At 61.5% G+C, this 57,671-nt stretch carries 42 protein-coding genes and 2 pseudogenes (1 of these 44 running past the window's edge); 36 read left to right on the top strand and 8 right to left on the bottom strand.

Annotated elements, in window-relative coordinates; translation table 11 throughout:
* The 4 genes from EP30_RS04515 to EP30_RS04500 all read left to right on the top strand — a co-directional run.
* A protein-coding gene (locus tag EP30_RS04515) for an aldo/keto reductase (protein WP_140556541.1) crosses the window boundary here: on the top strand, positions 1–79 show its end. It extends 806 nt beyond the left edge of the window; only the last 79 of its 885 coding nucleotides appear in the window; its start codon lies beyond the left edge, outside the window; its stop codon occupies positions 77–79.
* Positions 80–258: 179 nt separating this feature from the next.
* Complete coding sequence (lepA, locus tag EP30_RS04510; protein ID WP_094665393.1) at positions 259–2,133, top strand: translation elongation factor 4; 1,875 nt, start codon at positions 259–261, stop codon at positions 2,131–2,133.
* Between the two features lie 134 nt (positions 2,134–2,267).
* Positions 2,268–3,419, top strand: a complete 1,152-nt coding sequence (hemW, locus tag EP30_RS04505) for a radical SAM family heme chaperone HemW (RefSeq protein WP_258185374.1) — start codon at positions 2,268–2,270, stop codon at positions 3,417–3,419.
* A 95-nt stretch (positions 3,420–3,514) separates the two neighbouring features.
* Positions 3,515–4,507, top strand: a complete 993-nt coding sequence (locus tag EP30_RS04500; protein ID WP_140556536.1) for an aldo/keto reductase — start codon at positions 3,515–3,517, stop codon at positions 4,505–4,507.
* 133 nt (positions 4,508–4,640) lie between these two features.
* On the opposite strand, the gene EP30_RS04495 is transcribed toward EP30_RS04500, so the two are convergent.
* Positions 4,641–4,826, bottom strand: coding sequence for a hypothetical protein (locus EP30_RS04495; protein ID WP_140556533.1), 186 nt, complete (start codon positions 4,824–4,826; stop codon positions 4,641–4,643).
* 226 nt (positions 4,827–5,052) lie between these two features.
* Here EP30_RS04495 and EP30_RS04490 point away from each other — a divergent pair, with 226 nt between their 5' ends.
* Together EP30_RS04490 and EP30_RS11275 are read left to right on the top strand one after the other, a co-directional pair.
* Positions 5,053–6,192 carry an IS30 family transposase gene (locus EP30_RS04490; protein ID WP_258185373.1) on the top strand — a complete coding sequence of 380 codons (1,140 nt, stop codon included), beginning with the start codon at positions 5,053–5,055 and terminating at the stop codon, positions 6,190–6,192.
* Positions 6,193–6,269: 77 nt separating this feature from the next.
* Positions 6,270–7,033 (top strand): annotated as a pseudogene (locus EP30_RS11275) (substrate-binding domain-containing protein); the annotation flags it as partial.
* A 61-nt stretch (positions 7,034–7,094) separates the two neighbouring features.
* Here the strand turns inward: EP30_RS11275 and EP30_RS04480 are convergent.
* Positions 7,095–7,715 (bottom strand): TetR/AcrR family transcriptional regulator, encoded by a 621-nt coding sequence (locus EP30_RS04480; RefSeq protein ID WP_094665343.1) that lies wholly within the window; start codon positions 7,713–7,715, stop codon positions 7,095–7,097.
* A gap of 232 nt (positions 7,716–7,947) precedes the next feature.
* On the opposite strand from EP30_RS04480, the gene EP30_RS04475 reads away from it, so the two are divergent.
* The 4 genes from EP30_RS04475 (at position 7,948) to EP30_RS04460 (ending at position 14,128) form a co-directional block, all read left to right on the top strand.
* Positions 7,948–8,649, top strand: coding sequence for an ABC transporter ATP-binding protein (locus EP30_RS04475; RefSeq protein WP_044088313.1), 702 nt, complete (start codon positions 7,948–7,950; stop codon positions 8,647–8,649).
* Positions 8,650–8,654: 5 nt separating this feature from the next.
* Positions 8,655–11,999 carry an FtsX-like permease family protein gene (locus EP30_RS04470; protein ID WP_140556531.1) on the top strand — a complete coding sequence of 1,115 codons (3,345 nt, stop codon included), beginning with the start codon at positions 8,655–8,657 and terminating at the stop codon, positions 11,997–11,999.
* A gap of 29 nt (positions 12,000–12,028) precedes the next feature.
* Complete coding sequence (locus EP30_RS04465) at positions 12,029–13,552, top strand: amidohydrolase family protein (protein ID WP_158216902.1); 1,524 nt, start codon at positions 12,029–12,031, stop codon at positions 13,550–13,552.
* Between the two features lie 96 nt (positions 13,553–13,648).
* Complete coding sequence (locus EP30_RS04460; protein ID WP_140556528.1) at positions 13,649–14,128, top strand: flavodoxin; 480 nt, start codon at positions 13,649–13,651, stop codon at positions 14,126–14,128.
* A gap of 345 nt (positions 14,129–14,473) precedes the next feature.
* Here the strand turns inward: EP30_RS04460 and EP30_RS04455 are convergent, their stop codons facing one another.
* Positions 14,474–15,259 (bottom strand): SDR family oxidoreductase, encoded by a 786-nt coding sequence (locus EP30_RS04455; protein ID WP_094665349.1) that lies wholly within the window; start codon positions 15,257–15,259, stop codon positions 14,474–14,476.
* 16 nt (positions 15,260–15,275) lie between these two features.
* The gene (locus EP30_RS04450) at positions 15,276–16,124 is read right to left on the bottom strand and encodes an SDR family oxidoreductase (protein ID WP_140556526.1); all 849 of its coding nucleotides are present in this window, start codon (positions 16,122–16,124) and stop codon (positions 15,276–15,278) included.
* Positions 16,125–16,310: 186 nt separating this feature from the next.
* Here EP30_RS04450 and EP30_RS04445 point away from each other — a divergent pair, with 186 nt between their 5' ends.
* The 13 genes from EP30_RS04445 (at position 16,311) to EP30_RS04385 (ending at position 36,682) form a co-directional block, all read left to right on the top strand.
* Entirely contained in the window at positions 16,311–17,189 is an 879-nt protein-coding gene (locus tag EP30_RS04445) for a LysR family transcriptional regulator (RefSeq protein ID WP_094665353.1), read from the top strand.
* 177 nt (positions 17,190–17,366) lie between these two features.
* On the top strand, positions 17,367–18,002 hold the full coding sequence (locus EP30_RS04440; protein WP_219846790.1) for a sugar O-acetyltransferase: 636 nt from the start codon (positions 17,367–17,369) through the stop codon (positions 18,000–18,002).
* Positions 18,003–18,034: 32 nt separating this feature from the next.
* Positions 18,035–18,622, top strand: coding sequence for a sugar O-acetyltransferase (locus EP30_RS04435; protein ID WP_219846789.1), 588 nt, complete (start codon positions 18,035–18,037; stop codon positions 18,620–18,622).
* 484 nt (positions 18,623–19,106) lie between these two features.
* Entirely contained in the window at positions 19,107–23,633 is a 4,527-nt protein-coding gene (gene gltB, locus EP30_RS04430; RefSeq protein ID WP_140556654.1) for a glutamate synthase large subunit, read from the top strand.
* A gap of 3 nt (positions 23,634–23,636) precedes the next feature.
* Positions 23,637–25,166 carry a glutamate synthase subunit beta gene (locus EP30_RS04425; RefSeq protein WP_094665361.1) on the top strand — a complete coding sequence of 510 codons (1,530 nt, stop codon included), beginning with the start codon at positions 23,637–23,639 and terminating at the stop codon, positions 25,164–25,166.
* 48 nt (positions 25,167–25,214) lie between these two features.
* Positions 25,215–25,664: a tripartite tricarboxylate transporter TctB family protein gene (locus EP30_RS04420; RefSeq protein ID WP_140556522.1), complete on the top strand. Its 450-nt coding sequence runs from the start codon at positions 25,215–25,217 to the stop codon at positions 25,662–25,664.
* Between the two features lie 136 nt (positions 25,665–25,800).
* The gene (glgA, locus tag EP30_RS04415; RefSeq protein ID WP_094665365.1) at positions 25,801–27,039 is read left to right on the top strand and encodes a glycogen synthase; all 1,239 of its coding nucleotides are present in this window, start codon (positions 25,801–25,803) and stop codon (positions 27,037–27,039) included.
* Positions 27,040–27,119: 80 nt separating this feature from the next.
* Complete coding sequence (locus tag EP30_RS04410) at positions 27,120–27,968, top strand: ABC transporter ATP-binding protein (RefSeq protein WP_140556520.1); 849 nt, start codon at positions 27,120–27,122, stop codon at positions 27,966–27,968.
* A 111-nt stretch (positions 27,969–28,079) separates the two neighbouring features.
* Positions 28,080–29,168 carry a tRNA (adenine-N1)-methyltransferase gene (locus tag EP30_RS04405; RefSeq protein WP_140556517.1) on the top strand — a complete coding sequence of 363 codons (1,089 nt, stop codon included), beginning with the start codon at positions 28,080–28,082 and terminating at the stop codon, positions 29,166–29,168.
* Between the two features lie 41 nt (positions 29,169–29,209).
* Positions 29,210–29,767 carry a histidine phosphatase family protein gene (locus tag EP30_RS04400; RefSeq protein WP_140556515.1) on the top strand — a complete coding sequence of 186 codons (558 nt, stop codon included), beginning with the start codon at positions 29,210–29,212 and terminating at the stop codon, positions 29,765–29,767.
* A 391-nt stretch (positions 29,768–30,158) separates the two neighbouring features.
* On the top strand, positions 30,159–32,456 hold the full coding sequence (metE, locus tag EP30_RS04395) for a 5-methyltetrahydropteroyltriglutamate--homocysteine S-methyltransferase (RefSeq protein WP_140556512.1): 2,298 nt from the start codon (positions 30,159–30,161) through the stop codon (positions 32,454–32,456).
* A gap of 2 nt (positions 32,457–32,458) precedes the next feature.
* Positions 32,459–33,307, top strand: coding sequence for a methylenetetrahydrofolate reductase [NAD(P)H] (gene metF, locus EP30_RS04390; RefSeq protein ID WP_094665429.1), 849 nt, complete (start codon positions 32,459–32,461; stop codon positions 33,305–33,307).
* Positions 33,308–33,577: 270 nt separating this feature from the next.
* The gene (locus tag EP30_RS04385; protein ID WP_140556509.1) at positions 33,578–36,682 is read left to right on the top strand and encodes a bifunctional [glutamine synthetase] adenylyltransferase/[glutamine synthetase]-adenylyl-L-tyrosine phosphorylase; all 3,105 of its coding nucleotides are present in this window, start codon (positions 33,578–33,580) and stop codon (positions 36,680–36,682) included.
* 85 nt (positions 36,683–36,767) lie between these two features.
* Here the strand turns inward: EP30_RS04385 and EP30_RS04380 are convergent, their stop codons facing one another.
* Positions 36,768–38,549 (bottom strand): sigma factor-like helix-turn-helix DNA-binding protein, encoded by a 1,782-nt coding sequence (locus EP30_RS04380; RefSeq protein WP_140556507.1) that lies wholly within the window; start codon positions 38,547–38,549, stop codon positions 36,768–36,770.
* Positions 38,550–38,799: 250 nt separating this feature from the next.
* Here EP30_RS04380 and EP30_RS04375 point away from each other — a divergent pair, with 250 nt between their 5' ends.
* Positions 38,800–39,909 (top strand): ATP-binding protein, encoded by a 1,110-nt coding sequence (locus EP30_RS04375; RefSeq protein WP_140556504.1) that lies wholly within the window; start codon positions 38,800–38,802, stop codon positions 39,907–39,909.
* Between the two features lie 108 nt (positions 39,910–40,017).
* Positions 40,018–40,500 carry a BrxA family protein gene (locus EP30_RS11315; protein WP_181160791.1) on the top strand — a complete coding sequence of 161 codons (483 nt, stop codon included), beginning with the start codon at positions 40,018–40,020 and terminating at the stop codon, positions 40,498–40,500.
* Here EP30_RS11315 and EP30_RS11070 read toward each other — a convergent pair.
* Positions 40,419–41,396: pseudogene (locus tag EP30_RS11070) on the bottom strand (ISL3 family transposase). The gene EP30_RS11315 and the pseudogene EP30_RS11070 sit on opposite strands and share 82 nt — an antisense overlap.
* A 15-nt stretch (positions 41,397–41,411) precedes the next feature.
* On the opposite strand from EP30_RS11070, the gene pglZ reads away from it, so the two are divergent.
* On the top strand, positions 41,412–44,207 hold the full coding sequence (gene pglZ, locus EP30_RS04360; RefSeq protein ID WP_308810403.1) for a BREX-1 system phosphatase PglZ type A: 2,796 nt from the start codon (positions 41,412–41,414) through the stop codon (positions 44,205–44,207).
* A 45-nt stretch (positions 44,208–44,252) separates the two neighbouring features.
* Positions 44,253–46,454: a BREX system Lon protease-like protein BrxL gene (brxL, locus tag EP30_RS04355; protein WP_258185362.1), complete on the top strand. Its 2,202-nt coding sequence runs from the start codon at positions 44,253–44,255 to the stop codon at positions 46,452–46,454.
* A gap of 61 nt (positions 46,455–46,515) precedes the next feature.
* On the opposite strand, the gene EP30_RS04350 is transcribed toward brxL, so the two are convergent.
* The gene (locus EP30_RS04350) at positions 46,516–48,540 is read right to left on the bottom strand and encodes a sodium:proton antiporter (RefSeq protein ID WP_140556497.1); all 2,025 of its coding nucleotides are present in this window, start codon (positions 48,538–48,540) and stop codon (positions 46,516–46,518) included.
* 258 nt (positions 48,541–48,798) lie between these two features.
* Here EP30_RS04350 and pyrB point away from each other — a divergent pair, with 258 nt between their 5' ends.
* From pyrB to EP30_RS04310, 8 genes are all read left to right on the top strand, one after another.
* The gene (gene pyrB / locus EP30_RS04345) at positions 48,799–49,827 is read left to right on the top strand and encodes an aspartate carbamoyltransferase (RefSeq protein WP_140556494.1); all 1,029 of its coding nucleotides are present in this window, start codon (positions 48,799–48,801) and stop codon (positions 49,825–49,827) included.
* Positions 49,827–50,246 (top strand): aspartate carbamoyltransferase regulatory subunit, encoded by a 420-nt coding sequence (locus EP30_RS04340; protein WP_094665413.1) that lies wholly within the window; start codon positions 49,827–49,829, stop codon positions 50,244–50,246. The genes pyrB and EP30_RS04340 overlap by 1 nt, the downstream gene beginning before the upstream one ends.
* Positions 50,247–50,328: 82 nt before the next feature.
* Complete coding sequence (locus tag EP30_RS04335; protein ID WP_140556491.1) at positions 50,329–51,747, top strand: dihydroorotase; 1,419 nt, start codon at positions 50,329–50,331, stop codon at positions 51,745–51,747.
* Positions 51,748–51,839: 92 nt separating this feature from the next.
* Positions 51,840–52,928 carry an orotidine-5'-phosphate decarboxylase gene (pyrF, locus tag EP30_RS04330; RefSeq protein ID WP_181160788.1) on the top strand — a complete coding sequence of 363 codons (1,089 nt, stop codon included), beginning with the start codon at positions 51,840–51,842 and terminating at the stop codon, positions 52,926–52,928.
* Complete coding sequence (locus EP30_RS04325; protein WP_140556488.1) at positions 52,925–53,773, top strand: dihydroorotate dehydrogenase electron transfer subunit; 849 nt, start codon at positions 52,925–52,927, stop codon at positions 53,771–53,773. The genes pyrF and EP30_RS04325 overlap by 4 nt, the downstream gene beginning before the upstream one ends.
* Positions 53,764–54,726, top strand: a complete 963-nt coding sequence (locus EP30_RS04320; protein WP_140556486.1) for a dihydroorotate dehydrogenase — start codon at positions 53,764–53,766, stop codon at positions 54,724–54,726. The genes EP30_RS04325 and EP30_RS04320 overlap by 10 nt, the downstream gene beginning before the upstream one ends.
* 31 nt (positions 54,727–54,757) lie before the next feature.
* Complete coding sequence (gene pyrE / locus EP30_RS04315) at positions 54,758–55,456, top strand: orotate phosphoribosyltransferase (RefSeq protein ID WP_140556483.1); 699 nt, start codon at positions 54,758–54,760, stop codon at positions 55,454–55,456.
* 103 nt (positions 55,457–55,559) lie between these two features.
* On the top strand, positions 55,560–55,796 hold the full coding sequence (locus EP30_RS04310) for a hypothetical protein (RefSeq protein ID WP_094665423.1): 237 nt from the start codon (positions 55,560–55,562) through the stop codon (positions 55,794–55,796).
* A 168-nt stretch (positions 55,797–55,964) separates the two neighbouring features.
* On the opposite strand, the gene EP30_RS04305 is transcribed toward EP30_RS04310, so the two are convergent.
* A complete protein-coding gene (locus EP30_RS04305) occupies positions 55,965–56,600 on the bottom strand; it encodes an HAD family phosphatase (RefSeq protein ID WP_140556480.1) in 636 nt (211 codons plus the stop codon).
* A gap of 232 nt (positions 56,601–56,832) precedes the next feature.
* Here EP30_RS04305 and EP30_RS04300 point away from each other — a divergent pair, with 232 nt between their 5' ends.
* On the top strand, positions 56,833–57,618 hold the full coding sequence (locus tag EP30_RS04300) for a methyltransferase domain-containing protein (RefSeq protein WP_140556478.1): 786 nt from the start codon (positions 56,833–56,835) through the stop codon (positions 57,616–57,618).
* The last annotated feature ends 53 nt before the right edge of the window (positions 57,619–57,671 follow it).

The following is a 57,671-nucleotide window of genomic DNA, read 5'->3' as shown; positions in this document are numbered from 1 at the left end:
CATCTCGGGTGATCCCGCGACCAACGTGAACTCGCAGTCGTGGGCGGACCAGTTCTCCCGCGGCAACGTCGTGCGCTGACCCGCCGATTCTGTCCGATCCCGTTGATCCTCTTCCGTGCCGGTTGCGAACGCATGCGTGACCGGCACGAAAGCCGCGCCCGCGGCCGTGCCGTCAATGGTGACAACGGTTGATTGTAAACTAGTGATTTTGGAATAACGTCGCATGCACATGCGGTTGACAAGGAGACTAGTTTGGCGATTGAGCAGAAGAACAAGCCCGGTTACACCGATCAGTCATTGATTCGCAATTTCTGTATCATCGCGCATATTGATCATGGCAAGTCCACGGTGGCCGATCGCATTCTTCAGTTGAGCGGCATTATCGAGGAACGTGAGATGCGCGACCGCTTCCTCGACCGCATGGATATCGAGCAGGAGCGCGGCATCACCATCAAATCACAGGCCGTTCGCGTGCCGTGGACCTTCGACGGTACCGAATACACGCTTGGCATGATCGACACCCCCGGACACGTCGACTTCACCTACGAGGTGTCCCGTGCCCTGGCCGCATGCGAGGGCGCGGTGCTGCTGGTCGACGCCACGCAGGGCATCGAGGCGCAGACGCTGAGCAACCTGTACATGGCCATCGACCACGATCTGACCATCATCCCCGTACTCAACAAGATCGACCTTCCCAGCGCCGAACCGGAGAAGCACGCCGAGGAGATCGCCGGCCTGATCGGCTGCGACGTCTCCGACGTGCTCAAGGTGTCAGGCAAGACCGGCGAAGGCGTGGCGGAACTGCTCGATCGCATCGTCACCGACATCCCCGCGCCGCACGGCGACCCCAACGCCCCCGCACGCGCGTTGATCTTCGACTCCGTCTATGACTCTTACCGCGGCATCGTCACCTACATCCGTATGGTCGACGGCGAGCTCAAATCCCGTCAGAAGATCCATATGATGGGTCTGGGCACCACGCACGACCCGATTGAACTGGGTGTGATCAGTCCTGAGATGCAACCGACGCAGGCGCTTGGCGCAGGCGAGGTGGGATACGTGATCACCGGCGTGAAGGATGTCAGTCAGTCCAAGGTGGGCGACACCGTCACCGAGGATGCGCGCCGAGCCGTCGAGCCGCTGCCAGGCTATCGTGATCCCAAGCCCATGGTGTATTCCGGTCTGTTCCCGATCGACAACGCACAGTTCCCGGATCTGCGCGACGCTCTCGACAAGCTCAAGCTCAACGACGCCGCCCTCGTCTACGAACCGGAGACCTCGGTCGCGCTGGGCTTCGGCTTCCGATGCGGATTCCTCGGCCTGCTGCATATGGAGATCGTCTCCGAGCGACTCGCCCGCGAATTCGGCCTCGACCTGATCTCCACCGCACCCAACGTGACCTATGAGGTGACGATGGAGGATCGTAGCGTCCACATCGTCAAGAACCCGAGCGAATTCCCCGACGGCAAGGTGAAGAAGATCGTCGAGCCCATGGTCGCCGCAGACATCATCCTCCCCAAGGAGTTCATCGGAGCGGTCATGGACCTGTGCCAGGAGAACCGCGGACAGATGGGCACCATGGAGTACATCAGCACCGACCGTGTGGAGATGCACTACCGCATGCCATTGGCCGAAATCGTGTTCGACTTCTTCGACCAGCTCAAGAGCCGCACCAAGGGATACGCATCACTTGACTATCACGAGGACGGCGAACAGTCGGCCGATCTCGTCAAGGTCGACATCCTCATCCAGGGCGAGAAGGTGGACGCCTTCAGCGCTATCGTGCACCGAGACAAGGCCTACAGCTACGGCGTGATGATGACCAAGAAGCTGCGCGAGCTCATTCCCCGCCAGCAGTTCGAGATTCCGATCCAGGCGGCCATCGGATCGCGCATCATCGCACGAGAGACCATCCGCGCCCTGCGCAAGGACGTGCTCGCCAAGTGCTACGGCGGTGACATCAGCCGTAAGCGCAAGCTGCTCGAGAAGCAGAAGGCCGGCAAGAAGCGCATGAAGATGCTCGGCCATGTCGAAGTGCCGCAGGAAGCATTCATCGCCGCACTGTCCACTGATGAGCCGACCGACCGCGACACCAAGGACAAGATTCGCGCCGCACAGAAGAAGGAAGGCTGATCCGGCTGGGGTACCCGGCTGAGTCAGCTGAGCCATAGGCCCCTCCGATATCCATCGATATCCCTCGAGGGGCCTCCGTCGTTGTTGAAAGGGTCGAATTGACCTACGAAATCTACATTCACGTGCCGTTCTGCATGAGACGCTGCGGATACTGCGACTTCAACACCTATACCGCCCGGGACCTGGGCGGGGGAGCCAGCCGCGGCAACTACGCGACCATGGTGATCGAGGAGATGCGCATCGTGAAACGATGGCAGCTCGAGCATGGCATCCACGAGCCTGCGGCAAGCACGGTCTTCTTCGGCGGAGGCACACCCACCATCCTGCCCGCGAACGATCTGAACCGCATGCTGGCCGCCGTCCGCGACATCTGGGGTATCGAGGATGGGGCTGAGATCACCACGGAGGCCAATCCCGACACGGTGGATGCCGACTACATCGCAGCACTCGCCGACGGAGGATTCACTCGCGTCTCATTCGGCATGCAGTCCGCCGTTCCACACGTGCTGCGCACGCTGGACCGTACGCATACGCCGGCCAATGTGGAAGCGGGGGTTCGTGCCGCGGAACGCGCGGGCATGCGCTCCAGCGTGGATCTGATTTACGGCGCACCGGGGGAAAGCCTCGACGATTGGCGGGCATCGGTGCAGACCGCCATCGATCTGGGTGTGAACCACGTCTCCGCCTATGCGCTTACGGTCGAACCGACCACCAAAATGGGCCGGCAGATCGCCGCCGGTACGTTGCCCAAACCCGACGATGATGATGAGGCATCCAAATACGAGATCGCCGATGATCTGCTCACGGCGGCGGGTCTCGAATGGTACGAGGTGTCCAATTGGGCAAAGCCCGGCTACGAAAGCCGACATAACCTTGGCTACTGGAAAAACGTCGACTGGGCGGGAATCGGTCCCGGGGCGCACTCGCACTACAATGCCCGTCCGAACATACCGGATATGAAGGCCCTGCGTTCGTGGGACATCGCACACCCGCGCCTATGGGGCACCGCCATCAGCGAAGGCCGCGTACCATGGGCGGGCAGTGAGGAGATCACGCCGGCAGAGAACCTCGAGGAGCTCATCATGCTGGGCCTGCGCATCCGCGAAGGCCTGGACCTCACCATGCTGAACCGTGTCGCTCAGACATCGGTGACGTACAAGGACGTTCAGCCGATGATCGACGAAGGCCTGATCACGATGGAGCACGACCGCATCGTGCCGACACGGCGAGGCCGTCTGCTCAACGACACCGTCATCGAGCATTGCTTCGCTCTCGTTGGTGTATGACCGGACATACAAGAGAAGCATTGGACGCGAATCTCGTGAAGGCGAATAATCGGGTACGTAAGCGGAGAGTAAGTCGTGTCGGCAAAGGAGACGTTATGGAATACACGAAACTCGGCAACAGTGACGTGACCGTATCTCGCATCTGCATGGGATGCATGGGATTCGGAGATTCGACGAAGGGACAGCATTCATGGATTCTGGATCCCGATGCGTCCCGTGCCATTATCGCCTATGGATTCGATCACGGCATCACGTTCTACGACACCGCCATCGGCTATGCGGGTGGTACCAGCGAGGAGTACGTGGGCCGCGCACTGCGTTCGATCTCACCCGATCGAGACGCCTACCAGATTGCAACCAAGTTTCCGCCTCGCACGGCCGAGGAGATCGAAAACGACGTCAATGGTCGGCAGCATGTGCTGAACAATCTCGACGCCAGCCTCAAACATCTCGACCTCGACTATGTGGACCTGTACATCTGCCACATGTGGGACTATCACACCGATATGGCCGAGGTTCTGGAAGGCATGAACGAAGCGGTCAGGTCCGGCAAGGCGCGCGCCATCGGCATCTCCAACTGCTACGCCTACCAGCTCGCCAAAATGAACGATCTGGCTGAACGCAACGGTTGGGCCAAGTTCGTGTCCATCCAGAGCCACTACAATCTCATCGCCCGTGAGGACGAACGCGAACTGGCTCGCCTATGCCACGAGGACAACATCGCCATGACCCCATACAGCGCGCTCGCCGCCGGCCGACTGTCCCGACTGCCCGGCTCGGCCTCCACCAAGCGGCTGGTCGAGGATCAGGTGGCGCATTCCAAGTACGACGCCACGGAAGCGCAGGATGACGTGATCGTCAACCGCGTGGCTGAGGTCGCCGCCGCGCATGACACGTCGATGACGGCGGTGTCGCTCGCATGGCTGCTCACCAAGGTCACGGCCCCTGTGGTCGGCATGACCAAACCCCATCATGTCGATGGCGCGATCGACGCCGTGAACCTGACACTGACGGACGAGCAGATCGCCTATCTGGAAGAGCCGTACGTGCCGCACAAGCTGGTGGGAGTGATGGCGTTCAATCACTGACCGAGGGATACCGGTCGACGTTTGGAAGGGATGACGTCAGGAAGGTGTGTGGCGGTAGCCGTTCCGCGGTTGCCGCCACACACCTTGTTCGTTTCCTTTCGGGAAGGCGCGCATGCGAACGGTCATGCCTGGGTCATGCCTGGTCGCGCTCGCCAAGAAACCTGATGAACGCGGCTGCGGCCGATGAGGGCGTCGCCTGTTTCTTCCATACGATGATCGAACCGGTCTCGATCGGAGGCGCCAAGGCGAGGGGCCGAACGCCGTCGTAGGCTGCTCCGGTGTCGATGCACAGGCACGCACCCAAATCGGCGGCGACCATGGCCGCCGCGTTGATGGGCAGATTGCAGGTGCCGACGATCCTCGATTCGTCGAAATACCCCCGAGCCAGCTTGCCGCAGGGCGGGTTCTAGTGATCGTTGCAACGCCTGACCGACCGGCAGGAGGATCAGGTGGGCAGGTGGGTGTTCGAGGGCGTGGGGTACGCGACGAGGTCGCAGATGTGCGCGGCGCGGCGCCGCCGGTACGTCGAGCATCTCGAGGCGGGCATGAACTTCACGCAGGCCGCGCGGGCGGTGGGCGTGTCCAAACGCACCGGCAAGGTGTGGCGCAACGGAAGGACACGTTTCACGGGAAGGAACGAGAAACCATCGGTGGACTGGTATCGTTCCACCGTGGATGTTCCCAGGAAGATCAGCTCGAGGTATCTGAGCCAGGACGAGCGCGTCAGCATCGCCGACTGGAGGAAGGCCGGCATGGGCGTGCGCGCGATCGCGCGCAGGCTCAACCGTCCGGCGTCGACCGTCAGCCGCGAGCTGGAGCGCAACATGAACCCCGCGACCGGCATGTACGAGCCGTACCGGGCCCAGCAGATGAGCGCCGACCGGCTCAGACGGCCCAAGCCGGCGAAGGTGCATACGGTGCCGGGCCTGCTCGACTACATCCGCTCCGGACTGAAGGCGCATTGGAGCCCCGAGCAGATCGCGGGGTGTCTGCGGGCGGACTTCCCGGATAATGAGGACATGCACGTGTGCACGGAGACGATCTACCAGGCCATCTACGTCCAAGCCAAGGGAGAACTGAAAAAGGACATCGCCAAGGCCCTCAGGAGCGGGCGGGCCCGACGTCGGCCCCACGGCCAGGCGGACTCGCGCAAACCCCGCTTCCGCGAACCCATGGTGATGATCTCGCAAAGGCCCGCCGAGGTCGAGGACCGTGCGGTGCCCGGCCACTGGGAGGGCGACCTGATCTGCGGCGCGGCCAACAAAAGCGTGATCGGCACGCTCGTGGAACGCACGACACGGTTCACGATCCTCCTGCACCTGCCTGACGGGCACGACGCCGAACACGTCCAACAGGCCGTCATCCATAAAATGCGGCACCTGCCCAGGCTCCTGCGCAACTCGCTGATCTGGGACCAGGGAAGCGAGCTCGCCCTGCACAAGCGCATCTCGACGGCCCTGGACATGCAGGTCTACTTCTGCGACCCGCACTCCCCATGGCAGCGCGGCACCAACGAGAACACCAACGGGCTCCTGCGCCAGTACTTCCCCAAAGGCACCGACCTAAGCATTTACCCAGAAGACTACCTGGACGCGGTCGCCGAGGAACTCAACGACAGGCCACGCAAAACACTCGACTACAGGAAACCCAGCGAAAGAATCCTCGAGCTCATCAACGCCGCATGATACGATCACACCATTCCAAAGACCACCACTCAAGGTGGCAATCACTCAGGTGTTGCAACCACCACTAAAATCCGTCCAACATTGTTTCGCTGGATGAATCGGACATGGGGTCGGTCGAGGCGCGCGTGCGTATGGGGCTGTCCGTGCGGCCGGCGGGCGTCATCGTCTATGAGTATGGCTGGGCCGGCGTCGAGGCGCTGAAGCGGCTGCCGAAGGACGTGCCGTCCGTTGTGGTGGGAGGTGGTTTTGGCGACGGAGACTATCAGGTGATTAACGCCGAGCGCGACGGCGGACGTTGGATGACGATGCACCTGCTGGATCTGGGGCATGAGCAGGTCCTCCATGTCGCATGGGATCGTGAGACCGGCGACAACTCACGCTCGAACGGCTGGCGTGATGCGCTTGCCGAGCGTGGTGTCGAGGCTCTGGAACCGATTCTGGCGCCCTTCGGCGACCTCGGCGCGGCGGTCTCGCTCGGGCGGACGCTCGGCGCACGCAAGGATGTGACCGCCATATTCGCCGCCACCGACGAGATCGCCATCGCGGTGATGAAGGGGCTGCGCGAGGCGGGCCAGCGCGTCCCGGATGACGTGAGCGTGGTGGGTTCGACGATATGCGCTTCGACGCCATGTGGGAACCGGCGCTCACCAGCTACACCCAGAATTTCCATGAGATGGGGGAGCGGGCCTTCCGCATGCTGTATGGGCAGATCGAGGCCCAACGCACCGGCCGTGAGCCGCCGCCCGCACAGGTCGAGGTGGTGCAGGGTCGTCCGCGACTGCGCGCTTCCGAGCGCACGCCGTTGAATCCGTCGAAGAATACGAGCCATGGGTCACGGTGAGCGGGGTCCCACATGGCACTACCATGACAGCGCGATGTGCCAGACCTGGGCGCGAGCGCAGTCACCACAGAATGTCCGCCGGTGCGGTGGTTTTGTTGTGTTCGATAATGAGACATATTTCCTCAGGGGATTCTTTGCATCCTCGTCGAATCCACAGCCAGACGATAGAGGCGACGGCGGAGACGAGAATTTCCATCGCATAGTCGGCCGGAATGCCGTTGTAGATGGTTTGTGGTTCGGCGTCTCGGTGTTTCGCTTGCGTGATGATGAGTCGCTTGAGCACGTCCTTGAAGCGCTCGTAAAGAGACATATCGTTGCCGGATTGTGATATCGCGTCGAAGAATGCATAGTCGTTTTTCACATATTGCAGTGCTTTGGCGATGGATTGAGATTGAAATACGTCAACGACTGATTTGCCGGCTTGACTGATCGTTGGTTCGGTTGGATTGACGCGTTCGACGAGAATGCGCGTCAAATCGTCAATGGTGTCGTTGATGAGTTGTTGGCGCAGGTTGAACTTGTCGACATAATGCATATAGAACGTGCCGCGATTGATGTCTGCGGTTCGAGCGATATCGCTGACGGTCATCGCTTCGAAGCCTTTCGACTTAACCAGCGTGGTGAATGCGGACTTGATTTTGGCTTCGGTTTTCGTATTGCGTTTGCCGGTTGCGGATGCCATGGGCTTCTCCTCAAGTATGAGTTGAGTTGTGTGATCGGCTATTGCTGAATCATAGCAATCTACAACAGAATCTATCAACATGCTGTTCATTTAATGCCATAATGAACGGATTTTATAAGACTGTTCAATTTGAACAGAATGGCAGAAATCGTTCGTTGACATGGCTTTTGTGCCGTCTTTATCATCATGGCAGTGAATCAACATGTTGTTTATTCAAAGGAGGGTGGTATCGATGGCCTACATTGAAATGATGCATAGTTTCAAGCGTTACCATATGGGCGACGCCACTATCGTCGCCAACAACGACGTGAACTTCAGCATCGAGAAAGGCGAGCTGGCGATCATCCTCGGTGCATCCGGCGCCGGCAAATCGACTGTGCTCAACATTCTCGGCGGCATGGACACCAACAGCGAGGGGCAGGTGATCATCGACGGCAAAGACATTTCGAACTACACTGCACGGCAGTTGACCGACTACCGCCGCACCGATATCGGGTTCGTATTCCAGTTCTACAACCTCGTCTCGAATCTCACCGCGAAGGAGAACGTCGAACTCGCTTCCGAAATCGTGCGCGATGCGCAGGATCCGGTTCAGGCGCTCGTGGATGTGGGGCTGAAGGACCGCATCGACAACTTCCCGGCGCAGCTCTCCGGCGGTGAGCAGCAGCGCGTCGCCATCGCCCGCGCTGTGGCCAAGAACCCCAAGATTCTCCTGTGCGACGAGCCGACCGGTGCGCTCGACTACAACACCGGCAAGCAGGTGCTGCGCATCCTGCAGGACCAGAGCCGCGTCAAGGGCGCCACCGTGGTGATCGTCACCCACAACTCCGCCATCGCGCCCATCGCTGATCGCGTGATCCACATGCATGACGCGCGAGTTAAATCCATCGAGGTCAACGAGCACCCCATGGACATCGAGGACTTGGAATGGTGAACGCTATGACGTCTCGCAGGCTTCGCAGACCTCGCAAACGCATGCTGTGGCGCGACATCCGTGCCACCCTCGCCAAATCCAAGGGGAGGTTCGCCTCCATCGTGAGCCTCATGGCCCTAGGATCGTTCGCCCTCGTGGGTCTGTTCGCCACCGCGCCCGACATGCGGGCCACAGGCCGCGCGTTCTACGACGAGCACAATCTTGCGGATGTGACCGTGATCAGCGACTACGGCCTAACCGCCGACGACGAGGCGATCATTCGTGGAACAGCCGGCGTGAAGGACGCCGAATTCGGCTACTTCAAGGATGTGACGATCGCGGACAGCGATTACAGCCTTCGTATCCACTCGCTGCCCGAGACCGTCTCCACCTATGAGGTCGTGGAGGGCCGACTACCGCAAGCGGCCGGGGAGATCGCGCTTGACTCGGGGGAGCGTGATCGGTTCGCCGTGGGCAGCTCCATCCGCGTGACCGAACTGCCGGACCTCGCCGGCGACACCGTGCTCAGACGGACCGACTTCACCGTGGTCGGCTTCGTAGAGGCCAGCGACATCGTCTCCAACCTCAACATGGGACAGTCCACCGCCGGATCCGGCGAACTTGACGGATACGCCGTGGTCACTGCGGGCACGTTCGACTCGTCAGTGGCAATGATCGGCCGCGTCACCTTTGAGGACACAGCCGGACTGAACTACTGGGATGACGCCTACCGCGACCGCGTGCAGGACCACAAGACCATGCTCTCCCGGCGGCTCGCCAACCAGCCCGCCGCCCGCCGCGACTCCATCCGCTCCGAACGCCGTGAGCAGATCGCCAAGGCGCAGGAGCAGGTGGACGACGCCAAACAGCAGCTCGCGGACGCCCAAACTCAGCTCGACGACGCCAAGGCGCAGATCGAATCCGGCAAGGACCAGATTACCCAAGGCCAGCTCGACGCCGTCGATCAGGCATCCTCCGCGGCCGCCGAACTCGCCGGCGCCACCGCGCAGATCGCTTCCGCCAACTCCACGCTCTCCGCCGCCCAAACCCAGCTCGACGCCGGCGCACAGCAACTCAATCAGGGCCAGAGCGGTCTTGAACTCACCTGGCAGCAGCTCAATCAGGCCGGCAAGCAGCTCACCGTGGCCCGCGCGGCGCTCGACGCATCCAAGACGGCGCTCGACGCCACTGGCCGTCTCCTAGCTTCATGGGAGAAAACCGGAATAACCGGCAGGGCATACCAAAGCCTCAAGGGGCGGTACGATCAGGCGCTCGCCGACTGGAACACGGCCGCGGACACATACAACGCCATGCTGAACCAATACAACAGCGGCCTTGAACAGTTCAACGAAGGGGCTGCCAAGCTCGATCAGGGATCCGAGGAGTACCAAAAGAACGCGGCCGCGATCGCGGAAGCCCAAAAACTGCTTGCATCCAGGCAGACTGAACTCGGGCACGCCGTCTCCACGGCCGCATCCGGATCGGCGTCCGACGGTGCCTCACAGATGATCCAAGGCCAGCGCGACCTCGAGAAAGCCGAGGACGAATACGACCAGAAGCTCAAGGAATTCAATGACGCCAAGCCCGAGGCCGAGAAGCAGATCGCTGACGCGGAACGTCAGATCAAACTGGCGAGCGAAAAGGTGGACACCCTCGAAGTGCCCGCGTACTCGATCGACGGACGGCGTGAGGGACTCACCTCCGAGGGATATCGCGTGTACGAGATCATCGCGGACATCGTCATGAAACTCGCGCGCATCTTCCCGATCTTCCTGTACTTCGTGGCCGCGCTGGTCACGTTCACCACCATGGGCCGCATGGTGGATGAGGAGCGCACCAATTCCGGCACCCTCAAGGCGTTGGGATACGGGAACGCGGACATCATGAAGAAATTCCTCGTCTACGGCTTCTCCGCCTCTACAGCCGGCACGGTTCTGGGTGTGGCGGCCGGGCACACCATCCTGCCGCTCATTGTCTACCATGCCTACGATTCCGGATTCACCATGCCGCGCATCGAGCTGCACTTCCATCTGGGCGTGACCGCCGCCGCGTTTCTGCTTGCATGGGCGAGCGCCGTGGCGCCCGCGTGGATCGCCGCGTCCCGCGAGCTCAAGGAGAGGCCCGCCGCGCTGCTTCTGCCCAAACCGCCCGCCAAGGGCTCGAAGATCTTCCTCGAGCGGATCACGCCCGTGTGGGACCGCCTGAGCTTCACCCGTAAGGTCACGGCCCGCAACCTATTCCGTTACAAGTCTCGCGGCTTCATGACCATCTTCGGCGTGGCCGGCGCGGTGTCGCTGCTCACCGCGGGGCTGGGCGTACAGGCGTCGATCGGCCAAATCAGCGAGCGCCAGTTCGGCAGCATAATTCATTATGACCTGATCGTGGCGGAGAAATCAGACAACAACGCGGACCAGCGCGACGCCGTATCCAAGGCCGTCGCCCCGGCGGACGGGGATGACGGCAACAGGGCGATCGACCAATCCGCGCCGATCCGCTACGAGGAGCTCACCACCACCGCCGGCAAACAGGGCGACAAGCAGACGATCACGCTCATCGTCACCGACGACGCCTACAACTTCGGAGACTACATCACCCTGCGCGACCGTGTCTCGCACGACCCGCAGGTCCTGACCGACCGAGGCGCGATCATCTCCGAACGCATGGCGGACATGCTCGGTGCCAAGGCCGGGGATGCCATATCCGTGACGGATCCCGACGGCACGGAGCGCAAGGTGCGCGTGGACGGCGTGACCGAAATGTACATCGGCCACTTCATGTTCATGTCCTCCGGTGGCTACGGTCGCGCGTTCGACGCCGACTACCAGTCCAACGCCTACATGGTCCGTCTCAAGGATTCGTCCGTGGGCAACGCCAACAGGCAGGGAGCTGACCTTATGACTGTGGACGGGGTCAAGGGCGTGGTGCAGAACATCACCATGAGGAACCAGGTGGCCACGATCGTCGACTCGCTCGACCAGATCATGGAGGTGCTCATCTTGGTGGCCGCGCTGCTTGCGGTGGTGATTCTCTACAACCTCACCAACCTCAACGTGTCCGAACGCATTCGCGAACTGTCCACCATCAAGGTGCTCGGCTTCCATACCGGGGAAACGACCATGTATATCTATCGTGAAACGATCATCCTGTCCGTGCTCGGCGTGTTGGCGGGATACGGGTTCGGGGCCGTCCTGCACCGTTACATCATCACCGAGGTGCCGCCCGACGAGGTCATGTTCGACCCGGCCCTCGCCTGGTCTGCGTTCGCCGTGCCGCTTGCCGTGGTGGTCGTGGTGCTCGCCATGCTCGGCTGGGTGGTCTGGCGCCGCCTCAAGGACGTGGATATGCTCGGTGCGTTGAAGAGCGTGGAATGAGCCGGGAATGGAGGAAGAAAGGAAAACCTATGAACCATCCGGTCGAATCGAATGATGCCGCTCCGCTGCGCTTCCGCGGCAAGGTCGACTTCCAGTCGCACTACCTGCCGCCTGCGTACCTGGAATTCCTGCGTGCGCATTATCCCGGCAACCCGGACGGCTATCCCACGCCCGACTACTGGACTCCCGACTGGCAGCGCGACAAGATGGACCTGCTCGGTATCGCCTACGCGCATTTGGAGCTTTCCTCGCCGAACGTCTTCCTGCCGCAGATGGACGACTGTCTGCGGCTGGCCCGGAAGATCAACGACCAGGGAGCGGCGATCGCCGCCGAGGACCCAACCCGGTTCGGTCTGATTGCCACGTTACCACTGCCGTGGGCCGAGGCATCCGCGGCGGAAGCCCGGCGCGCGCTCGACGAGCTCAAGGCTGACGGCGTGGGACTGACGACCAACCATCACGGCGTGTACCTCGGCGACCCCCGGCTCGACCCGGTGATGAGCGAACTGGACGATCGTGGCGCTATGGTGATCGTCCACCCCACCGCGCCGCCCGTGTCCGTGCCTGGCGCATGCGAGGGCCTGTCCCTTCCTGCTTTCGAGTACTTCGTGGAAACCACGCGGGCCTTCACCAACATGGTGCTGGAGGACACGTTCGTCAAGTTCCCGAGCATCCGTTGGGTGATACCGCACGCCGGCGCGTTCGTTTCCATTCTCGCCGACCGGTTCGAAAGCTTTGCGTTCATGCTGCGCTTCGCTGATCCGGACCGCCGTGTCGACTATATGGACGCCATGTCCCACGTGTATTACGACCTCGCCGGATTCAGTGAGCCCAAGCAGCTAGCCGACCTTCTACGCAATGTGCCGGACACCCACCTGCTGTACGGGTCGGACACCCCCTACACGCCCATCGAGGCGGTGCTCGGTCAGGCTCGGGCGCTGGAGGGGACCGACAAGCTCACCGAGGAGCAGAAGTGCATGGCGTTCACCGGCAACGCGCTCGCCATCAACCCGAAGCTTGCGAGGATCCCGGCCTTGGTCCGGGCGGCCTCCGAACCCGCGGGGGATGTCGCGGTGAAGCGGGACGGACGGTGGCATGTGCGACTCCTGCACGATCTCTTCCCGCGCAGACATGTGGCCGTGCGCGTACCCGTTCCGCCGCACGAGGCGGCCCCGAAGATAGCCGGAACCGTCCGCGATGCCGCCGCCGCGCGTCTTACGCCCGACCCCGGCGACGACCCGGCACTCACCGCCCGCTACGACGTGCGGCTCAACTCGCCGGTGGGCGTAATTGCGATTCCCGTGATCGTCTCCTACGACGACGCGACCCGAACATCGTTCCACGGCAAGGCGAAGGTCATGGGAATCGTGGCATCCTACCGGGATGGCGTGCGCGACGGGACGCGGCATTCGTTCGACATTCGCGTGCGTCTGCCATTCGGCCCGCTCACCGTCCACCTCAATGCTGACGTGTCCGAACCCGACGGCTCGGTCGCGGGCACGGCCGTCGCTCCCCATCGCAGGCCCATGCCCTTCACCGGCCGGCGGCGCTGATCGATCTCGCATGCGTTTGTCTTCGAGCGCTTGAGGTGGGTATTACTGAAATCGAACGACAGACTGCCCGTATCGGGATGAAGGAAAGGAAGCATCATGTCCAAGCGCATGCTTGTCACGTATTTCTCCGCCACCGGCACCACGCGTGAGGTCGCCGAACGCCTCGCGCACGCGATCGGCGCCGACCTCAAGGAAATCGAACCCGCCGAGCCGTACACCGCCGCCGATCTCGACTGGCGTGACTCCGGCAGCCGCACCAGCGTCGTGCACCGCAACCGCGACATTCGTCCGGCGTTGAAGACTCCGATCGACGTGAACGGCTACGACGTGGTGTTCGTCGGATACCCGCTGTGGTGGGAGACCGCGCCGCGCATGGTGCGCACGTTCCTCGAAAGCGAGGACTGGGAGGGCAGGACCATCGTCACGTTCGCGACCTCCGGATCCAGCACGCGCGGTGCCGACGGCGTGCAGTTGCACGATTCGGCCCCCGCCGCCCATTGGGTGCCGGGTCGCCGCGTGGGCGCAAACGAGAGCGATACCAAACTCGCCAAGTGGGCCGAGGGGCTGGCTTTGTAAATTGTAAAGTCGGCCGTCGCGCCGCGAACGCCATATGGGGTTGCCGAACCATTGATGTCCGGCGGCCCCATTGGTCTCGTCAATACCGATTTCGACTGCACTCTGGTGGATGATATGCAGATTCGCACCGGCGACAGGACTATGAGCGCGTCCAACGTCTCCGCCCTGACACGATGTCCGGAGGCGTGAGGTGGCACAATCGGAATCGTCGCGCCGCCCAGTCGCTTGCTGATCGCTTCGCTGACTGCCACGGTGTGCCCCGTGAGTAGGCCGGAGGCTGATTGGCCTTGTACTGGCCTCTCGGAGGGCTCATGCGAGACTGAGGGAGGGGGGCTGCGGTTTCGCTCACGCGTTCATCGCGCGAATACGACGCAGATCCGTGAGCACCCGCTGTGGTTGGTCGGACGGCGGGAAGTTGTCTTCGTCACGCACGCCGTCGAGGTTGCCGGGGGTATCTCGTTCCAGTGCAGCGAACAACGGCGTGAGGTCGGCTTGTTCCTCGCCGCGCTCGGCGACGAGTTCGAGCGTCTTCCCCACGGCATCCCCGCAACCGAGGGCGTCCACCAGCGTTCGTGCTATCTGGTCGCGCGAGACGGCCCCATCTGACGGGCTGCCGGTGCGTCGGCCGTCCCCCTGCAAGAACACCAAACGGCGCTCGTCGGGCGATCCGTAGTCGAACCAGCCGGGTCGTACGATGGTGTACTCGTTGCCGCTCGCCCGCACCAGCCATTCCGACCGGCGCTTCCAATCATGGGCCTGATATCGTCTGTTGTAAGAGCTGTCCATGTTGGTGATGCCGATCGCGGTCATCAATGCGATGCGCACCTTGCGTCCGTCCAGCGCGATGAGCGCGTTGCGCACCGCGCCGTAGTCGACCTGTTCGATCGTCGCCGCGCTGACGTGCGAGCCCATGGTGAACACGATGCCGTCGATGCCTTCCAATGCCCGGGAGAGCGATTCGACCGAGGTCAGGTCGCCCTCGAAGAGTTCGGCGCCTTGGAGCAGCCCGGCGTGCGAGGCGCCGCGCACCAAGGCGCGCACATGGTATCCCTGCCGCAGCGCCTCGGCGACGGCGAGTCTGCCGACGCTGCCGGTAGCGCCGACGAACAATACGGATGATGGTCTGGTCATGATTGATTGCCTCTATTCACTCGGTGGGCTGGAGCGGGCCGTAGAAGTAGCTGGCGGTGGCGCCGCCGTCCACGAGCACATCGGTGCCGGTGATGAACGCGCCGCGCTCGCTCATGAGCAGTTCGGCCACGTTGGCGATCTCGTCGGCCGTGCCGGGGCGTCCGGCCGGGCACTTGGCGAACATGTTCTTGTAGAAGTCGCCACGCGGGCCGTTGAACTCATCGATGGCCAGCGGCGTGACGACGATGCCGGGGGAGATGGAGTTGAGGCGTGCCCCGCGTTCGCCCCATGCCACGGCTTGGGCCATTACGCGCTTCTCGTTGCAGCGCTTGGCCATCTGGTAGGCGTGCAGCGTGTCCATGATGTTGCCGGGCTGCAGCATGTCGAGGCCGAGCAGTTCCTCGGTGGGTGTGGTGGCGAGCAGGCGGTCCTCCTCGGCGGTGAGCTGCTTCATGCGGTGACCGGACTGGCTGGAGATCGTCACGCCCGCGCCGCCGGGGGCGACGATCTTGCCGACCTCCTCGAGCAGCACGGCCGTGCCGTACAGGTCCACGTTGAGGATCGTTTCGATGGATGCCTGGCTGGGGGAGACTCCGGCCGCGTTGACCAGCATGGTGAGATCGCCGAGGGAGGTCGCCTTGCCGAGGAGCGTGGTGATGGACTTGCGTGAGGCGAGGTCCACGGTTTCGGGGCGGGCGTCGAAGCCGGCGTCCGTCATGGTCCGCGCGATATCGGCGGCGTGGTCGGGGTTCTTGTCCGCCACGAGGATGGTCATGCCGTATCCCATGCGGCGGGCGATGGCCATGCCGATCTGCCCGGCACCGACCAGAAGCATGATGTTGCGGGATGGGTGAAGCGTTGCCATGGGATATCCTTTCGTTCTTTTCCGTATGGTGCGATTGGGGCTTCCAAGGGTGTTGCAGCTCCGTCAGGGCTGTTGTCTGCAATGGTATGAGGGGTGTTTTTATATTACAAATGTCGCTATAGTATTTATATATATGTGCTGTATGCATGTATTTAGCATTGCTGCCGTAGACGCGGGAGAGGGAACATGGAATTGAAGGTATTGCGTCATTTCATTGCGGTGGTCGAGGAGGGTGGCGTGACCGCCGCCGCGGATGTGCTGCGTATCAGTCAGCCGGCGCTGTCCCGGCAGATGAGCGGATTTGAGGATGAGCTTGGGGTCAAGCTGTTCGTCCGCGGCAATCGTGCTCGCGAGATCGCGTTGACGGGGGAGGGGCGTCTGATGTATCGGCGGGCCAGGGAGATCGTGGAACTCGCCGATCGTGCCCGTTCGGAGATGGGGGAAGGGCGCGACATCGTCGGTGAGGTTCATATCGCTGCGGCGCAGAGCGTGGTCATGCATACCGTCGCTCGCGCGGCCATGCTGCTGCGAGGGCGTCATCCGAACATCACGGTGCAACTGCATGATGACTTCGGTGCCAACATCATGGAGCGTCTTGACAACGGGCTGGCCGATTTCGGCGTGCTCGTGCAACCGGTGGATATGGGTCGATACGGGTCATTGCCGTTGCCGGGCGGCGATCCGATGGGTGTGCTCATGCGTCGCGATCATCCGCTTGCCGAGCGGACTCGGATCGAACCGAGGGACCTTGATGGCGTGCCGCTGATCATGCCGCGTGGCGTGCTGGAGCGCGGCGACCTGTCGGGTTGGCTTGGTCGGTATGCGAAGCGTCTGCGGGTGGTCGGTACGACGAACCTCATGTACAACGCCAGTTGCTTCGTGCAGGAGGGGTACGCATGCGCCGTCGGACCGGAGGGTATGGTCGACGCTTCGGATGCGACTGGTCTGTGCTTTCGTCCCTTCGCGCCGGAGGTATCCACGCATCTGGCAATCGCCTGGAAGGCGGCCCAGCCGCTGCCTCCCGCTGCCGATGCGTTCCTGCAAGCGCTGCGGGATGTGCTGTAGGCATCAATCGCAGTCGTCGGCGATTACGCTGGATCGGCGCGGGCGATCGCACCGGCATTGTTCCGCATCTGGTACGGATCGTGCCAAACGCAGCCGGTCCGTCCCGGAACGTCGCCCGATTGTCGCTACCATACCAGTGTGCCACTGTGGATGTGGACGGTAAGGAGCAAGGCGACGATGCATGATGGACGTGAGACAGATGACATGAACAACGTGGCGCGCAGAGATGCGGGACTGCCGTACCATTATGACGATCCCGCCATCATGGACGGGCAGCTTGCCTGGCAGGGCAAACTATGGGAGTACAACCAGACGAAGCCGACCGAACAATACCGCCGCGCCGAATTACTTGCGGACATGTGTGCCGAAGTCGGTGAGGGAGTGCATATCGAGACGCCGTTGCACGCGAACAACGGCTGCAGGCGTGTGCATCTTGGCAAGGGTATCTATATCAACGCGTTCATGAGCATGGTTGATGATGCGGAAATCTGGATCGGCGACTATGCGATGTTCGGTCCGTCCGTCACCATCGCCACCGCGGGACATCCGATTCTGCCCGTCATGCGTGAGCACCACTACACGTATGCGCTGCCGGTGCATATCGGACGCAACGTGTGGGTCGGATCCAATGTAAGCATCCTGCCGGGCGTGACCATCGGGGACAACAGCGTGATCGGTGCCGGTTCGGTCGTTACCCGTGACATTCCGTCGAACGTGGTCGCCATGGGCGTGCCCTGCACAGTGAAACGGCCCATCGGCGAACATGACCGCGAATATTATTGGCACGATCGTCGTCTTGACGTGACCGAGTGAGGGGAAGAGAAATGAACGAACTCGATAAATGCATGGCAGGAGAAGTCTACGACTGCCATGATCCGATCTTCCTTGACTACAAGAACACGGCCAGACGGCTGCTCGCCGAATACAATCGACTTCCTTATGATGCGAAAACGCGTAAACGTGAGATCCTCGAATCCCTGTTCGGCACGATTGGTGACAATGTGTCGGTTGGTCTGCCGTTTATTTGCGACTACGGCCGGAATATCCACATCGGCAGCAATGTGTCGGTCAATATGAACTGTACGTTTGTGGACTGCAATACGATCACCATCGGGTCGGACACGTTGATCGCGTCGAATGTGCAGTTGTATACGGCCACGCATCCGGTGGAACTTGCGGATCGTCTTGTCGAGGATTGGAAGCCGGGCGATACGCATTACCGCTGGAACACGTATGCCCGACCGATCCGCATCGGACGCGGTTGCTGGCTGGGCGGCGGTGTCATTGTGCTTCCCGGCGTGACCATTGGCGATGGTACGGTGATCGGTGCTGGTTCTGTCGTCACCCGCGACATTCCGTCGAACGTGGTCGCCGTCGGCAGCCCGTGCCGGGTGCTGCGTCAGATCAACGGTTCCGATCCTGCCGGAGCCTGACGAGACGTCGCGTCGACGATTGTCGTGTGGCGATTGTTGACCGGTCGTCGGCCATTGCGACGCGGTGCCGTATATTGGTTCTCGACCGGATCTATCCGTAGCGGCAGTTTTTTGTGTTCCTTGAAAAATCCGGGCGTGTCGTCGCGTGTCTTCCATTTTTCGTGTCGAATGACGACGTGATGGCATCGCATTCCCGGAGAAATGTTACGAGCTTGAAAAATGACGGCTGAGAAGCTCTCATATGACGACGAAAACTGAGGGTGTGACGGAAGTCGTCTCATTATATGGAACATCTGTGAGCCCTAGAAAAGAAAAGTCTTTAAAACTTTCGGCAAGTGTGATATGTGCCCTTGATTGCGTCTAAGATACATTGTGGCTGTATTCTGTCAAGGCAATTCAAAATGCAGGTGAGTCCTGCCCTAGTCCAGAGGTGATTTCGGTGACAAAAGCTCCGCTTGACCTGACGATCCATACTCCAGAAGGCATGTATGATCCAATCTCGGAGCATGACGCCTGTGGTGTTGGCATGGTCACCACCCTCAATAAGATTCCCGAGCGCAAGATCGTCGATGATGCCATCGAGGTGCTGATCAACCTCGACCATCGTGGTGCCGTCGGCGCCGAAGAGAACACCGGCGACGGTGCGGGCATCCTGATGAGCATGCCAGACGAGTTCATGCGCAACACCATCGATGTGGCGCTTCCCGATCCGGGCCACTACATCGCCGGTATAGCCTTCCTTGATCGCGATATCGAGGCCGCATCCCAGCAGGAGAAGGCCATTGCCTCCATCGCCGAGGAGGAGGGCCTCGAGGTGCTTGCCTGGCGAGTCGTGCCCACCGATCCGAACGGGCTGGGTCTTCAGGCGCTGTCCTCCATGCCCGCGTTCAAGACGTTGGTGCTGGCCGATGCCGACGGTGCGAAGCTGGGCGGCATCGAACTTGAGCGCAAGGCGTTCCGTGTGCGCAAGCGCGTGGAGCACGAGGTGGGTGTGTACTTCGCCTCGCTGTCCGCGCGTACCATCACGTACAAGGGCATGCTCACCACGATGCAGCTCAAGCCCTTCTTCAAGGATCTGTCCGATCCCTCGATGAAGACCGTTATCGCCATCGTCCATTCCCGCTTCTCCACCAACACGTTCCCGAGCTGGCCTCTGGCTCAGCCGTTCCGTCTGCTTGCCCATAACGGCGAGATCAACACGATCCAGGGCAACCGCAACTGGCTGTCCGCCCGAGAGGGACGTCTCAGCTCCGAACTGCTCGGCGAGTTCAAGCCCCTGCTGCCGATCAATACCCCCGGCTATTCCGATTCCGGCACCTTCGACGAGTGTCTCGAACTGCTGCACCTCGCCGGCCGTTCCCTGCCGCACGCCATCTCCATGATGCTGCCGCCGGCCTGGGAGAAGAACGACAAGCTGGATCCCGACATCAGGGCCTTCTACGAATACAACAACACGCTGATCGAGCCGTGGGACGGTCCCGCCGACATCGTGTTCACCGACGGTACCCAGGTCGGTGCACTGCTTGACCGCAACGGCTTCCGTCCGGGTCGCTGGCAGGTTACCGACGACGGCTACGTGGTGCTCGCATCCGAGGCCGGTGTCCTCAATGAGATCGCCCAGGACCGCATCGTCGAGAAGGGCCGTCTCGAACCCGGCAAGATGTTCCTCATCGACACCGCCGAAGGACGCATTGTCCCCGACGAGGAGATCAAGCGCAACCTCGCATCCCTGCATCCCTATCGCCAGTGGGTGGAAGGAAACTCCGTCGAGCTCAACCAGCTGCCCGCCCGTGAGCATGTGAACCACTCCGGCCAGTCCGTGCAGCGCCGACAGCGTGCCTTCGGCTACACGGAGGAGGACCTCAAGCTGCTGCTCACGCCCATGGCCAACACCGGCAAGGAGCCGCTCGGCTCCATGGGCAACGACGTGCCTCTGCCGGTGCTCTCCAAGCGTTCGCGCATGCTGTTCGACTACTTCACCCAGAAGTTCGCCCAGGTGACCAACCCGCCGCTTGACTGGGAGCGCGAGGAGATCGTCACCTGCCTCGAATCCGCCATCGGCCCCGAGCCCAACCTGCTCGAGGATTCCGAGCTGCACGCCAAGAAGGTCCTCATTCCGCTGCCGGTCATTGACAGCGATGAGATGGCCCAGCTCAAGCGACTCGATCGTGCCAAGGTGCTCGGCGGATACTACCGTCCGTTCGTCGTCAAGGGTCTGTACCAGGTCGCCGGCGGCGGCAAGGCTTTGGAGGAGCGTCTCGAGGAGATCTTCTCCGAGATCGATCAGGCCATCGCCGATGGCAAGAACTTCCTGGTGCTGTCCGACCGCGACTCGAACCACACGTGGGGTCCGATCCCGTCCCTGCTGCTCACCAGCGCCGTACAGCATCACCTGCTGCGCCGTCACACCCGCACCCAGATCTCCATGGCAGTGGAGGCGGGTGATGTGCGCGAGATTCACCACGTAGCCTTGCTCATCGCCTATGGCGCGGCCTGCGTGAACCCGTATCTTGCCCTCGAATCCGTGGAGGATCTGTCCCGCCGCGGCTATGTCAAGGTCGAGCCCGCTCAGGCGGTGAAGAACCTCATCAAGGCCCTTTCCACGGGCGTGCTCAAGATCATGAGCAAGATGGGTGTCTCCACCATCATGAGCTACCGTGGCGCCCAGCTGTTCGAGGCCATCGGCCTCAGTCAGGAAGTCATCGACCGCTACTTCACCGGCACCACGTCCCGTGTCGGCGGCGTCGGACTCGACGAGCTCGCCGAAGAGGTGGCGATCCGTCACCGCGTGGCCTACCCGAACCAGTGGACCGCCACTCCGCATCGCAACCTGCGTACCGGCGGTGAATACAAGTGGCGTCGCACCGGTGAGGACCATCTCAACGATCCCGAGGCGATCTTCCTGCTCCAGCAGTCCACCCAGCGTGGCGACTACGCGATGTTCAAGAAGTACTCGAGCCACATCAACGACACGTCGAACCGTCTGATGACGTTGCGCGGACTCATGAAGTTCAACTCCAAGCGCAAGCCCATCGACATCTCCGAGGTCGAGCCCGCCAGCGAGATCGTCAAGCGTTTCTCCACCGGTGCCATGAGCTACGGCTCCATCTCCCAGGAGGCGCATGAGACGCTGGCCATCGCCATGAACCAGCTCGGGGCCCGTTCCAATTCGGGTGAGGGTGGCGAATCCGATGACCGTATCAACGATCCGCTGCGCTACAGCAAGATCAAGCAGATCGCATCCGCGCGATTCGGCGTGACCAGCGACTATCTGGTGCATGCCACGGATCTGCAGATCAAGCTCGCACAGGGTGCTAAGCCCGGCGAGGGCGGCCACCTGCCCGGTGCCAAGGTCCCGCCGTGGATCGCCAAGGTCCGTCACGCAACCCCGGGCGTGGAGCTTATCTCCCCGCCGCCGCACCACGACATCTACTCCATCGAGGATCTCAAGCAGCTGATCAACGATGCGAAGATGGCGAACCCGAAGGCCCGAATCCACGTCAAGCTCGTCTCCGAGTTCGGCGTGGGAACCATCGCCGCAGGCGTGGCCAAGTGCCATGCCGACGTGGTGCTGATCTCCGGATATGACGGTGGTACCGGTGCCGCTCCGCTCAACGCGATCAAGCACGCCGGAACCCCGTGGGAGATCGGCCTGTCCGAAACGCAGCAGACCCTGATCCTCAACGGTCTGCGCTCCCGCATCGTCGTGCAGTGCGACGGCGAGCTCAAGACCGGCCGCGATGTGGTCATCGCCGCGCTGCTGGGTGCCGAGGAGTTCGGCTTCGCCACCGCAGCTCTGATCGTCGAGGGTTGCGTGATGATGCGCGCATGCCAGAAGAACACCTGCCCGCAGGGCATCGCCACCCAGGATCCGGAGCTGCGTGCCCGATTCCGTGGCAAGCCCGAGCACGTGGTCAATTTCTTCATGTTCATCGCCGAAGAGGTGCGCGAGATCCTCGCTCAGCTCGGCTTCCGCACGCTTGAAGAGGCGGTCGGTCACGTCGAGTGCTTGGATCAGGACGAGGCCATCAAGCGTTGGAAGTCCGACGGCGTGGATCTGAGCAACGTACTGCGTCAGGTCGGTCCCACTCCGGGCACGATCCTGCACAACACCGAGAAGCAGAACCATGAGCTGGAGAAGGCGCTGGACAACAAGCTCATCGAACTCGCCCAGCCTGCCCTGCAGCACAAGGAGCCAGTGCGCATCGAGCTGCCGATCCGCAACGTGAACCGTACTGTCGGCACCATGCTCGGCTATGAGATCACCAAGCGTTACCAGGCCGAAGGTCTGCCGGACGACACGATCGATATGACGTTGCACGGTTCCGGAGGCCAGTCCATCGGTGCGTTCATCCCGCGCGGTGAGACGATGCGCATCTACGGCGAGGTCAACGACTACGCCGGCAAGGGCCTGTCCGGCGGACGCATCATCGTTCGCGCCGAGGATGGCGTGCGCTTCGATCCCCACACCAACGTGATTGCCGGCAACGTCACCGGCTTCGGTGCCACCTCGGGTGAAATGTTCGTCGCGGGCCGGGCCGGAGAACGCTTCGCTGTACGTAACGGTGGCGCCACGTTCGTGGTGGAGGGCGTTGGAGACCACGGCTGCGAGTACATGACCGGTGGTGTGGTCGTGGTGCTCGGTTCGACCGGCCGCAACTTCGGTGCCGGCTTCTCCGGAGGCAATGCCTACGTGCTTGACCTTGACATGGCGAAGGTGAACCCGTCCGCCGTCAGGACCGGCGCGCTGAAGTTCCTTCCGCTGAACGGCGAGGATGAGGAGCTCGTGCACTCGCTGGTCAAGCGTCACGCCGAGGAGACCGATTCCACGATCGCCAAGGAGCTGCTGGCCAACTGGCCCGAAGCCGTCAAGCGATTCACCCATATCGTGCCTACCCAGTTCGTCGCCATGACCAAGGCGATGAAGAAGGCCGAGGAAGACAATGTCGATTTCAACGCTCCGGGGGCCTGGGAGAAGGTCTACGAGCAGGTTATGGAAGGAGTGCGCTGAACAATGGGCGATCCTAGAGGTTTTCTGAAGGTCCGTTCCCGTCACGAACTCGCGGAGCGTCCGGTCCAGGAGCGTATCAAGGACTGGCTGGACGTTCACGCCGAATCCGGTCTGCAGCCCTGGACTCAGGAGCAGGCCGCCCGATGCATGGACTGCGGCACCCCGTTCTGCATGACCGGATGCCCGCTGGGCAACGTCATCCCCGAATTCAATGATCTGGTCCGTCAGGGCCAGTGGGAGGACGCCTACGGCAAGCTGTCCATGACCAACAACTTCCCCGAGGTCACCGGTCGCATCTGCCCCGCGCTGTGCGAGTCCGCCTGCGTGCTGGGCATTCACCAGCCGCCGACCATGATCAAGCTCGACGAGCAGACGATCATCGATCAGGCGTGGAACCTCGATTACGTCAAGCCGCTGCCGCCGCAGCGTCTGACTGATCAGACCGTCGCCGTGGTGGGATCCGGCCCCTCCGGCCTCGCCTGCGCCCAGCAGCTCACCCGTGCCGGTCACACGGTGGTTGTCTACGAGCGCGCCGATGCCATCGGCGGTCTGATGCGTTACGGCATTCCGAACTTCAAGCTCGACAAGTCCCTGCTTGACCGTCGAGTGGAGCAGATGGAGGCCGAGGGCACCCGTTTCGAAACCAACGTGGAGATCGGCAAGGACATCTCCTGGGATGACCTGCGCTCCCGTTACGACGCCGTCGTGGTGGCCATTGGTTCCACGGTGCCGCGTGACATGAAGCTGCCTGGTCGCGAGCTCGACGGCATTCACTTCGCCATGGACTTCCTGCCGGACGCCACCCGTCGCGTGTGGGGCAAGAAGCCGGTCAACGACATCACCGCAAAGGACAAGCATGTGGTGGTGATCGGTGGTGGCGATACCGGTTCCGACTGCCTCGGTACCTCCATCCGTCAGGGTGCAAAGTCCGTCACCGTGCTGCAGATCATGGGCAAGGAACCGTCCGAGCGTCCTGCCAATCAGCCGTGGCCGACCTACGCCCGTATCTACCAGAAGACCTCCTCGATGGAGGAGGGCGGCACCTACGTCTATAACACCGATTCGGTGGAGTTTGAAGGCGCTACGGATCCGAGGAACGTGCATGAGATCGACGGTGCCACTGCCGAAGGTTTCGTGGCCGACGAGCGTGGACACGTCACCGGTCTGAAGATCGTGAGCGTGGCTCCTGGCGACAACGGCCCCTTCACGCGTCAGCCTGGTACCGAACGTGTGATCCCGGCCGATCTGGTGCTCATCTCCGTCGGATTCCTGCACCCGGACACCACGACGCTGGTCGACCAGCTTCCGGTCGAGCTTGACCGTCGCGGCAACGTGGCGAGGAACGATTCCTTCGCCACCAGTCAGGATGGCGTGTTCGCCTGCGGTGATGCCGGCCGCGGACAGAGCCTCGTGGTCTGGGCCATCTCCGAGGGACGCTCCTGCGCCGCCGCGGTGGATCGTTACCTGACCGGCGCCACCGAACTTCCCGCTCCGATCACGGCTTCGCAGCGCCCGATGATGCTTCCTCGCTGACGAACGGGTTATACTCACAGTCAGTGATACGTCGTCAAAGGAGCGATCATGCCGAATCGAGCGGAGCGCCGCGCCAACGCCAAGCGCAATCGTCGTGGAACCAACAACCAGCCGCAGCGTGTGCAGGTCCGTTCCCGTCAGGGATTGGTGGATGAGTATGCGCTGCAGGAGCGGTCCGTCCGTCTGCAGAACGGACAGACCGCGGAATGGAAGCCCACCGCTTCCACGGACCTGCCTGAGCAGACCGTGTCGTCGACACGGTCAATGGGCAAGCCCGGTGCTCCGCGCGGGGTGCGTGGATGGCTCCGTTTCGTCAGCTGGGCGCTGATCATCCTGTCCGCCATCGCATTCCTCGTGGTCATGTGGATTCCGGGGATGCCCACGTGGTCCACCATCGTGGTGGCTGCGGTGTTCGCCGTGGGTGTGCTCAGCCTGTTCTTCGTGGCGGGCAATCCCAAGGACAATCCGAATCTGGACGAGTACGGCACCGCAGTCTGACGCGTGTCTGGCGTGTCGGGACGAATAGGGCCGATACCTGTACGAATTCGTACGAAACATATGATGAACCGCCGGGTTTTCCGGCGGTTCTTTCATATACTGGGATATGTTGTTCATTTGTTCAAAGGAGACGTCAATGAAAGTCGATATCCTCACCCGTGAGTACCCGCCGCATATCTATGGTGGCGCAGGCGTTCATGCCGAAGAACTTTCCAAGGTACTGGCGGAACGTATTGACGTGACCGTCCGCGCATTCGATGGTCCGCGCACCTCCGACGACATCCCGACGATCCCCGGCGATTCCCCCAAGGGCAGCCTCAACGTCGTCGGCTACAACACGCCGTCCGAACTCGCCGATGCCAATCCTGCGCTGAAGACCTTCGGCGTGGATCTGCAGATCGCCAACGATGTGGACGCCGACATCGTTCACGCGCACACCTGGTATGCCTGCCTTGCCGGACGTCTCGCTCAGCAGCTGCACGAAATTCCGCTGGTCATCACCGCGCACAGCCTCGAGCCGTTCCGTCCCTGGAAGCGCGAGCAGCTGGGTGGTGGCTACAATCTGAGCTCTTGGGCCGAGCGTGACGCCTACGAGCACGCCGATGGCATCATCGCCGTGTCCGGTGGCATGAAGAAGGACATCCTCGCCGCTTACCCGAACGTGGACCCCGACAAGGTGCACGTCGTGTACAACGGCATCACCATGAGCGAGTTCGCCACCCCCGCCGATGACGATCCGGCCTGGGGTGTTTTCGAGCGCTACAATATCGACCGCAGCAAGCCCACGCTGCTGTTCGTCGGCCGCATCACCCGCCAGAAGGGTCTGCCGTATCTGCTTAAGGCACTGCACTTCGTGGACAAGGATGTGCAGGTGGTCCTGTGCGCAGGTGCCCCCGATACCCCGGAGATCGCCGCCGAAGTGAAGAACTCATTCGCCGAGCTCGACAAGGAACGCGGCAACATCATCTGGATCGAGGAGATGCTGCCCAAGCCCGAGCTCAGCGCCCTTGAGCACGGCTGCGACGCGTTCATCTGCCCGAGCATCTACGAGCCGCTGGGCATCGTGAATCTGGAGGCCATGGCCTGCGGCCTGCCCGTGGTCGCCAGCGCCACCGGCGGCATCCCCGAAGTGGTGGTCGACGGGGAAACCGGATACCTCGTGCCGATCGATCAGCTGCACGACGGCACCGGAACCCCCACCAACCCCGACAAGTTCGTACACGACATGGCCGATGCCATCAACAAGGTCATGCGAGATCCCGAACTCGCCAAGAAGATGGGCGAGGCCGGCTACGCCCGCGCCCGTGACGTGTTCAGCTGGGAAAGCATCGCCGACCGAACCATCGAGGTGTACAACACGATCATCAACGGCTGATCCGGCACTACGCCGAAAGCAGTCATCAATGATGGGCTCCCTCTGTGGGAGCCCATCCCATATCATGAGGAAACGATTCCATGAGCAACGATATCGCCCTACAACTTACCGACGTCGAATTTCGACGTAGCCGTCGCGTGATTGTCACCGGCGTGAACCTCACCATTCGCCGGGGGGAACGCTGGGTGCTGTTCGGCCCCAACGGCATCGGAAAATCCACGTTGATCGCCATGATGGCCACACGAAAATACCCGAGCGAGGGCACGGTGGACATCCTCGGCAACCGGCTGGGCAAGGTGAACGTGTTCTCCTATCGCAACAGGATCGGCCTGTCCTCGGCGGAATTGGCGCGTGCGTTCCCTCCCGATGAGGATCCACTCGACGCCGTGGTGACGGCGCTCACCGCCACCACCGGCCGATGGCGTGACACCTATACCGATGATGAGATGAACCGTGCGCGAGCCCTAATGCAACGGTTCGGCATCGATTATCTCGAAGGCAAGCAGATGTGGCGCCTTTCCGAGGGGGAACGGACCCGCGTGCTCATCTGCCGTGCGCTCATGGCGGACCCCGAACTCGCCATCCTTGACGAGCCGACCACGGGTCTTGACCTCGGTGGCCGTGAACTCGTCGTCAAGACACTGGGCGATTTGGGAAAGGAGCAGGGTGACCGAGCGGTGATCCTGGTCACCCATCGGCTGGAGGAGATCCCCGAGGGTTTCGACCATATCGCCGTGATGGGGCGGATCAAAGGTGACGAGAAGCAGGCCCATGAGGCCAAGGTTCGCGGAGGGGACCCCGCACCGGGGACGATCATCTACACCGGGGATCTGGACCAGGGCCTGACCACGGAACGTGTGTCCCGCATCTTCGGTCTGCCGCTCACCGTCCGTCACGAAAACGGCCGTTGGCAGGCGTTCGCCGAATAATCCCGTACCGGGCACCCGTCCCCGTCCGTCCCCGATCGGGCGTTTGTCTTGATGTCTTGCCAATCTGTGCAAGACATCAAGACACAGGTACAAGTCCAACGGGAGGAACAGATGGTGCGTCGCGGACCGCTACGGGCCGGAGAGAAGGTGCAGCTCACCGATCGCAAGGGCAAGAAGATCACCGTGCAGCTCATGGCGGGGGAGGAGACCCAGACTGAACGCGGTGTGATCCGCCACGACGACATCATCGGCGGTCCGGAAGGCGTGGTCGTCGTTACGCTCACCAGCGAGGGAAGCATGGAAAGCGCCGCGGAGGCCTATCGGCACAATCCGCGCAAACCGTGGAAGAACACCCGAAAGATCGGTGGATGGCAGTACACGGTTATGCGTCCCCGTCTGCAGGATTTCATCCTGTCGATGCCGCGCGGAGCGCAGATCATGTATCCCAAGGACATTGCCCAGGTCATTGAGGCGTGTGATATCCGTCGCGGTATGCGAGTGCTGGAATCCGGCGGCGGAAGCGGTGCCATGGGATTGCATCTGCTTGACGCCGTGGGTGAGGACGGCGAGCTGACCACGATCGAGATGCGTCCGGAATTCGCGAAGGTGTGTGAGGCGAACGCCACGGTGTATTTCGGCGAGCGCCCGGCATGGTGGAACCTGCTGGTCGGTGACTTCGATTCGAAGTCGCATGAACTGCCCGAGCATTATTTCGACCGCATCTTCCTCGACATGCTTGACCCTTGGAACCGTCTGGAGAATGCGTGGCGTGTGATCGCGCCGGGCGGTGTGATCACCTGTTACGTGACCACCACCACGCAGTTGAGCCGTGTGGCCGAGGCGATGCGCGATTCCGGGCAGTGGACCGAACCGGAGATCAGTGAGACCCTGGAGCGGGGCTGGAAGGCTCAGGGGCTTGCCGTTCGTCCGAATCACGAGATGATCGGTCATACCGGGTTCCTCATCACCGCTCGGGCCATGGCTCCGGGCGTCGAGGCATTGCATAAGCCTCAGCGTGCCACCAAGGACACGTATTCCGATATCGATGAGCTCACTCCCGAACAGCAGCAGGCACGATTGGAGGAGCTGGAGCTGCGCGACATTTCCGACCGCAAGCTGCGCAAGGTGCTCAAGGATCTGGACACGCAGGTGGAAAATATCTCCAAAAGCGCCGAGGGGAACGGAAATCTGCCACAATAGATTTCGTCGGACGTTGCAGCCGTCCGTCGAAAGGGGCAGGAATGGTCAACCTCAGCAAGGTAGCCAAAAAGACCAAGGCATATGAATATCAGCTCATCATCATGCGTCACGCCAACGCCGAGTCGAAGGTCGGCAAGGCTGACGTGGACCGCGAACTGACGGACAAGGGACTCAAACAGGCCAAGAAGGTCGGCAAGGCGCTGGCCGTGATGTCGTTGATTCCCGACCAGATTCGGTGCTCGGGTGCCACGCGCACCCGTCAGACGCTGGAACGCATGCTCAAGTATTTTGGCGACAAGCCGAGCGTGGACTATCGCAAAAGTCTGTATGAGGGCGGTACGCAGGCGATCCTCGATGAAATGGACCATATGAAGCCCAAGACCAAGCGACTCATGATCGTAGGGCATGAGCCCACGGTGTCGTCGGCCGCGCAGTGGCTTGCCTCACCGGACTCGGACCCGGCGACGCTCAACGTGCTGGGACTTGGCCTGTCCACGGGATCGTTGGTCATTCTCGGCTCCGATAAGCCGTTCGCCGAGTGGGGGTTGCGTGGCGCCGAACTTGTGGCCGTACTCACACCCAAGGATTGCGCGGCATGACGCGTGGCGCGGGCGCGTCGCAATGATGATGACGTCGTGGATATGATCTAGGTCACGATCATTCGATAATTCAGGGCGGTGCCATCCAGTCGGCGATGGCACCGCCCGTACCGAATCGCTGTCATCGTATACGGGAAATTCAGGAAATCGATTTGGCCTGATCCGATGGAACTGTGTCGGGACGGCGCAAATATACCCTGTCGTTATGCCCGGTATAATTGAGAAAAGCGGTATCACTACAGGGAAGTCGATGATATCGCCGCTCGTATTTCGTAAATATCAGCGCCATAACCTGTGCCTATAGCGACACCCAAAATTGGTGGATATCCTCAATTCGCTCCAAGTTTGTTAACCTTTTTCCGGTTTTGACTCACATCGTATTGGAGTATGTATGAGTGCACTGACATCTGTAATCGGTTTCCCCCGCATCGGCAGCAACCGACAGCTGAAGAAGGTCATCGAAGGCTACTGGAAGGGTGCTAACAGCCTTGAGGACGTCAAGACGACATCCGCCCAGCTTCGTGCCGAACACTGGAAGCTGCAGCAGCAGGCTGGTGTGGATCTGATTCCGAGCAACGATTTCAGCTATTACGACCAGTTGCTGGACACTGCCATTCTGCTCGGTGCGGTTCCGCAGCGGTACAAGGATCTGGGACTGGGCGCCGAGGACACGCTGTTCGCCATCGCCCGCGGCTATCAGGGCGACAAGGGCGACGTGACCGCCCAGCCGATGAAGAAGTGGTTCACCACGAACTACCACTATCTCGTTCCCGAAATCACCGCCGACACCGAAATCGCGCTGAGCGGCACCAAGCCGTTCGACGAGTTCAACGAGGCCAAGGAGCTTGGCATCATCACCAAGCCGGTGGTGATCGGCCCCTACACGTTCCTCAAGCTGGCCCGCGGCGCCGAAGGTGCCGATCTGGACCTCACCGACAAGCTCGTGGCCGACACCGCCAAGGCCTACGCCGACGTGCTCGTCAAGTTCAATGAGCTGGGAGCCCAGTGGGTGCAGTTCGACGAGCCGTACCTGGTGCTCGACAAGGAAGAGGGCGACCTCGACCTCTTCGCCAAGCTCTACACCACCATCCTCGCCGCCAAGGGCGACGTGAAGGTGCTGCTGCAGACCTATTTCGGCAACATCGCCGACACCTACAAGACCGCCACCGGTCTGGACTTCGACGGATTGGGCCTCGACCTGATCGAAGGCAAGGACGAAAACCTTGCCGCCATCGAGGAATACGGCGTGCCCGCCAATCTGACCATCTTCGCCGGTGTGATCAACGGCCGTAACATCTGGCGCAACAACTACGCCGTGTCGCTGGGGCTCGTCGACGCCGTGAAGACCAAGACCGCCAACGTGGCCGTGTCCACCGCCGACTCCCTGCTGCACGTGCCGTTCAGCACCGCCGGAGAGGATAAGCTCGGTGCCGATGTGCTCAAGCACTTCGCCTTCGCCGTCGAAAAGCTCGACGAGCTCAAGGCGGTCGCCGACCTTGCCGATCTCGACGATGCCGCCCGTGCCGCCGACGCCAAGCTCGCCGCCAATCAGGAGCTGTTCGACGGCACCCGCGTGGTCGCCGATCCGGCCGTGCACGAACGCGTCGCCAAGCTCACCGCCGACGAATACGTGCGTCAGCCCGCCCGTGCCGAACGTCAGGCGATTCAGAAGAAGGAGCTCGGCTTGCCCGAACTGCCGACCACCACGATCGGATCTTTCCCGCAGACCCGCGAGGTGCGCTCCACCCGCGCCAAGTTCCGCAAGGGCGAGATCTCCAAGGCCGAATACGACAAGTTCATCGCGGCCCAGATCGACGAAGTGATCGCCAAGCAGGAGGAGATCGGACTCGACGTGCTGGTGCACGGCGAATTCGAACGCAACGACATGGTCGAATACTTCGGACAGAACCTCAACGGCTTCCTGTTCACCAGGAACGCCTGGGTGCAGTCCTACGGCACCCGCTGTGTCAAGCCTCCGATCGTGTGGGGCGACGTGTCCCGCGCCAACCCGATCACCGTGGAGTGGAGCTCCTACGCCCAGTCCAAGACCGACCACGTGGTCAAGGGCATGCTCACCGGTCCGGTGACCATTCTCAACTGGTCCTGGCCGCGTGAGGACATCACGCACGAGGAGCAGACCACGCAGCTGGCGCTCGCCATCCGCGACGAGGTGCTCGACCTCGAGGCCGCCGGCATCAAGGTCATCCAGATCGACGAGGCCGCCCTGCGCGAGAAGCTGCCGGTGCGCCGCTCCGACTGGCACAAGAAGTACCTTGACTGGGCCGTGCCCGCGTTCCGTCTGGTCCACTCCGCCGTCAAGCCCGGCACCCAGATCCACACGCACATGTGCTACTCGGAATTCAACGACATCATTCGCGACATCGATGCCATGGACGCCGACGTGATCTCCTTCGAGGCATCCCGAGGCGATCTGGTCGTCCTCGACGCCATCCACGACGCCAACTTCGAGACCGAGGCCGGCCCGGGCGTGTACGATATCCACAGCCCACGTATCCCCTCCACCGATGAGATCGTCGACCGTATCCACGAAATCCTCAAGAAGATGGACGTGGAGAAGGTGTGGATCAACCCCGACTGCGGTCTGAAGACCCGTGGCAACGCCGAGACCTGGCCGAGCCTAGAGCACATGGTCGAGGCGACCCGCAAGGTGCGCGCCGAACTTGCGTGATCATGCACAAGCCGATCTTTTCGCTTGAGGTGTTCCCGCCGAAGCGCAACGCTCCGGTGGGAACCATCTACGACACGCTCGACGGACTGGAAGGACTCAACCCCGATTTCATCTCGGTGACCTACGGGCATGGCACCCAGTCCGACCGCACCGCCACGGCGCGTATCGCGCATACGATCCGTGCCGAATACGGTATCCCCACCGTCGCGCATCTGACCGCGCTCTACGCCGACTATGAGGTCGTCGATCGTGCGCTCGACATGTTCGACGAAGCCGGAGTGACCGCCGTGCTGGCATTGCGAGGCGACGAACTTCCCGATCACGAAACCGTCGGCGTGTTCCCGCACGCCAGTGATCTCGTGGCATACATCCGCGAGCGCAGACCGGAATTGAAGATCTTCGGCGCATGCTATCCGGAAGGACACTACCAGGCCGAGTCGTTGGACCAGGACATCGAAAACCTGAAGATCAAGGTGGATGCCGGCGCATCACACCTGATCTCCCAGCTGTTCTACGACAACGAGGACTTCTACCGGTTCCTTGACAAGGCCCGTGCCGCGGGTATCGAGGTGCCGATCGAAGCCGGTATCATGCCGGTGCGTGGCGCCAAATCGGTACGTCGTATGGCCGAACGCAATGCCTCGCGCATTCCGAAGGGACTCGAGACCATCCTCGATCGCTGGGAAGGCAATCGTGACGCGTTGCACGCGGCCGGCATCGCCTACGCGTCGCAACAAATCAACGACCTCGTCGCACACGGTGTGGATGGCATCCACCTGTATTCGATGAACCACCCCGGTACCACCAGACGCATCTGGAACAACGTCAAACCGCTGTTCCAGGAGGTCTGAGGCCAACCAGAAATTCGTCGGGATAAGGGGTTCCGACGAATCGAACAGAGCGGGCCCGCCGTGTCGCGCATGCACGCACATGCACGGCACGACGGGTCTTTTTCATCGTTTGAGCTCATGCGATCAAACCGGACACGCTCGCTGATTCCCGTGCATACGCATTCCATAGTCCATATACACAACAGCTCATATACGCACGAATGGCAACAACCATAAGGACACGGCGATGCAAACCCCTGACCGGCAAGCCGGCCGGTAGAATGGAACACCATGGAAGCTTCACGATTGCCGTTGCGTGAGATCATCAGAGCCGGGATCTCCGACCTTAACCGGGCACAGGAACTGTTCACCACCCTCGCATCCCTCGGAGTCGAAGGATACTACCGCTCGGAACTGCTCGAAGCCCTGTCCTCCGCATTCGACCCGGACACCGCATTGCGTCATGTGACCGAACTCGCCCAGCACACGCACGAGTCCGGCAATCCCCTCGAATCCTTGTTCACCGGACTCGACGGCCTATCCCGTCTCGTCGCCGTACTCGGAGCGTCCGACGAAATCGGCCGACTCATGCTCAACCGTCCGGACCTGATCCGTGCCGTAACCACCGGCACCGGATACGAAACCCATCTGTGGAACCGCAGCCAACGACGTCAGGCCATACTCGAACGCATCGGAGCCGATCCACAGGTCGCCACGCCCATCAGCGACAAACCAATCGCGGAATCCACCACCGAACTACGATGCTGCTACCGGGAACAGCTCGTAGCCATCATGGCCAAGGACGTCACCGCAGCCGATCCGCTCACCATCCAGCCCACCACCAGCCGATGCCTGTCCGATCTGGCCGACGCAGCCCTCGAAGGCGCACTCGCCATCGCACGGCATGAGGTCGCCGACAGCGAACGATGCCGGTTCGCCATCATCGGCATGGGCAAGCTCGGCGCACGCGAACTCAACTACGTCTCCGACGTGGACCTCATCTACGTGGTCGAACCCGCCGATCCCGAACTCGGACACGAACAGCTCATCCGCATCGGCACCAAACTCGGCGTCACCCTGCAGCGCGTCTGCCAATCCGTGGTCATGGGCGTCGCCGAACCCGTACTCTGGCAGATCGACGGCGGACTACGCCCCGAAGGCAAGGACGGCCCGCTCGTACGCACCCTCGACTCGCATCTGGGATACTACGACAAATGGGCGGAAAGCTGGGAATTCCAAGCACTGCTCAAAGCCAGACCAGTCGCAGGAGACCCCGAACTGGGTAAGGACTACTACGATCGCACACGACCCCTCGTCTGGTCGGCGTCCAAACGCAAGAACTTCGTCTACGACTGCCAGCAGATGCGCAAACGCGTGGAGGATCTCATCCCCAAGGCGCAGAAGGACCGGGAGATCAAACTCGGCCGAGGCGGCCTGCGAGACGTGGAATTCACCGTGCAGATGCTGCAGCTCGTCCACGGACGCACCGACGAGGCCCTGCACACGGCCAGCACGCTCGACTCGCTCCAGGCGCTCGCCGGCGGCGGCTATGTCTCTCGCAAGCAGGCAGCCCGTCTCGCCGTGGACTACAGTTTCGAACGTGTGCTCGAACACCGTCAGCAGATGTGGGCGCTCAAACGCACCCACCTGTTCCCGGATCTGGGCAAGGGCAACGCGGGAGGCATCGAGACGCAGCGCCAGCTCGACCGGGACGCGGTGCAGAACAATGCGGAACTTCGGCGGCTTTCCCGCGCGTTCGGCATGCATCCGGAGGAGCTGATCGAACGGTATGACGCCACGCGACGCGAAGTGCGCAGACTGCATCTCGACATCTATTACCGTCCCATGTTGCCCAACATCGCCACGCTTGGCGAGGACGAGATCACACTGAGCGCGGAGGCCACGCGTGAGCGCTTCGCCTCGATCGGATTCGCCGACCCGGAAAGCGCCGTACGTCACGTGCAGGCGCTCACCAGCGGCATCAGCCGTTCCGCGAAGATCAACCGCATCATCCTGCCTGCCGTGCTGCAGTGGCTGGGTGACGGCCAGAATCCCGACATGGGGTTGCTGACGTGGCGCAAGCTTGAGGAGAACTTCGGTCAGGGCAGCGACTATCTGGGGTTCCTCCGCGACTCCGCGTCCGCCGGACAGCGCCTGTGCCATATCCTGTCGAATTCCCGGTATCTGGGCGATGCGATGAACAAGTCCATGGAATCGGTGACGTGGCTCGGCCATGACGAGGACATGCAGCCGCGTACCCGGGACAGTCTGGACATCCAATGTCATGCCGCCCGCACCCGGTACCGCGACCGGATCAATGATTTCGCAACCGTGCTGCGTGCCATGCGTCGTCATGAGATCGAACGCATCGGGCTGGGCTGGATGAGTTCCGTCATCGACGACATGCAGAGTCTCGACGCCATGACCACCGTGTATGACGCGCTGATCGACTGCGCGCTCGGCTGGTCGATCGAACACCAGTGCGGCGAGCAGGGGTATGACGAGCCTCCGGCGAAACTGGCGGTCATTGGCATGGGACGATATGGCGGACGCGAGGTCAATTTCAGTTCCGACGCCGACGTGATCATCATCTACCGGCCGAACGGGGGAGTGGAGGACCAGTCGGCCTTCACCTTCGCCAAGAACGTGGTGGATGACCTCCGTCGCATTCTCATGGGGCCGATCTCCACCGAGGCCAAGATCGAGCTTGATCTCGATCTTCGTCCCGAAGGCAAGAACGGGCCGCTGGTGCGATCCTACGAATCCTGTCGCGAATACTACACGTCATGGGCCAGCACATGGGAGCATCAAGCACTGTTACGTGCCCGTTACGCGGCCGGGGACGAGGCTCTTGCCCAGGACTTTCTGGAAACCATCGTCAATCCGTTGCGGTACCCGTCCGCGCGTCTGACCGACGCCGAGCTGATGGATATCCGCCGGCTCAAGGCCCGTGTGGAGGCCGAACGTCTGCCGCGTGGCGTACGTCGCGAACGTCATCTCAAACTCGGCAAGGGCGGTCTTTCGGATGTTGAGTGGACGGTGCAGCTGCTGCAGCTGCAGACTGCGGGCGAACATCCCGAGTTGCGGGTCGTTTCCACGTTGCCGGCATTGGATACGCTTGAACGGCTTGGCGTGGTCGGGGAGGATGACGCGGCCACGTTACGCAAGGCGTGGACCATGGCCACGAACGCACGCAACGCGAACTACCTGTGGTCCGGTCGAGCCAACCGCGCCGACGTACTGCCCGACGACGCCTATTCGCTTGGTGGCATCGCGGCCGTGCTTAAGCGTCCCGCCCATCGAGGACAGGATTTCGAGAACGAGCTGCTCGGCGTGATGCGCCGCTGCCGCGAGGTGACCGATCGTCTGTTCTACGGCAAGGAGGACGAGGAGTAGTGACGGAAAGGGAAGGCCGCGCATCGGAATAATCTCGGTGCACGGCCCTCCCTGACTCGGACGGCGAGCATGGCGCCGTCCGTTGTCATACCGCGGAATCCACCAGATCCGCGATGTCGTCGTCGCCGCGTTTGCGCAGTCGCGCGATGACGGTATCCGTGGTGGAATCGTCAGCCAGTCCGATCGCGTGTGCTATGGCGGTGATGGCGTCAGTCGGATCGACGGAATCACCGCACGCGGACATGGCCAACGCGTCATGCAAGGGGATGCCGGTAGGCATGGTCATCGGTACGATGTCGAAGGTGCCGTCGTCGCCGAACCGGAGGAACACCTGCCGACCCACGAGCAACCCGTATGGGCCAAAGAACCGTTTGATGGTCCCCAGACTCGGACTCATGCCGTTCCAGTACACGTGCTGGTCTCCCAACGGGGACCGCAGCACACGTTCCCCCTGGAAATCGATGCCGAGGACGTTCGCCATCGCCAGTGGGAGAATGCTGCCGCTTCCTCGCTGATGGTCCTTGGTCAACGTGATGCGCAGCATCCATGCATCATGGTGCCGGAACAGACGTGCCGCCATGTACGGATCATTGTCCGCCTTCATCCGTTCGTCACCGGCCCTGGTCACCACGCCTCGTGCGGTCTGGAAGGGAAGGATGGAGGCATAGGAGATGATGCTTTTCTCGGATGCCCCGGACCGTCCGGCGATCTCACGGACCAGATCGTCCAGATCGGCGGAACCTCCGTTGCGGTCAAGGATCCGCTGGATCTCCCCGCGAATGGTGGAGTATTCGGGCATCCCCCATACGGACAATCCATACTTGTCCTTGCTTACCCGAATGACACGGTCGTCCTTCGCCAATGCGTTTCGCAGGGAACTGACGTTCCTCCTCCTGGGATCGGCGTTGGCGATCTCCTCCAGTGTCAGCGGACGATCCTTGACATAGAGCAGCGCGGCCGTGAAATCCTCCACGCTTCGACAGGAAATGAACGCGAAATCATCCACGACCGTCATCCCGCAGTACCGCAGCCACAATTGCAGATTGCGGGCACTGTCGTCGATATGATCGGATTGCGCATGAGACGCGTTGCCTCCGATACGCACCACGCCGAATTCATTCGCATCGGCACCAAGCGTCTCATTGACGAAATGCTTCGCATCGTCGATGGACGGTGCCGCCATCCAACCATCGGCGATCTCGAACCGCGGTTCCATTTCAAGCTCCTGAACCAGACGCCACAGCGGAACGTCCACAATGGGAACATTCTCGACAAGCAGTGGCATATGCTGGAAGGCCTTGTCCTGAGGCAGGATCTCTCCCTCCTGACGGAACAGATCACGCAACTGCGTCATCGTGTCCGAATCGGCGATGATGGACGTCAGCTGCGTCTTCAACTCCTTTTCCAGCTGACGAATACGTTCCCTCGTCACTCCCTGCTCCTTGCCCATCTCATCCAAGGTCTTCGGATCGTCGGCCAATACTCGTGACGAGAGGATGGCCATACGCCGCTGATCGCATGAGCACAGGAACGTATACAGCGAACGGATCACCTCGGGGCCGTCATCAATGCCGGTCCCATCGTCGATCGCATACGGATCATCGGACGACAGGTCGTCGATCGCCTCGAGGTCCTCCTCACTGAGAAAGTTGGAATAATCGTCCGGGTCGGCGATCACATCGGTCGTGGCGAGGTTGATGCGCGATATTGCATCTCGTATCTCCTGCGGAGCCCGTTCGGCGACGTCGGCGTTGACGGTGACCAGAGTCGTGTGATCGAAGCCGTTGGCTTTCGCCCACTGCGCCACATTGACCAGATCGGCGCAGAAATCATTGAAGTTCGTAATGGCCATGACGTCGTCGACCATGGAAAAGTCCCCTCCCGTATGCGGTGGATGCAGACAATGTATTCCATGGTAATGCGTGATTTACGGTTCGGCCGGATTGGGCGTCGACGGAAACGCTACTTCAGAGGGGTCCGAGCCGAACATTGCTGTCTCCGGGTAGTGAAGTGGAACCCCTGTGCCAGGGGTACTTTCAGAGTTTTTGATTCTTTTGATATTTTTGATATTTTTGATATTGAGACGAACTAAGACCGGTGCACTTGGAAGGAACGGTATGAGGGTCAAAGAAAACCCGTTCAAACCTACGGCTGGAGGAGAACCGCCGCTACTCATCGGGCGAAAGCGTATCATACGCGATTTTGAAAAAGGCCTTGACAATGGGGTAGGCGCTCCTGGACGTATCATGCTGATTACGGGAGCTCGGGGAACGGGTAAGACGGTCATGCTTACCGTATTCGGAGACAGAGCGCGTGCCCGTAAGTGGGATGTTATCGAGGAGACCGCGTCAGAAGGATTGTGCGAACGTCTGGTCAATGAACTGCGCGCTAGGGATGCGGCGCTGGATCGTCTGAGTATCCGACCGTCATTGAGCTTTGCCGGAGTTGGAGTCAGCTTGGGAGAGGCCGAACTTTCTCCGAAGCGTATGCCGGAGACCTTACGCAAAGCGATGGCGGAACGTTTGTCCTCGTTGGAGAAACGTCACGCAGGGCTATTGATTTCGATCGATGAGGCGCAGGCCGCGGAACGCTCGGACATGATCGCCATAGCCACGGCAATACAACATCAGATCCGTGAGCGACGCAACATCGCCATTGTATTTGCCGGATTGCCGCAAATGGTCTCCGATCTGTTCAATGACGAAGTGATCACATTCCTACGTCGAGCAAGGACTAACGTTCTTACGGACATTCCAATCGACGAGGTTCGGTCGGCGTTTGCAACAACATTTGAGACATCCGGCATGACCATTACTGAAGAGCAACTTCAAGTGGCGGCCCAGTCGACTGCCGGATATCCATATATGATTCAGCTGGTCGGATACCACATCTGGGATGCCGCTGATCTACGTGATTCCGATACCATATCCGATCAGGATGTCCATGATGGTCTGGTCGAAGCTCGAAAAGACCTTGACAACGCCGTCTGCATTCCGGAACTGCATGGACTGTCCCGGAGGGACAGGGAGTATTTGGAAGCGATGTCCCAGTCCGATGGTCCTGTCTCCACGGCAGAGGTCGCCGAGCGCATGGGAAAAAGCGCAAACTACGCGGCCACCTACCGTAAGCGGCTTCTTGATGCCTATGTGATCCGGGAGACCGAACGAGGAGAGGTCGACTTTGCCGTGCCGTTCCTTCGGGAATATCTGCGTCGCGTCGCGGCGTGATCGTCATATCGATGATTCGGGATGTACACTGAAACATTCGTGTGAATTGAGAAGGAGCGTGATGGTGGCGGATCGGTATCATTTATCGTTCACGGTCGGGGGGGGCTGTTGACGCGGCAGGGCATAGATGTTGCCAGAGCGTTTCTGGATTGCGGGGATTGGGAACAGTCCCGTCTGATCGTGCTGGAGGATGGCCGTTTCGGTGTCAGGACATTGTCCGCTGGCAAGCGCATTGCCAGGGAGGCGATCAAGCGGCTTGGTACGCTTTCCGGGGTTGAACTGCGATACCTTGCCGCGCTGGATACCCCGGTCGGGGACTGCGATGCGATCATGTGGGTGGCGATGTGTCGATACTACGAACTGGTGGGTGAGTTCGCCAACGAGGTGCTGCGCGATCATTATCTGCTGGGAGTGCCGAACGTGACTTATGAGGATTACAACCAGTTCGTGCTCAAAAAGAGGCTCTTCGGGTGTTTGTGTGGGTGTGAGTCGTTGGTTGTGCCTGCTGGTTATTGGCGTCCGGGGAGTGTGGGGTTGAGTCCTCTGCATTTGAGCATGACGAGGCTGATGAGGTTGTCGAGGTTGCGGTAGCCGTAGCCGATCTTGATGGTGGTCTTGATCTTGTTGTTGATGGCCTCGAGTCTGGCGTTGGACAGTCCGGAACGGATGGTTGTGAGGATGTCGAAGTGGCGCCTGGCGATCTTCTCTCCGAGCGGGACGAATCCCGGGATGCCGGACAGGGACGCGTCGGCGGCCCATTGGCGCAGCAGGGGCGCGGCCTCGTCCGTCGTCTGCTTGAGGATCATCCTGAGGCGTTCCTTGAGCTTGTACGCCTCCCAGAGGGTCTCGCTGGTGTTGGCGACGCATTCCAGTTGGGCCTTCTGTCCGGCGGTCAGGTCGCCCTCGTTCTTCAGCAGCGCCCATCTGGCGCCCTTGATCGGGTCCTTCGCACCCTTCCGGGCCGTGCCGGCCTTTCTGGCCTCGCGTCATGCGGCGGTGCGGACCTTGTCGAGCGCGTCGGTGGCTCAGGACACGATGTGGAACCCGTCGAGGATGCGTTCGGCCTGCGGGCACCAGCGGAACGCGCACTCGTCGATCCACCGCGCCCCGTCGCCGGTGATCACCCGGATGGAGGCGCGCTGCGCCTCGGTGAGCGTCCGGAAGAACAGGTCGGACACCTTCTCCCCATGACCCTGGTGCATCCAGACCACGCGCCCGCGGTCGTGGTCGACGACCACGGTCATGTACTTGTGGTCCTTTCTGTAGCTGGTCTCGTCCACGCCGATGGAACGCAGACGGTCGAACAGGCCCGCGCCCTGTTCGGCGCGCAGGTTGTCGGCGACCCTCCTGCACACGGGGCCCACGCTCTTCCAGTCGATGCGCATCAGCGCCGACACGGCGCTTCTGGGCGCGTGCACGCTCAGCCAGGCGACCTGCTGCTCGAAGTCATACGTGTACGCGCTCCTGCGTCTCGCCCACGGCACCATCGCGACCGTCACGCCATGCCCGGCGCAGGCCACGCGCCGCGGCGCGTACTCCAGGAAAAGCCTCGCGCAGCCGATGTCGAGATGCCGCCATCGTCGCGTGGGCAGACGGTCATACGGCCGGCCATGCCCGCCGCGCCTCGCGCACCGGTCCATATCGCCCACGTGCGGGCGCACCGGCACGATGACGACGGTCCCGTGACGCGGGTCGTCCTCGACGCGGGGCGTGGAGACACGACGTTGGCGGGCAGGTGCAGCATGCGCTTGAGCGCGCCGGCTGATATGGTTGGCACAGGCGTTCCCCTGTTCTTCGGTTTTACTTTCTTGGCGGAAACAAACCATACAGGCGAACGCCCCTTCCATACCCGCATACGCAAATCCCGACGACAAGACCCGCACACTCACCACACAAACTGGCGAAGGCTCGAAAACAACTGGCTCCTCGACCTCGAACTCGCCTACGGACCCATATTCTCCGCGGACAAGCTCATGCTCATCCTCAACGAGACCCTGCCCGGGGACGCCGGCAGCGAAACCCGTGAGGCGTGGCTTGATGTGATGAAGCAGACCAAACCGTTCTTCGACAATGACGACGACGTGACAGCGCTCGCGAAGCGTCTGACCGCAAACGATGACGCACGCGTCATGCAGGCGAAGATGATCGCCGTACTGCTCGACCTGCCCGACGGCAAGCATAGCCTTCAGGACATCTGGCGACGTCTGCTCGAACAGTACACCGACGGCAATGATGAAGGCATCGAGCGCATCAAGCAGGCGGGATTGTCCGACTTTCACTGGAAGGGGACATGCGGTATCTACGGATACGTGTGCCCGGGAGATCTTCCCGTGGATTTTCCATTTGATCTTGCTCCCATGGGTGAGGACAAATCGCCGACCGTCAAGGACTTCGTGATCTGGCTGTTCCGACTCGCATGGAACGACTTCACCCAGGACGGCACCGGTTCGGACCGGTACGCCAACATTCGTCGTGATTTCGAGAACTGGCGTAACGATCGCACCTTCACCGCAACATTCAAAAACCTCGCCGAACAAACATGCGAGGAACTCGGACTCAACCGGGAGATCCTCGCCATGTCCCTGCAGGAACTCGCTGAACACGGCCTGTTCGGCGAAGTGGACCAACAGATCGTGACCCTGCTATATCAGTGCGTCGGCAACGAATCCATATCCCACAAGGACGTGCAGAACATCATCCGGGAACGAGAGCCACGACTCTGGTACAACGACTACCAAGACGATTATGAAGCCATCAGTGCGGCAAGTGGACTACGTAGTCTGCTCGATGAGAACGAACCACTCATGGACGATATCGACTCGCCGAAACAGGGCTTCACGTTGTATGCCAAGCGACTGTATCTGGTCGATCAGGCATATCGACTGTTTGTATGCGCGTGGAAGAACAGCACCCGCCAAATCGAATGCTCAGGCATTCGCGACAATCTGGAGCACCGCTATTCGCTGTTCCAGTCGCATCTGGGAGGCGTCTGGCAGCGACAGCTTGACATTCTCGACCATTGGGACATCGACGACGTACCCACGCAGCAGGACTTCTACGAACGCTGCATCAGCAAAACGGTCAACGCAGGCAGGAAGATCGCCGTCATCATCTCCGACGCATTGCGCTATGAGGTAGCGCAATCATTCGCCGAACGACTGCGCTCGCAGAACCGTTGGAGCGCCCGGGCGGAAGCCCAGCTGGGTGTGCTGCCGTCGTACACGCAGCTGGGCATGGCGGCCTTGCTGCCGCACAAGACGCTGGCATTCAACCCGGTGGGAGAACACTCCACCGTGCTTGTGGCGGGTGCTTCTTCGCAGGGACTTGACAACCGCGCTGCGATTCTGGCGAAGGTGGGAGGCAAGGCTGTGACCTACGAGGATTTCATCAAACGCAGCCGTGACGAATCCCGCGAGCTGGTGAAGTCATGCAACGCGCTGTACGTATTCCATAACGTCATCGATAAGATCAGCGAGAACAAGGAAGAGGATACGTTCGACGCCTGCGAGCAGTGCGTCGGCGAACTGGTGAGCCTTGTCAAAAAACTGGCGAACGCGAACGTGACCAACATGATCGTCACTGCGGACCACGGATTCCTGTATCAGGATCACGACGTGGTGGACAGTGAATGGCTGAGCGTGCAGCCGCAGGGCGATATCGTATGGCAGAGGAAGCGGCGATTCGTCATCGGCTCGAACCTCGCCGAATCCCCGTCCTTTACCACGTTCACAGCCGACCAGCTCGGACTGGACGATCCCAAGGACGAAAGCGTGACCGTGCAGATCCCCAATGCGATCCACCGGCTTCGTATGCAGGAACGTGGTGTGAGATACGTGCACGGCGGGGCTTCACTGCCGGAGATCGTGGTGCCGGTGGTGCATATCAGTAAGGGGCGCTCCGCTTCGGAGGACGTGCGACCGGTAGACTTCTGCATCCTGCAGCAGACCGACAGCATCACCACCGGTCAGCTGGCCGTCGAATTCTTGCAGACCGAGCCGGTGCAGGACAAGGTGACACAGCGTACGGTGTTCGCGGGATTGTATGGTCGTGAAAACGGTAATGCCGTGTCCATCTCCAATGAGGTGCCGGTGACGTTCCTGTCGAACAGTCCGGAGGCGAGGGAACGCCATGTTCTCGCCACATTCCTGCTGACCAGCGACGCCGACAGATTCAACAACACGACGGTGGAGCTGCTGGTATTCGAGACGATTCCCGGAAGCAGTCAGCGGTGTATGTTGGAGCAGAAGGCCGACTACGTGCTGCGTCGAGGATTCTTCGACGACGGCATCGATTTCTGACGAACGCGATTCGGACACAATGGCAAAACGAATGAAGGTTGAGATATGACAAGCCTGGACACTGCGATGCAAGGTCAGCGGGATCACGATGCGACGGAGGTCTCGGAGACGGTTCCGTCCGTCTCGAGTGGACTCGATCGGAAAATCGTCGACGCATTCCCCGAATATACCGTGCGCAAGGATCTGGTCGGCAAGATCAAAGGCAACGCTCTGGTGCCCTCGTATGTGCTCGAATACCTGATCGGCCAGTATGCGGCCACCACGGATGCGGCAAGTCTCGACGCGGGCGTGAACCGGGTGCGTCAGATTCTCGCGGACCACTACGTTCACCGCGAGGAAGCCAATCTGGTGCAGTCGAAGATTCGCGAACTCGGACGGTACAGCATCATCGACCGTGTACAGGTGGTGCTGAACGAGAAATATGATCGGTATGAGGCCTCGTTCTCGAATCTCGGGATCAGCGGGGTCACGGTTGATCCCGCTGTGGTGAAGAGGAATCCGAAGTTGCTGGTCGCGGGCGTATGGTGCAAATGTGCCCTTGGCTATGCGTATTCCGGCGACCCGCATGAGGTGCCGTGGCAGTTGCTAAAGCTCGTCCCGGTGCAGATGTCCCATGATGATCGGAAGAACTACCTGACGCTGCGCTCCCGGTTCACCACGCAGGAGTGGATCGACCTTCTCATGCAATCGATCGGTTTTAATCCCGACATGTTCGGCCTCCGGGCGAAGCTGCTGCATCTCGTGCGCATGATCCCGTTCGTGGAACGCAACTACAATCTCATCGAACTCGGTCCCAAAGGTACGGGCAAATCCCACATCTATTCCGAATTCTCGCCGCACGGCATGCTTATTTCCGGCGGTGAAGTGACCGCCGCGAAACTGTTCGTCAACAACGCGAACAACAAGATCGGGCTGGTCGGATACTGGGACATCGTGGCGTTCGATGAGTTTGCAGGCAAGGCGAAGCGTGCCGACAAGGCGCTCGTCGACATCATGAAGAACTATATGGCCAACAAGTCGTTCTCTCGCGGCAGGGAGATGATGCAGGGCGAGGCCTCCATGGTGTTCGTAGGCAACACGTCGCACAACGTGCCGTATATGCTCAAGAACTCCGACCTGTTCGAGGAACTTCCCAAGCAGTATCATGATCCCGCGTTCCTCGACCGCATCCACTACTACGTGCCCGGATGGGAGTTCGAGCAGATCCGCGGGGAGATGTTCACTAGCGATTACGGTTTCGTAGTCGACTATCTGGCGGAAATCCTGCACAATCTCCGAAACGTGGACTATGGGGGAACATACGAACGATATTTCACCCTTTCGTCATCGTTGAGTACGCGAGACAAGGACGGTGTTCGTAAGACGTTCTCCGGCCTGATGAAACTCATTTACCCGACGGGGGAAGCCAACGCGGATGAAATGGAACCACTGCTGCGCTGCGCCATCGAAGGACGCAAGCGCGTTAAGGACCAGCTGTGCCGTATTGATTCCACCATGGCGGAAGTGGACTTCTCCTACACGCGCCGAGGCGCCGACGAGGCAACCACCGTGCACACGTTGGAGGAGACGGAATATCCGCGACTGTACTGGCGTGGCGTCCCGGAAGATGAGACGGACGATGTTCCGGCAGGGGACGATGCTGAATCCTCGGATGGCGGCTCCATGCAGTCCTCGGTCTCCCGAACCGAATCCGTCTCTTCTGGGAATGTGAAGCCTCAGCCCGCGTCTCAGCCGAAACTGAGTGCGCGTGAACGGCTCGCTTTGCAGGCGAAGCCCGGCCGCAAGGAATATCAGGAGGGGCAGCACGGCGTGAGTTACGACAAGCTATTCGGACCTTGGATCTACGGAGCCAAGAACATCACCATATGCGACGCGTTCATCCGCAAACCCTACCAGATCCGCAATCTGGCGGAGTTTCTGGAGACCGTGCTGCGGTTCAGCGACCGATCCGAGGAGATTCACGTCCACCTGATCACAGGGCGGGACAACCCGCCGGAAGACCGACAGGACAACGACCTCGCGCAGATTCAGGAGAACTATCACCAGTTGGGCATTATGTTCTCATACGAATTCAGCGGCTCCATCCACGATCGTTCCATCAGGACCGAAACGGGATGGGTGATCGATTTTGGTCGTGGACTGGATATCTACCAGCGTTATGAGGCTGACTGGTTCAGTCCGTTGCTGCGCATGCCGGCGCTGCGGGCGGTGCGGAACTTTACGGTGAATTATTCGCCGACGAAGTAGGGGGAGTAAGGGCGAGTTCGGAGATTCCGGGCTGGTGCTCCTTCCTCTGTCCCGCAGCCGGCTACAACACCGCGTCGGCCTGCATGAGATACACGTTCTGGCGCATCATCTTGGCTTGGGCGCGGGTGATCTCATCCTCGTCAAGCATCTCGCGGATCGTCTCCAACTCCAGCCGGAACGTCTGCGTGCGAATATCCGCCACACCCTGACGCGAAGGCAACGTCTGCAGACTCACCAGCGACGACGTCTTGGTATGCAGACTGCTCAACGCGGCACGATACTCGCCGATCAGACGGGCGATGATCTCCGCGTTCTCCACATCGGTGAGCACCTCCCGCTGCAGGTGGGCGATCGTGGCCTTGAACAGCTCGATCTGGATGGCACGCATCATATCCACCTTGCTGGAGCTCAGACCGGGCGCCACGCGGGCGATCACCGCCCAGGCGCGACGGACAAGAATCGCGAGCTGACGACGGGGCTTGGCCTGACGGATCTGAATATGATGCCCATTCGGACCGGCCATATGATTCAACGACGTGTTCAGACGACCGAGCAGCTCCTCGGCAGCCTCCTCCTTCTCGGGATGGTCCTCGACCAGCCGGTTCAGCCACTCACGCTCCCACTCAAGCGTGGTCATCCGCACCTTCTGCTCACGCTTGACCGTCTCCTGCGGCACCGCCAGCTTCACACGGTCGATGCGCTCGCCGTACGAATGCATCACGGCACGGACCTCGGTGTGCGTGTCCGGGGTGTCGAGTTCGGCGATCTTGGTGAGCGTGCGACGCAGCATCTCGACGTTCACCCGGGCGTATTCCTCGCCCTGCGCGTCGTCGTCCTTGGGGGCGAGCAGCGGCAGTACGATGTTGGCCGACACCAGCGAGACGACGATGTAGCCGGAGATGATGAACAGCAGGGCGCTGCGCAGCGGGATATGCGTGGCCTCATCGATCCCGTAGGGCAGCGTGAAGGCGAGCGCCAGCGAGATCGTGCCCTTCGGGCCGCCGAACGTCATCACCGCCGCACTGTGCCAACGGTCCTTGGTCATGGGACGGCGCTTGCCGGTCGTCGCATCCTTGGTCACGCGCAGCATGCCGGCCATCCACAGGAATCGGATCGCCAGGGACACCACGGTGAGCACCGCCACCGCCAGCACGAGCATCCGGCTGCTGACGGACGGATTCTCCCAGCTGGCGCGCATGGCGATCGGCAGTTCGATGCCGAGCAGGACGAACACGGAGCCGTTGAGCGTGAATTCGACGAACTGCCATACCGAGTTCGACACCAGGTTCGTGCGGGCGATGTCGCTGCCGAAGCCATAGCGCTGGAAGGTGATGAGCAGTCCGGCGGCGACCACGGACAGTACGCCGGAGACATGCAGATGCTCGGCGGCGGCATAGGCGGTGAAGGGGATGAGGATCTCGATGCCGATGCGCAGCGTCATCGTTTCCATGCGGTATCGGCGCAGCAGCAGGACCAGATGGTTGAACAGGAAGCCGATGACCACGCCCACGGTCACGCCGCCGAAGAAGCTGAAGGTGATGCCGCCGGCGAATTCGGACATCGAGAACGTGCCGGTGAGCGCCGCGGCGCAGGCGAACTGGAAGCCGACGATGCTGGCCGCGTCGTTGAATAGGCTTTCGCCCCTGAGCACGTTGAGTTGACGGTCGGTGAGCTTGGCCTCCTTGCCCAGTGAGGCGACTGCCACCGCGTCGGTCGGTCCCAGTGCGGCGCCGAGCGCCAGTGCGGCGGCCAACGGCACCGCCGGCCACAGCACGTGCAGGGTCACGCCGGTCACGGCCAGCGACAGCAGGACCAGTCCGATCGCCAGCGACAACGAAGGGCCGAGGTTCTTCGCGACCTCGCGTCTGGGGACGTTGCGCGCCTCAAGGAACAGCAGCGGTGCGATGAACAGCACCATGAACAGTTCCGAATCCAGTTCCAGATTCGGCAGGAACGGGGTGAAGTACCAGCAGACGCCCAGCGCGATCTGGACCAGAGGCGTGGACACGCGTGGTATGAAATGGCTGAGAGCCGAAGAAATCAGAACGGCGATCAGAATCTCCAGTACCAACGTGAGTACAGCCATGGCGAAAAGAATCCCTCTAGTCTCATTGTCTCATCATCTCGTTGCGGAAAGCGATCCTCTCCGCGCATTTCGACTCTAACAGTCTGATGTTTCGACATCAGATGAATTCGTCATGGGCTTACGGAAAATACCCCGTAAACCCAAGCTGAACAACGCGTGTCCTATTTTTGTCCTAATCGTCCCCGTTACCCCTTAGACTTGATTAGGTCGCGACGATGTTGTGGCCGCCTTGATCCGACGTTTCAGAAAGGCGTGCGCATGTCATTATCAGCTGCTCAAGCCAGCTCCAACTCCTCCCCGAGCAAGGATTTCATCGGTAAAAGCGTGGTGACGCTCGATGATCTGACGACAGAGCAGATCGAACTGCTGCTGCGCAAGGCGCAGTACATTGATGCCAATCGCAAACTGGTCTCACACACCTGCGATGGACGTGTCATCGCCACATTGTTCTATGAGCCGAGCACCCGCACCCGTCTGAGCTTCGAAACCGCGATGCTGCGTCTCGGCGGTCAGGTGATCGGATTCGCCGGCGCGCAGCTCGCCTCGGTGAGCAAGGGCGAGTCCATCGCCGACACGCTCAAGACGGTCGAGAACTTCGTGGACGTGGTGGCCATCCGACATCCGAAGGAGGGTGCCGCACTGGTCGCGTCCCACGCGGTCGACATCCCCGTGATCAACGCCGGCGACGGCGGCCACATGCACCCGACGCAGACCCTGGCCGATCTGTGCACCCTGCAGTCGCGCTTCGGGCGGATCAACAACCTCACCGTCGGCCTGTGCGGCGATCTGACCTTCGGCAGGACCGTCCATTCGCTCATCGAGACGCTGTGCCGTTTCGGCAATGTGAACTTCGTGCTCATCAGCCCCGACGAGCTGAAGACCCCGCAGTACGTGATCGACCGCATCAAGGAGACCGACAGCTGCACCTATGTGGAGGTCAAGGATCTGGTCTCCGTGATCGGCGACCTCGACGTGCTGTACATGACCCGCGTGCAGCAGGAGCGCTTCTTCAACGAGGACGACTACCTGCGTCTGCGCGACACGTACATCCTCGACGAGGACAAGATGCGTCTGGCCAGGAAGGACATGGCCGTGCTGCATCCGCTGCCGCGCGTCAACGAGATCTCCGTGGACGTGGATGACGATCCGCGTGCCGCGTACTTCGAACAGGTGAAGAACGGCATGCTCATGCGCATGGCCCTGGAATGCTCGGTGCTGGGCGATGAGCTCCCCGGATTCGACCCCGATGGAATCGACGCAGTCAACATGAAGGAGGTGGCCGCCTGATGGAGGTGACCAGCATCAGCGAAGGCATCATCATCGACCACGTGCCGGCGGGCACGGCGCTCAAGGTGCTCAACTATCTCAACATCGATCCGTCGACCACGCGTCTGGCGCTGATCATGAACGCCACAAGCCACCAGTTCAAGTCGAAGGACATCATCAAGATCGAGGGCGATGTGGACATCGACCTCGACGTGCTCGGCCTGGTCGCCCGTCAGGCCACCGTCGACGTGGTCCATGGCGGCAGGATCGTCGAAAAGCTCTCGCCGACGCTGCCCGAGCATGTGACCAACGTGATCACCTGCGTGAACCCGCGTTGCGTCACCACCATCGAGCGTGGCATCAAGCAGCGCTTCCACCTGTCGAACGCGGAGCGTGTGGAATACCGCTGCGACTACTGCGACGAGGAAGCCAAACTCTGACCGACGTATCGGTCCCGTCCGTCCGACGGCGACGGGACCGAGTACGGGTCATGGATCCAACGGACATAGGAAAGGACGGCGCATGATCACCCTGCGCGACATCACGGTGTGGGACACCGGAGAGACCATCGATCTGACGATTCCCGACGGGGTGATGCCCGACGGTGAATATGATGCCGCGGGGATGACGCTCGCGCCCGGCTTCGCCGATCCGCACGTTCACTTCCGCGATCCCGGACAGACCTACAAGGAGTCCATGGTGTCCGGATGCGCGGCGGCGGCCTCCGGCGGATACACCGACGTGCTTATCATGCCGAACACCGTTCCCGCCATGGACGGCGAGACGCTCGACGATCCGGACGCCCCTGGCGCCAGAGAGGTGCTTGATGCGGGTTGCACCGATGTCATCGACTACCTGCAGCATTACGAGGCCGTCCACAAGGTGGATCTGCCGGTACGCTACGACCTGTGCGTATGTGCGTCGAAGGGGCGTGCCGGGCATGAGGCCACCGAGCTCGATCATTGGCGCCATCACATGCTCGGACAGGACGATGCGGCCAAGGACCGTTATCAGCTGGCCCATCCGGTCACCGCGATCAGCGACGACGGTTCGGCGGTGACGCCCGGCATCCTCGATGACGTGTTCGCCATGACCCGCGAATCCGGACTCTATCTGATCGAGCATTGCGAACATCATGACACCGGCGCGGTCAACGACGGTCCGGTCTCCCGCAAGCTTGGCGTACCGGGCATCCCGGAGGACACGGAGCTCAGGATCGTCGAACGTGACATCGCCAAGGCCCGTGAAACCGGCGTCCACGTGCATTTCCAGCATGTGAGCACTGCGATCTCGTTCGACGCGATCCGCAGGGCGAAGGCGGAGGGACTGCCGATCACCTGCGAGACGGCGCCACACTATCTGGCCCTGTGCGACGAGGCGCTGCTCAAGTACGGTACGCTCGCCAAGATGAATCCGCCGCTGCGTTCGGAAGCGGATCGTCGTGCCACCATCGAGGCCATCGCCGACGGCACGGTGGACATGCTGGCCACCGATCACGCACCGCATACGCTCGAGGAGAAGGAACGCGGCTTCCTCGAGGCGCCCAACGGCATCATCGGACTGGAATGCGCGTACGGCGTATGCCACAAGGTGCTCGTGGACGGCGGATTCATCCCCGACGAGCGCCTGATCGAACTGATGAGCGTGGCGCCGATGCGGCTCATGGGCCACGAACCCACCGACATCAGCGCACTGCTCGGCGGACGCAAGCCGGAGACCGGCACGGTCGCCAACCGCGTGCTGGATCTTGGCGCCATCGACCCCACTGCGGCCGCAGGAGTCGGCCTCGCCGTGCTCAACACCAACGAGGCATGGACCGTGGACCCGGAACGGTTCCACTCCAAGGCCCGCAACACCCCGTTTGGCGGTTGGTCGGTGACCGGCCGCCCGCTCGCCACCATCATCGGGCCGAAGCTCGTCTTCAGCCGCATCGGACGCTAGCCGGACCATCCCGGCCGTACAACGGCGGGCGGGAGCGGGAACGACGACGCAGACGGTCAGAGCAGACAGCAAGAAAGGAACAAGGAAACACCGTGGATCGACTTATCGACGCCATCGCAGCCGCGGACAACCCCAGTGTGGTCGGTCTCGACCCCAAGCCGGCGCTGCTGCCCAAGCAACTGATCGACAACGCCCGCGAGGCGACGATCAGCGAAAGCGAAATGGGCAACCCCATGGGGGCGGAAGCCGCCTGGTCCATCAACTTCGCCGCCATGTACCTCAGGTTCAACACGGCGATCATCGACGCGGTCAAGGACATCGTTCCCGCGGTCAAACCACAGATCGCCATGTATGAGGCGCTCGGCGAGGCCGGATTGTGGATGTACGCCCGCACCTGCAAGTACGCGCAGGACAACGGTCTGTACGTACTCGGCGACGTCAAGCGCGGTGACATCGGCTCCACGGCCGAGGCGTACGCCCACCATCTGAGCGGCTTCCCGCTGAAGTTCGCGGACGTGGCCGATCCCGACGAGGTGGAGAACGTGGAGCGCAACGCCGAAGCCAACGCCGCGCGGATCGACGACGTGGAGGAGAACGGCGACGAGTTCCAGTTCGGATCCGAATGGTATGAGGATGCGGTCACCGTCAACCCGTACCTCGGCACCGACGGCATCACCCCGTTCGTCGACGCGGCTGCGGCCCACGACAAGGACATCTTCATCCTCGTGCGCACCTCGAACCCGTCCAGCAGCGAGATCCAGGAACTCGAACTGGCCGGTGGCGGACGCGTATACGAGCATGTGGCCGATCTGGTCGAAGGCTGGGGTGCCGAGACGATCGGCGACCACGGCTACTCCCGCACCGGTGCCGTGGTCGGCGCCACGCACCCCGAGGAGGGTGCCCGGTTGCGTGAGCGCATGCCCCACACGTTCTTCCTCGTTCCCGGCTATGGCGCTCAGGGCGGCACCGCCGCCGACGTGGCTCGCATGTTCGACGCCGATGGTTCCGGTGCCATCGTCAACTCCTCCCGTGGCATCATCGGCGCATGGAGGAACAACCCCGACTATGACGAGGAGCTTGGCGTCGACGATGCGCTGCACGTCGTGGCCGAAAGCGCCCGCGCCGCGGCGATCGCCATGCGCGAGGACCTCAACTCGGCCCTGAAGGAGGTTCGTCGATGAGCGCGGATGTCTTCATCTCCACGGCGGATCGGGCGAAGCTCGACGCCAGCGAGCGCCTCGTCGCTTCAGCCGTCGAACATGGCTGGTTCCCGCCGCGGCATACGGTGGCGATCACCGGCATGCGTGAGCTTGACACGAACGTGATGCTCATGACCATCCGTGACCCGTATATCGCCAGGCATGGCAGGCCGGCGCAGTTCGTTGATTTCTTCACCCATGACCCCATGCGTCTCATGCCGCGCCCGTTCGGCATCGGTGAGATCAACGGTGACGAGGTGAGTTTCATCTTCGCCGTGGTGGGGGAGGGCACCCGACAGTTCGCCGAGCTGCACGCCGGTGATGTGATCGATGTGATGGGTCCGCTCGGCCGTCCGTTCCAGACCAAGCAGACCGCGAACTACGTGCTTGTCGCCGGCGGTCTTGGCGTGCCTCCGGTGATCGCCGCCGCCCAGCATATCGCCGGGCTGGAGGGCTCCCGCTCCACCGCCGTGTTCGGATACCGGAACCATCATTTCGCCGACGACATCGTGGCGCGTCACGCGGATGTCGTGCACAGCATCGACGAGTCCGAGGGCAATGTGATCACCGTGCTCGACCGCATCGAGGGGGAGCTCATGGCCTCCGATCTGCCGCCGGTGATCCTGTCCTGCGGACCGATGCCGATGATGAAGGCCATCGCCGCATGGGCCGCCAAGCGGAACATCCCCTGCCAGTTCAGCCTCGAACAGCGTATGGGATGCGGGTACGGCACCTGCGTGCTGTGCACTACCGACACCGTGGATGGCCGCCTCAAGGTGTGCGCCGACGGCCCGGTGTTCACCCGTGAACAGTTGGGATGGGAGTGATGACGATGAGCGATACGACACCGATCGACCTGTATGAGCCGTACGAGTGGCGGCACTCTACCGTGGTTGCCGGCGTACCGTGGAAGAACCCGGTGGGCACGGCCTCCGGCACGTTCCAGTATGCCGCCGTCCGTTGGTTCTATGACGTCAGCCAGCTTGGCGCCGTATGCACCAAGGGCGTCTCCCCGATACCATGGGAGGGCAACCCCGGCGTTCGTACCGCCGAGGGGCCGGCCAGCAACATCAATGCCGTGGGCCTGCAGAATCCCGGCGTGGACCATTATCTCGTCGATGATCTTCCCAAGCTCAAGAAGATCGGCGCGAACGTGGTCGCCAACGTGGCCGGACACAGTGACGACGACTATGCGGCTGTGGTCGCCAAGCTCGCCGATTCCGCGGCCGACATGCTGGAGATCAACGTCAGCTGTCCGAACGTGAGCCATGGCGGCATGAGCGTGGGCACCGATCCGGTCGCCCTGAGCAAGCTCATCACCCGTCTGCGCGCGATGACCGACAAGCCCATGATCGTCAAGCTCACCCCGAACGTCACCGACATCGCCGTTCCCGCGCGTGCCGCCGTGGAGGCCGGCGCCGACGCGCTGAGCCTGATCAACACGATCGTCGGCATGCGCATCAACACGCGCACGGGCAAACCGATCATCGATCACGTGACCGGCGGCGTGTCCGGCCCCGCCGTGCTGCCGATCGGCCTGGCCCGCGTCTGGCAGGTCCGTTCCGCGCTTCCCGAGATTCCGATCATCGGCATCGGCGGCATCGACACCGGCGAGAAGGCGCTCGAATACCTGTATGCCGGAGCCAACGCCGTGGAGGTGGGCGCGGCGGCGCTGTTCGATCCGATCGCACCGTTGCGTGTGGCCCGCGAACTCGACGCCCTGCTCGACGACCGTCCCGAACTGGCCGCCAAGCTCGCCGCCGGCAAGACCTGGCGATAATCGTTCATTCATCAGACAAAAGGAGCATCCCTTGACCACCACATCCCTTGACCACCGCTTCACCGAGTTCCTGCTGGAATCGCAGGCTTTGAAGTTCGGCGAATTCACCCTCAAGTCCGGACGCAAGTCCCCGTATTTCATCAATGCCGGCGCGTTCAACGACGGCCGTAAGATCGCCACGCTGGGTGCGTTCTACGCCGAGAAGATCGCCGACGAGATCAAGGCCGGAAACCTTCCCGCCGACATCGACACCGTGTTCGGCCCCGCCTACAAGGGCATTCCGCTGGGCGTGTCCACGGCCATCGCGCTGACAAGCGCCCATGGCATGGAGGTTGGATACACGTTCGACCGCAAGGAGAAGAAGGATCACGGCGACGGCGGCATGATGGTCGGCACCCAGCTGACCGACGGCATGAAGGTGCTGCTCGTCGACGATGTGATGACCGCCGGCACCGCCGTGCGCGAGGTGATCCCGAAGCTCAAGGCCGAAGCCGATGTCGATGTGGTCGGTCTGGTGCTGTCCGTGGACCGCATGGAGAAGACCAAGGACTCCGACACCTCCGCGGTCAAGGCGGTGGAGGCCGAATTCGGCTTCCCGGTGTTCGCCATCGCCAACGTGCGTGAGATCTTCGAAGCCGGCCGCCACATCGCCACCACCAACGGCGAACCCTATGTGACCGACGGGATCAAGGCCGCCGCCGACGCCTATCTCGACCAGTACGGCGCCTGACCGGCCGTCGTATCCGCCGTAATGGGGCATGGCGTATCCGGAATCGTGAACCGTCGATGGGTAAGATTGACATCGACGGTTCACGCTATGCAAAGGAGGATACATGACTGACGCCGAAGCATCCTACACCGATCCGGACGAGGATCTGTACGACGCCGAACTGATCGACGATGATGACGACTGCCGCGTCTGCCCGTTCAAGGCGAACCGGGACAAGCTCATCCCCGGTCTGGTCACCGCCGTGATCACCGTGGCCAGCATCGTGGTGGGCGTATACCTGCAGTATGCGATCACCAAGGTCGCCGTCAAGGACGCACTCAGGGAGTCCATCCACCGGTAAGCCGATAGGTAAACGGCCATTCTCGGATGATATGAGCGGAGTTCGCCTGCCATGTCGACGTCTCATCACATGTGACCCATGAATGTCATGGATGGGACCGTATGGCAGAAGCGGCTCCGCTCTGTTGTCATTCTGCCCGGTTCCGCTTGTTCGCGCGGATCGTGGATCTCAGCCGAGCCGCACGCCGACCGAGGCGAGATCACGGCGGGCCTGCTCGGCATCGGTGAACCGGAACGTGCGGATGCCCACGACCTCGGCGCCGACCACGTTGCGCATGGTATCGTCAAAAAACACGCAGGATTCGGCGCGGAGGCCGAACCGTTCCAGCGCCAGCTCGTAGATGTCGGCATTCGGCTTGTGCATCTTCTCCACACCCGAGACCACGGTGCCGCCAAGCAGCTCCTCGATCTGCGGGAACTTCTCGAACGCCAGATGAAACGTCTCATGCGACCAGTTCGTCAGCCCCCACACACCGTAGCCGGCGGCCTTCAGATCACGGAGCAGCTGCTCCATACCGGGCAGCATGCGAGGCAGCGCATCGGCGTAATGATCGATGTAATAGCGGAAGATGCCGGCGATCTCCTCACCCTGCTCGCGCACCACATCCGGATAGATGTCGGCGAAGTCCTCACCGGCATCCATACGATCCTCATACCGGTAGAACCCATGCGGATCATCGTCCGCGCAGATCGCGTCGACCGTCTCCTGCGGGAAACGTCCCTCCAGGCATGCGCGGCACTGCCAGTCGAGCAGCACCCCGCAGAAATCGAAGATGACGTCGGTGATGGGGGAGTCGTTGCTCATGCGAATTCCTCTTTGCTCGGAACGGATTGATATCGTCTGACAGTGTAATGCGCACCCATGAGGCACGACCATCGCATTCCGCCCATTGAGCTACACGACCGGTTCGCCGAAGCCGGACACAGGAACGAAACACTCCAATATGCGGGCCTGTATCCGGGCGATGGCACAGAGTAAGCTAAAGGAAGGCATGCCGAACGAGCGGCATCGGGGCCGAAGGAGTGTCTAGCCCATCATGTCCGATTGGAATTCAGCACAGTATCTCAAGTTCGAAGCGGAACGCACGCAGCCCTCCGTCGATCTGGCACGTCGCGTCAGGCAGATCATTCCCGGCCCCAACATCATCGCCGACCTCGGATGCGGACCGGGCAACAGCACCACCGTGCTCCGCGAACAGTTCCCCAACGCCCGACTGTTCGGCATCGACAATTCGCCGAACATGATCGCCAGCGCCAAGGAAAACCATCCCGGCATCGATTTCATCCTCGGCGACGTACACCATCTGCACGGCCGATACGATCTCATGTTCTCAAACGCCTGCCTGCAATGGATCCCCGGACACCGACTGCTCATCCCGCAGCTCATGGAATCACTCAACCCCGGTGGCGTCCTCGCCGTGCAGATCCCCATGGTCGGCCACATGCGCCTGTTCAACATCATCAACGAAGTGGCCTGCGACCCCCGTTGGAATCTCGGCGACATGCTCACCGGACGCAACGGCACGCTACAGCCCGACGAATACTTCGACATCCTCGCCGCCGTCAGCGCCGACTTCACCCAATGGGAGACCACCTACTACCACCGCATGCCATCGGCGGACGCACTGGTCGAATGGGTCAAGGGCGCTCGCATGCAGGTGTATCTGCATGCGCTCGACGACCGCGATCCCAGCGGGGAGCTGTCCAGGGAGTTCGAGCGCGAGGTGACGTGGCGGGTGAACTCCGCATACAAGCCGCAGCCCAATGGTGAGGTGATCCTGCACTTCCGCCGGTTCTTCTTTATCGCCACCAAACGCTGGTAGTCGTTGCCGCGCTGTCATGTGCGGCAGTCATGCCCAGGCTCGCATATGGGCGG

The organism is Bifidobacterium sp. UTCIF-39 (assembly GCF_006408715.1).
Taxonomy (GTDB): domain Bacteria; phylum Actinomycetota; class Actinomycetes; order Actinomycetales; family Bifidobacteriaceae; genus Galliscardovia; species Galliscardovia tissieri.
Note: the sequence above shows the minus strand (reverse complement) of the source record. Positions and strands in the feature narration are given on the sequence as shown.

What these genes read in the sequence shown, in the direction of transcription:
- glgA (WP_094665365.1), top strand. Translation starts at nt 25,801, where the DNA reads ATGAAAGTCGATATCCTCACCCGTGAGTACCCGCCGCATATCTATGGT.
- EP30_RS04375 (WP_140556504.1), top strand. Translation starts at nt 38,800, where the DNA reads ATGAGGGTCAAAGAAAACCCGTTCAAACCTACGGCTGGAGGAGAACCG.
- EP30_RS04325 (WP_140556488.1), top strand. Translation starts at nt 52,925, where the DNA reads ATGAGCGCGGATGTCTTCATCTCCACGGCGGATCGGGCGAAGCTCGAC.
- hemW (WP_258185374.1), top strand. Translation starts at nt 2,268, where the DNA reads ATGAGACGCTGCGGATACTGCGACTTCAACACCTATACCGCCCGGGAC.
- EP30_RS04305 (WP_140556480.1), bottom strand. Translation starts at nt 56,600, where the DNA reads ATGAGCAACGACTCCCCCATCACCGACGTCATCTTCGATTTCTGCGGG.
- EP30_RS04335 (WP_140556491.1), top strand. Translation starts at nt 50,329, where the DNA reads ATGATCACCCTGCGCGACATCACGGTGTGGGACACCGGAGAGACCATC.
- EP30_RS04480 (WP_094665343.1), bottom strand. Translation starts at nt 7,715, where the DNA reads ATGGCATCCGCAACCGGCAAACGCAATACGAAAACCGAAGCCAAAATC.
- brxL (WP_258185362.1), top strand. Translation starts at nt 44,253, where the DNA reads ATGACAAGCCTGGACACTGCGATGCAAGGTCAGCGGGATCACGATGCG.
- EP30_RS04410 (WP_140556520.1), top strand. Translation starts at nt 27,120, where the DNA reads ATGAGCAACGATATCGCCCTACAACTTACCGACGTCGAATTTCGACGT.
- metF (WP_094665429.1), top strand. Translation starts at nt 32,459, where the DNA reads ATGCACAAGCCGATCTTTTCGCTTGAGGTGTTCCCGCCGAAGCGCAAC.
- EP30_RS04495 (WP_140556533.1), bottom strand. Translation starts at nt 4,826, where the DNA reads ATGGTCGCCGCCGATTTGGGTGCGTGCCTGTGCATCGACACCGGAGCA.
- EP30_RS04420 (WP_140556522.1), top strand. Translation starts at nt 25,215, where the DNA reads ATGCCGAATCGAGCGGAGCGCCGCGCCAACGCCAAGCGCAATCGTCGT.
- EP30_RS04310 (WP_094665423.1), top strand. Translation starts at nt 55,560, where the DNA reads ATGACTGACGCCGAAGCATCCTACACCGATCCGGACGAGGATCTGTAC.
- EP30_RS04340 (WP_094665413.1), top strand. Translation starts at nt 49,827, where the DNA reads ATGGAGGTGACCAGCATCAGCGAAGGCATCATCATCGACCACGTGCCG.
- EP30_RS04350 (WP_140556497.1), bottom strand. Translation starts at nt 48,540, where the DNA reads ATGGCTGTACTCACGTTGGTACTGGAGATTCTGATCGCCGTTCTGATT.
- EP30_RS04475 (WP_044088313.1), top strand. Translation starts at nt 7,948, where the DNA reads ATGGCCTACATTGAAATGATGCATAGTTTCAAGCGTTACCATATGGGC.
- EP30_RS04320 (WP_140556486.1), top strand. Translation starts at nt 53,764, where the DNA reads ATGGGAGTGATGACGATGAGCGATACGACACCGATCGACCTGTATGAG.
- EP30_RS04455 (WP_094665349.1), bottom strand. Translation starts at nt 15,259, where the DNA reads ATGACCAGACCATCATCCGTATTGTTCGTCGGCGCTACCGGCAGCGTC.
- EP30_RS04500 (WP_140556536.1), top strand. Translation starts at nt 3,515, where the DNA reads ATGGAATACACGAAACTCGGCAACAGTGACGTGACCGTATCTCGCATC.
- EP30_RS04385 (WP_140556509.1), top strand. Translation starts at nt 33,578, where the DNA reads ATGGAAGCTTCACGATTGCCGTTGCGTGAGATCATCAGAGCCGGGATC.
- EP30_RS04465 (WP_158216902.1), top strand. Translation starts at nt 12,029, where the DNA reads ATGAACCATCCGGTCGAATCGAATGATGCCGCTCCGCTGCGCTTCCGC.
- pyrB (WP_140556494.1), top strand. Translation starts at nt 48,799, where the DNA reads ATGTCATTATCAGCTGCTCAAGCCAGCTCCAACTCCTCCCCGAGCAAG.
- EP30_RS04425 (WP_094665361.1), top strand. Translation starts at nt 23,637, where the DNA reads ATGGGCGATCCTAGAGGTTTTCTGAAGGTCCGTTCCCGTCACGAACTC.
- pglZ (WP_308810403.1), top strand. Translation starts at nt 41,412, where the DNA reads ATGCCCGGCGCAGGCCACGCGCCGCGGCGCGTACTCCAGGAAAAGCCT.
- EP30_RS04405 (WP_140556517.1), top strand. Translation starts at nt 28,080, where the DNA reads ATGGTGCGTCGCGGACCGCTACGGGCCGGAGAGAAGGTGCAGCTCACC.
- EP30_RS04380 (WP_140556507.1), bottom strand. Translation starts at nt 38,549, where the DNA reads ATGGTCGACGACGTCATGGCCATTACGAACTTCAATGATTTCTGCGCC.
- metE (WP_140556512.1), top strand. Translation starts at nt 30,159, where the DNA reads ATGAGTGCACTGACATCTGTAATCGGTTTCCCCCGCATCGGCAGCAAC.
- EP30_RS04435 (WP_219846789.1), top strand. Translation starts at nt 18,035, where the DNA reads ATGGCAGGAGAAGTCTACGACTGCCATGATCCGATCTTCCTTGACTAC.
- EP30_RS04450 (WP_140556526.1), bottom strand. Translation starts at nt 16,124, where the DNA reads ATGGCAACGCTTCACCCATCCCGCAACATCATGCTTCTGGTCGGTGCC.
- EP30_RS04470 (WP_140556531.1), top strand. Translation starts at nt 8,655, where the DNA reads ATGACGTCTCGCAGGCTTCGCAGACCTCGCAAACGCATGCTGTGGCGC.
- EP30_RS04300 (WP_140556478.1), top strand. Translation starts at nt 56,833, where the DNA reads ATGTCCGATTGGAATTCAGCACAGTATCTCAAGTTCGAAGCGGAACGC.
- EP30_RS04490 (WP_258185373.1), top strand. Translation starts at nt 5,053, where the DNA reads ATGAACTTCACGCAGGCCGCGCGGGCGGTGGGCGTGTCCAAACGCACC.
- EP30_RS04460 (WP_140556528.1), top strand. Translation starts at nt 13,649, where the DNA reads ATGTCCAAGCGCATGCTTGTCACGTATTTCTCCGCCACCGGCACCACG.
- gltB (WP_140556654.1), top strand. Translation starts at nt 19,107, where the DNA reads ATGTATGATCCAATCTCGGAGCATGACGCCTGTGGTGTTGGCATGGTC.
- EP30_RS04440 (WP_219846790.1), top strand. Translation starts at nt 17,367, where the DNA reads ATGCATGATGGACGTGAGACAGATGACATGAACAACGTGGCGCGCAGA.
- EP30_RS04445 (WP_094665353.1), top strand. Translation starts at nt 16,311, where the DNA reads ATGGAATTGAAGGTATTGCGTCATTTCATTGCGGTGGTCGAGGAGGGT.
- EP30_RS04400 (WP_140556515.1), top strand. Translation starts at nt 29,210, where the DNA reads ATGGTCAACCTCAGCAAGGTAGCCAAAAAGACCAAGGCATATGAATAT.